The following is a 57,671-nucleotide window of genomic DNA, read 5'->3' as shown; positions in this document are numbered from 1 at the left end:
TAGCTGGCGTCCCCGGAGGCGGCTGCTCCGTTGGGTGTGCCGTCTGAGGCGACGGACGGGTGCGGGCCATGATCTGCTGATGTGGCCTCCACCTCGATCGCGTCGACCACGGGCAGCGGGGACGAGTCGGATCTGCCCTGTGCGGTGGCCGTTGAGTCCTCAGGCACGACCTCGGCGTCGACGACCGTCTCCGTGCTGGGCGAGTCCGGTCCGGCTGCGCTCCGTTCGGCGGATGCCTGTTTCTGCGCAAGCCACGCCGCGTGCTCAGCCCGTCGCGTGAGCGCGGCTTGTTTGTCCTCGTCGGTCCACGAAGCTGGATGCGGACCCGTCCACCTGGCCGCGTCCTCGGCCGCCGTGCCTGCCGCGGGCGGCTGGTTGGCATCGCCAGCGCTCGCAGCCGGTGGTTGCGCCGCCTCGGTCGCTGCTGAGGATGTCTCCGGCCCGGCCGGAGGTGTGCCGCCGTCGCCTGGCGCAGCCTCGGCAGGCTGCCGCGTCTCGTCGTCAGGGTGGCGGCTGGAGCGCTGCGGGTCGTCAGCCGCAGGCTGCAAAGGGTCGTCCTCGAACTCGACCAGGAAAATACCCCCCTGCTCGACCTGGGGCTCTCCGCGGGGAGCTTCGTCGGCATTCCACAGAATCTCATCCGGAACGTAGATGCCGTCGGCGTCGGCGTCGGCCGCCAGTGCCGCACGCTCCTCGCGTTCGGCTTCGGCCAACGCAAGCGCCGTGGCCAGCCACTTCGCATCGCCCGGGTTGGCCGCTAGGCCCATGTCGATGTCGACACCCCGGCGGCGAAGCCGGTCTGCCATCGCCTCCCGCACCCCGGCCGCCTCAGGATCGACCTGGTGCCAGGTACTCACCGCGCGCCACGCACGGGCCACCTGCTCTGGCGTCGCCTTGCGCCACCAGACCGGATCCGTCGTTCGCCGCCAGATCGCCGCGTCGGCCGCCCGATGGCTGGCCAACCGGGCACGCTCAGTGCGGGCCCGCTGCTCCCCAGCCCTGGCCGCCTGGCGCAGGCGCTGTGCACGCCGTTCGGCCAGCTCGATGGCCAGCCGTACCGCCGTGTCGATGAGCGTGCTGGTCAGCACCGTCAAGGCACGTGTGACCTGCTCGGTACCGTCCGCCATCCCCGTTCCCCCCGTGGTTGGTGTGATTCAAGCGTCCCCCGGCAAACCACAGTGCGCAAGGCGGGACTATAGTGCTAATCTTATATATATAAGTGAATATCGGGCTGGGCAGTTGCGAGATCCCCTGGCAGACTTGGAGTTTCATGACCTGGTCACGGGGGTGCCAGTTATGGACAGACGAGGTGTGTCGTCTCCGCAGCATGGCTTTGAGGTGCTGCAACTGTGGGGGCCCGATACTGAGTGGACACACGAGGGGGGTTCCGATGAACCGATACGGCAGGACGGCGATGGAGCACTGGCGGGACGAACTGCCCGACCGGTACAAGCAGATCGCCGACCCGGAGTCGTACTTCACGCAGCTGGGCGAGCAGGTGGCGACCAGGATCGCGCAGGTGGAGACGGAGTTGGCGGAGCTGCAGCCGAGCACCGGGGACTACCTGGGCAACCTGGGCAACCTGCGGACGGCGCACAGCCAGGCCGAGGAGATCGTCCTGAACCAGATGGTCTACCTGACCGAGGAGCTGGACGCGCGGGAGCAGACGTCCCGCGACAGCGAGGGCTGGACGCCGCTGGCCGAGGACCCGACCGATCCGTGGTGGGCCGAGCAGGAGCGCGACAGCTAGTCGCGCCCGGCCTGGGCGGCACCGACCCCGCGGCGCCCGTCTACACCGCGAGGTTCGACACCGCCCGGCTGGCACGTGTGTGCGCCAACGCGCTGCGCGATGTCGGCTACGAGGTGGACCTGGTCCGCGACATGGACCTGCGCGAATGGCGAATGCAGGTCTCACCGGCCGCTGGCGCCCTGACGTCGCCGGCCCAGGTGGCGGAGATCCTGCGTGCATTCGGCGGCCACCACGTGACCGAGTCCTCCTTCGCGCCGCCGCCGGACGGTGAGGCAGCACCCGTGGGGGTCGAGACCCCCGAAACAGCTGGGCAGCGTGCTGCCATCGGCGATCCCTCTGCCGCGCAGGTCGCCGACGGTTCCGAGCCCGTCGACCGGGCGCCGGCCGCTGCTGCCGAGGCCTCTGCCGAGCCGCAGCAATCGCCCCCGAGGCAGTGGGTGGCCGACACCGATCCGGGCGGCACCCGGGCCGACTTCACCCGAGTCGCCCACTTCGACAGCCTCGCTGCCTTGGAGCGCTGCGTCGGCGCGCTGCGCGAGGCGCAGTACCTGACTTTCTCGCAGGTGAACCGCCACGGCAGCTGGGCGATCACCACCGTGCGGCGAAGTCCACGTGTGGATCTCGACGTGTTCCCGGCCGAGATCGAATCCCTGATCCTGGCCAACGGAGGGCGCTTCGACACCGACGTGGCCGCCGAGGCCGGGGTGACGGCGGCGGATCTGGAGCACACCGAACCGTCAGGTGCGGCAGTCGACCAGCCCGGCTCTGCCGACCAGCCAGCGCCTACGGCCACGGTCCATGCCGCCCAGGTGGCCGATGCCGTCCAGCCGGAGCAAGACGCCGTAACGGACGGCCTGTTCCCGATCAGCGCAGACCACAGTGCGTCCGTGCGGGAGCCGCTGCGGGACCTCCCGTACACCCACTTCGCCTTCTTCGATGACCTCGAAGCCGCAGAGCAGTGCGCCGACAGGCTGCGCGACATCGGCTGCCGTGTGTCTCTGCGCTACGACGACAGCAGTTGGGCGCTGACCGCGGTACGGCGCGAGCCACTCGACGGCCAGGGCCGCCCCGAGGAGATCGAACAGCTGATCGTCGCCGCCGGCGGCGACTACGAGACACGCAACACCAGCTTCGACACCCGCGAAGACTGGGATCGGTTCCTCGCCCTGTACTCCCAAAGCCGGTCCTCGGTCGTAGAGCCCGACGACGCCCTTGACGATGACCACGGCACCACGGCAGCTGCCGGGTCCGCTGATATGGAATCCGTCGGCACTCTCGGCCCCGATCCGCAACCGGCAGCGCAAGGCGCATCCGAGGTAACCGGCGGGACCGTCGACCTCGCGCCGGATACCCACACCCAGCTCGACTTCCAGGGCCCGACCGAGCGCGGCCAGCCGACGCAGGACGGCCTGTCCACAGACATGCCGGGCGATGCGGCTACGCCTGGAAGCTCTCGACGCGGCCAGCGCCGCGGGGCTGCCGCAGCGGCCGCCACGATGACGATGCGCACGGCGTTCGCCCAGGACGCGCTGCTCGTGATGGCCCGCGCCAACCGCAACCCCGCCACCGATCCCGGCCTGCGCGCTCAGTTGATCGCAGTCACCAACGCCAGCGGCTTCACGTGGGCGTTCGCCGACGACGAGGGCATCCACCACCAGGTCCGCGGCGACGCGCTACACCCCCAGATGGAGCGGTCCGGGCTGATCACCTGGCAGCAGTTGTGGGACCGCATCGGGCCCGGCATCACCCAGCAGCGTACGGCCGAACTCGAGGCCGCCTTCCGTGACGGGGTCGAGTTTCGCGCGCGTTCCGGCCCTCACCTGGACCAGCGTCTGCACGATGCGGAAAGTGCGTTCTACCGGCCCGCACCCGAGCCGATGCCGCCGCAGCCACCGGACCTCGACCGGCTCGTCGAAGACATCGTGTTCGGCAGGATCAGCCGCGCGGAGGCGTTCGCGGCGCTGCTCGCGTCCGACGCCGCGGCTGATGCCGTCGACCCTGATGCCGTCGACCTGACCGTTATCGGCACCTGGCAGAGCCATGTCGAGCATCGGATCGAGGCGCGGCGGCGGGAGCTGCTCGGCGATCAGCGGATCCAGGGCTACGAGGTCCGTGTCGGCCAGCTGCGGGAGGCTGGTCTTGGGTCCAGCGACGCCGAGGTGCGCGCATTTCAGGATGTGTGGAATGGGCTGACCAACGGGCGGGTAGGCGGCCTCGTCCCCGAGCGCAGCCCATATAAGGCTGGCGATCGGATCCAGCTGCACGGATACCCGGCTCTGAACGGCCTCCAACGGACCGGCTTCGTGGGGACCGTCCACGGCTACCTGGGCAGCACCCTCCTGACGGGCCTGACCGACAGCGGCGAGATGTGGGCCGAGTCCTGGGGTGTGCTGGTTCGCGAGGGTGAGCCCAATGACTCGGTGGTGAAATGCACCTGCTGCGACCTGGCCCAGCAGACGCTTCCCGCATCGAGCCTTGACGAGCCGGCCGAGGTCCGCACGCCCGCGGCAGCCGATGAGGCCGCCGTAGACGCCGACTCCCAACCTGAACTGCTGCGCCAGTATGAGCCGGTGGACACGCAGGCGGAGGTCCAGGCTGCCGCCGCCGCACGTAGGGCGAACCCGAAACGATTCGCGAGCAAGACCAGTTCAGCCAATCCCTTCCACCTCGTGCGTGAGATCAACCCGTCTGAACTGCGGCAGATCCGCGCCATGCTTCAACCGACCGTCGACGACCCGTCCCGGGTCAAGGCGTGGATCACGCCTTCGCACCTGGTCGTGTACGGCGCCGTCCTGGACACGGTCACCTTGTCCGAGCTCATGGGAGCGGCGTATGTAGAGGTAGGCCGGGGCGAGAGCATCCACGGGCCTCAGGTCAACTACGGGCCGGCCGACAGGCGCGGTTTCGTTCCCGAGGCCGAGCCGGCCGACCCGCAGGTACCGGACCTGTTCGACGGTCTCCTCCTCGACGGGCAGCATCAACCGGCGGCCGGGCGGGACGACATCCGGCCCTCGCGCACGTCTGGAGACGCGACCGATCAGGCCGCAGCACCACGGCTGGACCACGTTGCAGTCGTCTCCCACGCTTCGGTCGACAGGGCCGCAGACCCCGCAGGTGAGTCGACGCCAGCACCCGAGCCCGTCACGTTCCAGCCGGGCAGTCAAGCCGAGCTGGCACCCAGCACACCGCTGCAGCGGGCGCGGGCGAATATCGCCGCGCTCAAGGTGCTCGCCGAGGTGACCGCCAGCGGCGTGCCCGCGTCACCGGAGCAGCAGCGGCTACTCGCCCGGTGGGGCGGGTGGGGCAGCGTGCCGCAGGTCTTCGACGAGGACAAGGCCGACTGGGCGTGGGCGCGCGATGAGCTGCGACAGCTGCTGACCCCCGAGGAGTACGCGGCCGCGGCGCGCACCACCGTCAACGCCCACTACACCGACGCTGCCTTCGTACGTGAGATCTGGCAAGCCGTCCAGGACCTCGGCTTCGCCGGCGGGCAGGTGCTGGAGCCCGGCAGCGGAGCCGGCGTGTTCATCGGCATGGCCCCGGACAGCGCGCAGATGACCGGCGTGGAACTCGACCCCACCACGGCCCGGATCGCCCAGCTGCTCTACCCGCAGGCCAAGGTGCTCAACGAGAGCTTCGCCGCCACCCGGGCGCCCGCCAACACGTTCGATCTCGCGGTCGGCAATGTTCCATTCGCCAACGTCGTGCTGCACGACCCACGGCACAACCCGCACGGGTTCAGCATCCACAACCACTTCATCGTCAAATCGCTGGACCTGGTCAAGCCCGGCGGGTTGGTCGCGGTGCTGACCTCGGCCTACACCATGGACGCGGTCAACCCTGCGGTGCGGCGGGTCCTGGCCCAGTCGGCTGACCTGGTCGGTGCCGTCCGGCTGCCGTCGCGGGCGCACCGCACCGCGGCCGGCACCGATGCGGTCACCGACCTGCTGGTCCTGCGCAAACGCGAACCTGACCGGGTACCCGATTCCGTGGAATGGGAGCTGACCAGCCCGATCACCATCGGCGAGCACGAGAAGCGGATCAACGACTACTTCATCGCGCACCCGCACCGGGTTCTCGGCGAACTGACCACCGGCCGTGGCCTGTACCGCGACGACGACCTGACGGTACGCGGGCCGGTGGGCGACGAGCTGGCCACCGCACTGCGCGAAACCCTCGCCGCCATCGTCGCCGAAGCCACCGACCGCGGCCTGACGTTCAACCCGCAGACGGTCACGACCGAACCCGTCGTGCTCGTCGGACGTGCCGAAGGTCGCCCTGAGGGCTACATCCAGACCGTCGGCGACCGCTTCTCCGTCGTGCACGACGGCGCGGTCGTGCCGCATGACGTTCCGGCCAGCCAGGCCGCTGAGCTGCGGGCGCTGCTGGGCCTGCGTGACACCACCATGGCCCTGCTGGATGCCGAGTCGGCGTCGGTAGACGACACCGACGAGATCAACCAGCTGCGCGCCGACCTCGGTCGGCGCTACGACACCTACGTGGCCAAGTGGGGGCCGATCAACCGGTTCTCGCTGCGCAAGACCGGGCGGGTCGACCCGGAGACCGGGCAAGCCAAGCAGGCCCGCATCCGCCCGCCGCAGGGCCGCTTCCGCGAAGACACGTACGCAGCTGCCGTCTACGCGCTGGAGCACTTCGACGCCGAGACGCAGACCGCCGCGAAGGTGGACCTGTTCACCCGGCGCGTGGTGGCGCCCCGGCCGGTGGCGCAGGGCGCCGAGACAGCGGCAGACGCGCTGGCCATCGTCATGGATGTCCACGGCCGCGTCGACCTGGACCACGTCGCCTCACTGCTTGGCGTCAGCTCGGAAGAAGCCCGCGACCAGCTCGGTGAGCTGGTCTACGCCGACCCCGCCGCCAGCGGGGAACTGACCCCCGCGGCGGCCTACCTGTCGGGCAACGTGCGGGCCAAACTGCTGTTGGCGCAGCACGCTGCCGAGAACGACCCGACCTACGACGTCAACGTCAGGGCGCTGGAAGCCGTCATCCCCGAAGACCTCCAGCCGGTCGACATCCACGCCGCACTCGGCACCGTGTGGATCAAGGCTGATTATGTGCAGCAGTTCCTCCAGGAGACGCTGCAGGACGAGTCGATCACCGTCCGGCATCTGGGCGGTTCCAACTGGATCGTCGAGGGCGGCGATCGCGGCGGCGTGCAGTCGCGGGAGGTGTGGGGCACCCCCCGCATGGCGGCGGTGAAACTCGCCGCCGCGCTGCTGGAGCAGCGCCTGCCCAGCGTGTTCGACGTCATCGAGGTCGGCGGCGAGGAACGCCGCGTGTTCAACGCCGAGGCCACGGCCGCCGCACGCGACAAGGCCAAGGAACTCGACGAACGGTTCGGCGAATGGGTGTGGGAGGACCCCGAGCGCGCGGGCGACCTGGTCCGCGTCTACAACGACCTGCTCAACAACCTGGTGCTGCGCACCTACGACAACCCGGCGCTGGCCCTGCCGGGCCTGGCCACCTCGTTCACGCTGCGTGCGCACCAGCTGGCCGCGGTGGCGCGCATCATCGCCGAGCCGGCGGTGCTGTTGGCGCACGAGGTCGGCGCGGGCAAGACCCTGGAGATGGTCGTCGGGGCGATGGAGTTGCGCCGGCTCGGGCTTGCCAGGAAGCCGGCCGTCGTCATCCCCAACCACATGGTGGAGCAGTTCGGCCGTGAGTGGTTGCAGGCGTACCCGCAGGCCAAGATCCTCATGGTCACCCGTGACGACCTGGCGGGGGAGAAGCGGCGGCAGTTCGTGGCCCGTTGCGCCACCGGTGACTGGGACGCGGTCATCCTGACCCGCTCGGCGTTCGAGCGTATCCCGATGAGTGCCGCCGAGCAGGACAAGTACATGCGCCAGGAGCTGGAGGCCCTGGAGCGTCAGCTGGACAACGCCCGCGCTGCCGAGGAGGGGGAGAAGCCCTCCCGGACGGTCAAGCGGATGGAGAAGATGAAGATCCAGCTGGAGGAGCGGCTGAAGAAGAAGATGGACTCGGTCAAGGACCAGGGCATCACCTTCGAGCAGACCGGCCTGGACTACGTGATGGTCGACGAGATCCACGGGTACGTCAACCTCGCTACCGCCTCCAACATCCCGGGCGCCGCCATCGCCGGGTCAGCGCGCGCCACCGATCTGGACATGAAGCTGACGTACCTGCGCGCCAAGCACGGCGACCGCCGCGGCAGGGTCGTCACCGGCGCGACCGCCACACCGTTCCCGAACTCGATCACGCAGGCGTACGTGATCCAGAAGCTGCTGCAGCCCGATGTGCTGCGCGCGGCGGGCATCACCGACTTCGACACGTGGAAGGCCACGTTCGGGGAGGTCGTCACCTCGATCGAGCTGTCGCCCGACGGCTCTGGTTTCCGGCAGAACTCGCGGTTCGCGAAGTTCAAGAACGTCCCGGAGCTGCTGCGGATGTTCTGGACCGCGGCCGACGTCAAGACCGCCGAAGACCTCAACCTGCCCACGCCGCTGCTGGCACAGCGCGCCAGCGACGGGGCACGGCTGGCCGAGACGGTCTCGGTCCCGCCGATCAGCGAGCAACTGGACTTCATCGCCTGGCTCGGCGAGCGCGCGGAGAAGGTCCGCACCCGGCAGGTGAAGCCCGAAGAGGACAACATGCTCAAGATCTCCAGCGACGGCCGCAAGGCCGCGCTGGACATGCGCATGGTCAACCCCGGCTACCGGCCCAGCGGTCCGCAGAAGGTCGACATCATGGCCGAGCGGATCTTCGCCATCTGGGAGCAGACCCGCGACAACCAGTACGAAAAGCCCGGCGGCGGGCTGCATCCGCGGCTGGGCAGTCTGCAGATCGTCTTCCTCGACCAGGGCACGCCGTCCAGCACCGGGTTCAACGCCTACGAGGAGCTGCGCCGCCTGCTCGCCGCCAAGGGCATGCCCCGCGACATGGTCAGGTTCGTCCACGAGGCCGCCAACGACAAGGCCAAGGGCGAGCTGTTCGCGGCGTGCCGCGACGGACGCGTAGCTGTGGTCATCGGCAGCAGCGAGAAGATGGGCGTCGGCACCAACATCCAGGCCAGGGCCGTCGCGCTGCACCACGGTGACTGCCCGTGGAAGCCCGCCGAGGTCCAGCAGCGTGAAGGCCGGATCATGCGGCAGGGCAACCAGAACCCCGAGATCCAGATCCTGCGCTACGTCACCGAGCGGACCTTCGACGGCTACATGTGGCAGACCGTGGCCCGCAAGCAGAAGTTCATCTCCCAGGTGATGCGCGGTCGTCTGGACGTGCGCGAGATCGAGGACATCGGCGAGGCGCAGCTGAGCTACAACGAGGTCATGGCCATCGCGGCGGGCAACCCGCTGCTGCTGGACAAGGCCCGCGCCGAGGCGGAGGTGCAGCGGCTGAGCCGGTCAGAGCGCGCCCACCACAACGGGCAGGCCAGCCTCGACCGGCGCATCGCAGAGGCCGAGCGCGGCATCACCCGGGCCGAGCAGATGATCGCCCAGATCGACCAGGCCATGCACATCCGCCAGGAGACCAAGGGCGACGCGTTCACGATGCAGGTCGCCGCGAGCCACTACGACCAGCGAGCCGAGGCCGGCCGGGCGCTGCAGGCGGCCATCGCCGTCATGCCGCTGTCGCAACGGTCGGTCGAGCTGGGCGCTGTCGGCGGGTTCGCCGTGACCGGGTTCGTCTGGCGGAGCTTGCAGGGCAACGCGGTGACGCTGGAACTGGCCGGCATCCCCGACGTCGCCGCCACCGGCGACGGCGGCCAGATCGTTCCGGCATCCGTCCACATGCCGCTGCACGAACTGCAGGCTGCGGGCGCGGTCGGACTGGTCCAGCGACTGGAGAACAAGCTCACCGCTCTCGAACGCGACCGTGAGAAGCTCACGGCCAAGATCGAACGCCATCGGCGTGAGATCGAGCAGGCTCAGGCTCAGCTCGGCAAGGGCTTCCAGTACGCGACCGAACTCGCCACTGCGCGCGCCCAGCTGGCCGGCATCGAGGAGCGGATGGCGCAGCAGGCCGCGCCGCCCGCACCCGAGCAGCCGCTGACCCCCGAGCAGCTTCGCGAGCGGATCGAAGCCGCCGTCGCCGCAGCCGACGGCGGAATCGACACCACGCCGGCGCCAGCAGCCAGCGCCACGACGGCGTTGGCCGACGGACAGCCCGCAGCCGAGCAGGTCCGGCCCTGGATGACCCGGCCGCCGGCTGAAGCCCAGGAGACTCCCGCCTCCGACGCCGCCGCCCAGCCGCCGCAACCAGATGTGCACGATGCCGCCCGGAGCGCCGACGACAGCACGGCGGCCGCTGGTTCGGATGCGATGAGCGAGCCGGGCGGCGCCGATTCCGTGGAATCGAGGGCTGAGCAGACCCCGCAGATCGATCCTGCCGTGGCCTACGGGCTCCAGACGCTGCGGTCCACGCACGCCAGCGACCGGTCCAAACTGGCCAGCTACATGCAGATGGTGTCGCGGATCAGAGAGCTGTCCGACGTCGACCAGCAGGCACTGCGGACCGACATCGAGCGCATCGCCGCGACCGGGCCTCGTCAGGAAAGCTCGGCAGCCCAGTACCTGCTGGAACGCATCGACCCACCCGGTGAGATCTCCGAGGCCCAAGCGCGCGCGATCTCCGCTGCGGGGATCTTCTACCTCAACGACCCGGCCGAGCGCGTGCGCCGGTACGCCGGGCTGACTACCCAGACGTATGCGGCGCTGCACGAACGCCACCAGCGCTCGATCCAGGAGGACCTGGCAGAGATCGCCGCGAGCAACGCTCCGGCACGGGCTCGCCGCGGCCGTTACAACACCCGCACCTCCGGCGGCGTCGCCGGATTCGTCCGCGACGCCGCCCATCTGGCACGGACCCTGACCACACCACCCGACCCGGCCAGCGCGTCCACGACGGAAAGTGTCTCCGATGCGGAGATCCGCCTTGAGATCAACGGCCGGTCGGTGCTGGTGTACGGCATCACCCGGGAGGACGCGCAACTGCGGCAGTTGGCGCGCGCGGCCAGCTTCAAGTGGCTGCCGTCGCTGCGGGCATGGGGGCTGCCGCGAACCATGCTGCCCGAATCGAGGCGCCGCAGCATCGACAAGTTCGTCGCCTCGATGGCCGGCGTTGACCGGGCCCTGACCGTCAACGACGCGACAAGCAGCCAAGGCTCCGGTAGTGAGGCCGATGAAGCCACCACGATCGTGCCGGAGGCCGAAGCCCCGGACGCTGGCACCTCGGCGGCGTCTGCGCAGGAACCGACCGCACCCGCGGCCGGGCTGGCGACCGACGTCGCTGAGGACGGCGCGATCGACAGCGCCGTCGTACCCGAGCAGCAGCTGGACCCGTGGAACCTGGCGGAACGGGCGGCCCGTGTGCGGCAGCGGCAGCTCCTGCTGGCGCTTGAAACGATCGGCAGCGGCTACCAGCGGATCACCGGCGACGGGGTGCGCTACGCGGCCGAGGTCGCCGATGCCACGCCGCAGGAGTGGAACTGGATGGCACAGTACGCCCGCGACAACCCGCAGGTCCTGCAGCGTGACAGCAGTTCTGACAGAGGCTGGCCCACGCAAGAGCAGACCCAGCGCAGCACCGAGCTGGTCCGTGAGGCCGGGCTAGCGTTCCGGGAAGGTAGAACAGCTGACTCGCTTGACCTTCTTGACGACGCGCAGGTGCTCGACCCGAAGGGAAGCCGAGACTGGGCACGGATGCGCCAACGGGTCACGGACAACGCCCAGGCCCAGCCCACCACGGCAACGCCGCCAGCGCCGACGGCCGCGCCTGCTCCTGGATCCGTGGTCGCGGCTGCTTTCCCCAGACCGATCGCGTCAAGCCTGGCGGCCGTGCCTCACCAGCGCACCGAACCACGTGCCGCCTGCACACCTCAGCAGGCCGCAGATCGGGCCGAGGCCCAGCGGTAGAACCACAGAAGGGAGCAGAGACATCAGCGCGCCCAAGCCGAGGCAGGTGCCGCAGTCGCTGTCTACAGCCCGGCCTTTGTCCACACCCTCCAGCACCAGGCCCTTGCCGCCGGGTGCCCTCTTCGCGAGGCTAGGAACATGACCGACAGCTACCTGACCGTCAGCGCCGATGTCACCGCCGCGCTTGCCCACACCGAGCTGCGCGCCGATGACCCGCTTGTCCACGCGGCGCTGGAGTTCGCCGCTCGGCCCTGGCTCGACGGGGTCCACACCGGGGCCGAGGCGATGGCGTGGGGCGACTTCGCCACCGCCGTCCAAGCGGTGGCCGACGACCTGTTCACCGGAGCGAGTCCGCACGTCCTGCCGTCGAGACCTGCACAGCCCAGCGCGGAACTCACCGCGGCGGCCATCGCGCTGACCTCGGCGACCGCCGATGTGTTCGCCCGCGCCGCCGCCCGGCCCGGCGAGGCTCGCGCCTGGCAGTTCTCAGCAGCGGCCGCGCAGCTGGCAGAGGCGGCAGCCAGCCTCCCATGACCGTTGGCGTGTTTCTCGACCGCGCTACCGAGGCCCTCCAGGCTGCGGAGCGGCGGCTGCACACCGTCGGCCGCCAGGACCGCTACGCCGTGACCGCCGCGCTCGTGGCACGCGAGGACCTATACCACCAGATCGGCCGCTTCTTCGTCGGCACCGGCGCACGGCGGCCTGCCTCCCATCCGACTGTCGCCGAAGCCGCCGCACTGCTCTCACCAGGCAGCACCGTTCACCCCGAAACCCAGATCGGCGCGCTCCTGCACGCCGGGCTCCTGGGCCTGGACGTGCCCCGCCGCGAACTGCTGTCAGCGCCAGGCACCGCCAGCGAGGCCATTGCCCGAGCAGCGGGCAACATCGCGATGGCCGCCGAAATCCTCAGCACCCACTGGGCCCCACCTCGCCATCAGGGCATCACCGACAGATTCGCCGCCAAACTCACCCCCAGCCCCATGACCAGCCAGGGAGTCGGCCTGTACCGCGGCGCGGAACGTGCTGCCGCCATCGCCGAGACCGCCAGGCTGCTCGACCAAGCACTGCGGATGGATCGCGGCCTGCGCCAGCTACGTGCCAAGGCCCCGGATGCGGTGCCCGCGCAGGATTGGACCCGCCTGGACGAATGGGCGACCAACCGGCAGATTCCCGCACGGCTCAAAGGGCTGAGCGTGCAACCGGCCGGTCGGCTGCTGCGTGAACTCGGCCCTGCAACCCCCGTCGAGCGCTCCGGTGGCCCTCGGCCACCGCAGTCGTGGGGTGACGTGCTGACCACCGTCGACGCTGTCCGGCAGATGCTGCGACGTGAAGCGAGCCAGTCGCCTCTAGCCCTGGCCAAGGCAGCCGCCCGCCTCGGATTCGCAGCCACCGCCGGGCGGTGGAAGCTGTCCGGAGCCCCCGAACCCAGTTCGCACGAGCAGATAGTGGGCGGCCAGTGGCGGCTGCTCGGACGCGAACTCGGACGCTACGCCGACCTGCGGGCCAGCGAGCCCACACCGCTGATGACCGAGTTGCAGATGGCCAACCAATGGGTCCGTCGTCACTGCGCCACCAGGGCAGGGCGGGCCACCGACATCGACCGGCAGGCCGCTGCCCGAACGGAACTGGCTGTCGGCGCGCTGTGTGCCGCACTCGCCCTGCATGTCGACCGGGCAGCGCGGCGCGGCGACCTTCTCATACAGCGGCAGCCCGAAGTCGTCCCCGGCCGTCCTGCGGCCGTCACGGTGCTGCTGCTCCAGCCAACGTGGCATCCCGCTCCCCGCGCCACAACACTCGAGCACCGGCTGCGCACCATCCAGCACGTCGTAGCCGCTGACGGCCGGCAACAGTCGCCGACCGGCACCGACACCGCCGCGAAGGCATTCCCTGTGCCGATCGGCCGAGCCCTGCGAAGCCACACCGCCAGCCCGCAACCACAGCAGCGCCGATCCGCCGTACACGGCAGCGCCGAAGCAAGCCAACGGGACCGCCCGAACGAACGATGATCCTGCCGGGACGCTCGGGGTCTGGTCAGGGCCTCGCGATAGGCTGGCCAGGTGCCGAATCTGACGTTGCCCCACGACGACGAGGAGTTGGCCTCCGCTCTGCAGGCGGCCGCGACCTGGCTGCCTCACTCCGACAATCCCCAGTACGTGCGCGGTGCTATCGCCGCGCTCGGGTGGCTCGTCGGCCGTGTGTCGACGGCTCCTGTCAGCGGAGACGTCGAGGATGTGACTCTGGCAGCGATCCAGCGCGAGGAGAACCTGGCCGACGACGCGGTGTACGGCGCAGCCGGTGGCGAGCACGTCGACAGGCACTTCGCCGTCGGCGCGCAAACGGCCCTGCTGTGGGCGCGGGGCCGGGAGGCCCAGCCGCCAATCTCGCTGGCCGCCTGACCCCTCCAGACATCACAGACCGCGGGCCTGGTCCAGCGTGTCTACATCCTGCCGCTGGTGAGGCGGCACCTGCTGCTCCGACGCGATGCGTCGCCGCGCCGCCTGCGCCTTGGCCAACGCCTGGTTGATGTCCCCGGTGTACGCCACCGACTCCTTGCTCCGCTTGCGCTTGGCGCCCTTGCCCCCGGCTGCGGGCTTCGAGGCTGTCACCAGACGTTCCCCGGTCGGGCCGAGTCTGCGGCGGGCCAGCTCCGCCGCTGCGCGGGCTGCGGCCTGTCGCTGCGGCTCGGTGTGCACATGCCACGCCGCGCGCGCCTCGTCGACCACGAGCAGATCCCGCGCAGAGGCGTGCAGGTCGGCGGCAGCGGTCCAGTGTTCGTCCGCCTGGGCCAGCGCCTGGACGCGGAGGGCGGCATCTGGTTCGACCGCGGCCTGCGCGCGCAGTAGGTGCGACTCGTGCTCGTGCTCCCGGCCGGACTGGATGTCGTGGCGCAAGGCAGCGCCGACCCAGTCCGGCGCCCAGGCGCGGGCCTTGTTGTACGCGTCGACCGCCGCGACGAGATCAGCGACCCCCATCGTCGTTTCGGCGGCCAGGCCGCCGGGCTCGCCCAGTGCCCGCCACGCGGCGAACCAGCCCGCGCGGGCCTCGGGCAGGCCAGGCTTCGGGCACGGCCCGATCGGGTCGCTCTCGTGATCCACGCGGTACAGCTCGCGGTACCCGGCCACGATGCCTACGCGACGCACCCACTCGGCCCGCTCCTCCGCATCCTCGGGAACCGGGCCAATCACGGCGGCCCACTGCGGCGGCGCGAGGGCCGCCTGCTCGCCGAGCATCTGGCACCGACGGTCCATGGCCTCGGCGACCTCGTGGGCGTACCGGCTGATCGCGTCGGTCCCGGCTGGCGTGCGCTGCGCGAACGTGTCTCCGGTAGGAAGCAGGTGGTCGCCGTGCACGTGTGTGATGCGGTGGTGAAGGACCTGTGCCACCGACACGGCTGTGCCCAGCTCTCTGCGGCCGATCGCCGTACGCAGCACCGCTCGGACGTCGAATCCCGCCAGCTCGGCTTGACGCAGCAGGCGCCACAGAGTGCCGGTCGCTTCATCGCGCGTCAGCCGGTCCAGGTCGGTCCCGAGCAGGACACCGTCGGCGTTGAGGTCGGCGAGTATGCCGTGGAATCGCGTCTCGCCGCTGAGCGTGATGGCTTCCGACCAACGCGAACCCAGCACGGGCAGGCTGCCTGCGGCGACAAGCAGCGCGTGTTGCAGCTCGGTGGCGGGCAGGTCGGGGCTCGCCCGGTCCAGGACGGCCGTCAGTACCTGTCCGGCCGTCTCGCGGGCCCCTTCCTGCTCGCTGGTCATGCTGGTCCCAGGCTTGTCCGGCGCGGTGTCGGCCGTGGCAGCTGTCACCACGTACGCCACGTTGCGCAGGCGGCCTCTGGTCAGGGCGACGTAGAGGGCGTTGGTCGACGTCTTCCGCGAGACAACCGGGTAGCAGGTGTCGACGGTGCTGCCCTGGGCGGAGTGGATGGTGACGGCGTACCCGAGCGTCACGTGGTCGGCCACGTAGGTCGGCGGCAGATCGAGTTCGGGCCCCAGCAGCTGGTGGCCGTCCTGGTGTCCGGTGATCCGGCGTACCCGCAGGCCGCCATCCTCGGTGACGGCGGTGACCTGCCACATGTCACGGTTGATAACGGCGCGCCCTGCGGCGTCGCGCAGGCTCCAGTCATTGCGGCGGGTCTGGATGATGTCGCCGGCACCGGCGACGGTGCCCACGGCTGATTCGTGGTGCAGCTGTACTCCGTGCGCGGAGACACGGCCGAGCTCGACCAGTCTGGCGCGCAGCCGGGCGGACAGGTCTGCCGCCTCCTCTGCGGTGGAGACCACCAGCAGTGAGTGACGGCCAGCGATGGTGTCGGCCAGCCATGACCGGGCTGCCCGGTCAGCCGCCTCGGCGGCCGTCCCGCCGTCGACGATCCGGCCACGGCGTTCGTAGTCCGACAGCACCGCGGTGTCGCCATCTCGCAGCCGCAGGGAGGCGTCGCGTTCCCAGGCGTGCGCGAAGCGGCGGACCTCGTCAAGGTGGTACACGGTCCGCCCGTGCTGTGTCATGATCCGGAACGCTCCGCCGGCGCCGACAGCAGCCAGCTGCCGTTCGTCACCGACCACGATCAGGCGTGCGCCAGCGCTCCGGCATCGCGCCTCGATCGCGGCGAGCTGGTCTGTCGGTGTCATGCCCGCCTCGTCGAGGACGACCAGGTCGCCGGGACGCAGGCGCGCCTCGTCATCGTCCGGGCCGCCGAGCCCGGCGTCCAGCCTGGCTTGGCGCTGCAACCAGCGGTCGACGTTGTCGGTGCGGTTGAAACCTTCGTCCTCCAGCACCAGCGCTGCTCGCTGTGCGGTGGCCAGCCCGAGTACGACACGTCCGGTGTGGTGCTCCCACAGCTGCGAGACCATGCCCATCACGTACGACTTGCCTGTGCCGGCTGGGCCGACGAGCACCGACACCCGGTCGGTCGTGGTGAGCAGTCCGCGTACCGCCGCGGCCTGGTCGGCGCCGAGCTCCGTCCCGCGTGCGGCCAGTTCGGTTATGGCGGCGTCAACGGCCTGTGGCGGTACGCCCGGTGCGTCCAGGCGCTCTTGGGCAGCGCGAGTGAGCGCCTCCTCCGCTGCCAGCTGCCCCTTGGTTGCGTAGACCATCTCAGCCGGCGCTTCGAAGACGCTGCGGCCGTCGGTCAGCCTCAGCTCGTCCGGGACGGCGACCAGGTCTGGCGCGGCAAGGCACACCACATCCCCGTCGGGGCGGGTTTGCACAGCCCGGTCGGCCAGTTTGTGCAGCAGGGTGACGACCTGCTGCTCGTTCAAGCCGCCCAGGCAGGGCGGCAGGTGCTCGTTCAGCGCGCGGATGAGGTCGTACCGCGTCCAGGCCGCCTTGGCCGACTGCACCTTGGCGACAGCGGCGTTGATGACCTTGTCTGCCTCGAAAGGATCCGAGCGTGGCTGGTCAACCTTGCCAGGCACGTTCTTGGCGATGTCGTGCAGCGACTGGTCGACTCGCGCCCGCAGCTCACGTTCCCAACGACTCAGGCGTACGTCCCAGGGTTCCTTCGTGCGCTGCTTGCGTGGCCTCGTGCCCTTGGACGCGATGAGAGAGAGCTGCGAGAGTTCCAACGCGTTGGGTGCCCGTCCACGCCGCTGCTCGAACTCGTGGACCAGCTGCTTGACCGCTGCGGTCACCTCGCGACGTCGGGATGAGAACAGTGCCCGCGCCAGTGGTGAGACTCCCGCCAGTTCCAGGGTGTGTCCGTCTTCGCTCCAGCGCACCTCCACCCCGAGGTCTTTGATGACCCGTTCGGTCATCACCCGCTCCGCAACCGCACCCGCCGCGCCGCGCAGCCGGTGAATGGCCCGGCTGTCCAGCGTTCGCCACTTGCCGTCGGCGCACTCGACGCGGTTGAGGATCGCGTTGTGGATGTGCAGGTGCATGTCCTCATTGCGGTTGGTGTGCTGGAAGAACGAGGCCACCACGAACCCGTGCGCATCGATCCAGCGCCCCACCGACCCTCCGGTCGGGGCCCGGACACCGTGGTAACCCGCACGGGAGAACCCGGCGTACTCCTGCACGTACTCCAACGCAGCCGTGTTGCCCGCCCAGATCGCCTTCTCCAACGAGTCGGCCTTGGCTGCCCAGCGCTGTGCGGCACGGCGGTCGTCGCTCCGCTTGGCGTCGGCTTCGCTGGCGCGCAGCGCCGTGTGCAGGATCGAGAACGACTTCGGTACGCCAAACGTCAGGTCGATGAAGGCCACTGGGCGGCGCGCCTTGCGCTCCGCCTGACGCCGCAGCGCCTCCAGCCTCTCCGGCTCGGCGTCGGGCTCGCGGGCCGCAGCTGCGGCGAACAGCTCGGCCGCCGTGGCGAACTTCCGCGGTGGCCGGCCGAGCCGTGTCGCCTTTGCCCACTCATCGGGACCGCCCTTGAAGTGCGGATCCCGTGGATCAACGAAGTGGGTATAGACGGCGTCCATGTCGGCTGGGTCAACTTCGCCGAACAGCCCGAGAGGCGGCGTACCGCGACCCTGCCAGATGCCTGCGGGCTCGCCACGGCCGACTTCCCGCGTGTAGTAGTTCTCGACGCCCTTGCCGACCTCGCCGGTGAGGTACTTCGGGTCGTAACCGGTAGAGATCGACAACATCCGCAGCACCCCCCGCGTCAACGATGTCCGCTCTTACGTCGTTACGTAAGAGCGTCCTAGCGTACCCCCGTAATCATTTGAATGCCTAGGCGTGGGGCAAGACGAGAGCGACGGTGGTGGATGGAGGGTGAGGTGCAGTGCAAGATCAGCAAGGGGTGAGGGTGGGGCGGGGGTGACGGAGGGGGCGGCAAGGGCGCGAGGAAGAGGGGCGGGGCGGCGCGGAGAGAGTCCAAAAAGGGCAGGTGAAGCACCCTTTGAGCGTTGTCCTATTCAGTATGCTATGTCATACTTAGTATGACATAGCATACTGATTGGACACGGTGATCACGATGACCAACCCCTCCCGACGCGCCACGCGACTGGCCATGCTGCTGAACAGCGGCGTCGACCAGGTCGGGGCAGTACGCCTGGCGGGACTCAAGCCGCACCTGGTGATGACCGAGAACGATGGCCTGCCGCTCGGCGACGAGGACAACGAGCTGATCGACCTGTGCAGCGGCGTTCTCGTGCAGCGTCGTGGTGCCACCGAGTACCTCGACGCAGACGGCCGCGTCCGCCGCACCGGCGGTCTGTGGCAGGTGGTCGGCTACTGACCCGCCTGGTGCACACAGGAGCCCTCGCCTCGGCGAGGGCTCCTGTGTGTCGGCGAGCGGCTTCGTGAAGGTGCCCGGCCGGGTGTGTCTTCCCGGCCGGGCGGGGGTCAGGCGGCCAGGGCGTAGGCAGCCATGCCTCCGGTGCCGTGGCAGGCGGGACATGCGGTGATCTCGCCGGGCCGCTCGCCGGCTCCCCGGCAGGGCCTGCAGCGGCTGATCGCGGGGAGCTGCACCGGCTCGGCGGCGGCCCGCGCGATCACCTCGGCGATCGGGAGGCGGAAACGGAAGTCGTGGTCCATCTCGACTTCGGCCTGTGTGTACTCGGCAGCCAGGTCCGGAACGAGCTGGCAGGCGCGCATCAGGTCTGGAATCGACGCCAGGACGCACAGCGAACACGACGCCCGCGAAAGCCCGTAGCTGTAGACGGGGTGCACCGGCGTGCCCGCAGACCGGATGCGGTGCCACACCTGGTCGGTCGTCCAGTCGTGCAACGGCAGCCACTGCCAGACCTCACGGTTGCGGCTGGTCCAGCGGGCCATCACCTCGAACGGAGTCATCGCCGCCCTGGCGCACGACTCCGCCCCTCGCATCCCCATGACGTACAGCACCCGCGGCCGCCGCCCCAGGTCGAGCCCGGCCACCTGCTCGGTGATGAACTTCGCGCCGACGCCCCGCTTGAAATCCGACGTGCAGAATCGGTTGCGTGCATCCGGCCAGCGCTTCTGGACCCGCGACCGGATGTACTCCAGCAGTTCCAGGCCCACCCGCTTGCGCACGAAGAACGGCAGGTCGTAGGCGGCGGCCTGGCGGCGAGCCAGGTGCAGCGTGCCCGGCCACTCCATGCGGCCCATGTCGCAGTGCAGAACGACGACCCGGTCAAGCGCTCCGGCGGCACGCGCCGCCTGGACGACGACGTCGAGACACGCCTGGCTGTCCTTGCCTCCGCTGGAGTTGATGATGATGCGGTCGAAGCTCGACAGCTCCGGCCTGGGCGCGGGCGGCAGCTCCACCAGTACCGGCTGCTCCCACTTCCCCTTCACGTTCGTCCTGCTCATGGCCAGTCCTTCCGATCCTGACAACTTGTCATCTTAATTATGACATGTCATAATTAAGATGACAATAGATCGATGAGGAGGTCACCAATGCACCCGTCTCACCTGGCGGTCGCAGCCCAGGCGTGGGCCATCATGGGCGCGGCTGAGTCCACTGATGACCGGTCGACGCTGGTCTGGGCGGCCGGGGCGGCGCGCCTGACCCACGTCTCCTACTTCCGCAAAGCCTGGTACCTCCCCATCCGGCCGAGCCAGGAGCGGGCGGCGTGGGAGATGTGGGAGCAGGGCCGCGAGCTGGCGCCCGGCCGGTTCTACCGAGGCACGAACTACTTCGAGGTGGCCAGCACCACCGCGATCGGCTTCGGTCCGGTCTACGTGCGGGTGCCGTGGACCGCCTGCGCGGCGCTGATGCGCACCGCCGACCCGGCCTGGCGCGAGGTCGTCGACGCGCACTGCGCCGATTCGACGCGCGACGGGCATGACATCCGCAACTACGAGCTGGGCTGGCAGATATGGCAGACGCTGCGGCCCCAGCCGCCGACCCGCCAACTCGACCTGTTCGCCGCGCTGATGGCCTGAGCTGCGGCTCCACCGCTCGCCACCGGCCCCGGTCCTCCGGGTCGCCGGTGGCGCTGTCGTGTACGGAACGTAGCCGCACGCGCTGGTTGCCCGCTCCTCAACGGGTTCACTCTTCGTAGCGGCTCCTCCAGTGGAGACTGGAGAGTTCCGGCCGCGTTTTCGCAGCTCTAGGACCACCCCATCACACTCTCCACTGGAGACTGGACAGTTACGGAAGGTAAGCACGCTCTGGTCCTGGCGGCGTGTCCGGCGGCCCGAACGGGACCGACGGCACCCTCTATTCCCCGGAATCCGGACCCCCGAGCCGCGCCTCCGTCACCGCGGCGGCCGCCGCCGGCTGACCGTGGAGGCCGCATCAACTCGTCGGTGCGCGCATGGCTGCCGCCCCGGTGCGCGCACAGATCGGTTTCGTGCGTACGCACGGATGGGATCGGTGCGCGCATGGTTCCGAGTCGGTGCGCGCACGGTTGGGAGTCGGTGCGCGCACGGATTCCCAACCGTGCGCGCACGGATTCGGCTGTGGGGGGCGCATGGTTGCGGATCCGTGCGCGCACCGACTGGTCCCCGGTCCACGCGCATGATCTCCGGTCGCATCATGCGCGCGGCGAGCGGCACGGGCGGGCGTGCCCGCATCGACCCAACCGGCGACGCGCGCACGGTTCGCGGGTTCGGCGGGTTCGTCACGAAAGCCAGTTCGATCTTGCGTCGAGGACGGCCGCGCTCGCGCACGTGCGCGTGCCGCGCGCCGCCGCTGGCGCTCGCCAGCCTCCCGACAACCCGCCGCGCCCCGCCACGCAAATGCTTCCTGATCTGCCGTTATACGCCGCCGCTCCCGGCGGTGCTGCGTCCTGCGGGGCTCGCTCACGCGAATGTTCCTGTGGATTCCCGGCTGCCGCCGGGTCATGGGCGCGTTCCCGCCAGGCGCGTGAGCGCCTGGCGAATCGGCGCGCGAGCATCGCCCGGCGGGCGAATTGGCGCGCGGGCATCGCCCGGCGGGCGGATCGGCGCGCGGGCGGAAGTGGGCGCGCGCGGCGAATCGGTGCGCGCGTCGTCCGATGCGCGCACAGACTTCCGCGCGCGCACGCAACGATGCGCGCACGGATCGCCCGCACGAACCGGGATGGGTGCGCGCACGGACTTCCGTGCGGGGCCGATCGGTGCGCGCACAGAATCGGCGCCGGGACCGAACCGTGCGCGCACCGATCGGACTGACGCGCGCACGAAACCGCCCCGCACGGAAATCCGTGCGGGGCGGTGGTGATCGTGCGCGTCAGGCGTCGGCGCCACCGCTGGCGTCGGCAACCAGCTTCTGGGCGTTCTGGCGCGACAGGCCCAGCGGTTTGCCGACAGCGTCCCAGCTCGCCCCGGCGGCCTTCAGCGTCTTCATGCCCTGGAGCCGAGCCGATCGCACTCTGTGATCGATGGAGCCCGAGTGGTCGCTGCGCGCGGCATTGGCGAGCTTGGCCAGGATGGCCGGCAGGCGCTCCTGGATCGCACCCGCCTCGGGGGCGGCGGCCAGAGCCGCTGCCTCGTCGGCCAGGCTGGCCGTGAGCGCGGCCAGGGACCTGAGCTCCTGGGCCAGTTCCCCGGCCTCGTGAGCGAGCTTGTCGGCGCTGAGCTGCCGCTCGCGCTCGGCGAAATCCGTGCTCTTGGTCATCTCTCGTCCTTCGCGGTTGCCCGGGTGACTGCCCGGTGCTCATTCTCGCTGGTATGTCCTCCGGCCGCGGCCGGAGGGGTTGGTGCGGGCGTCCCGGTTGCCGTGCGGGCGAAGCCTGGCCGCTTGTCGTGCGGTCACCGCTCCGGCCCACCCTCCTCGGGGTGGGCCGGACGGAGACGTCACGAATGGGCGTGCTCGGGCAGGAGCCGCCAGGCCGCGCCGCCCTCGCAGGCGTACCGCACGCCGCCGGCGCCGATGGTCACGGTGTCGCCGGTGCTCAGGCTGCGCAGCTTCTGCGTGCGCACTGCGTCCGCCAGCGCCTGCCCTACGGCGAGGGCCGCTCCGCGCAGCTGGTTCACGGGAACGTTGCTGGCCTCGAACACCAGGTCCAGGATCTCGATCTCGCCGAGGTAGCCCAGATCGAGGTCGTCGACGTCGATGGCGACCTGGTCCTGCTGGGCACCGGGCCGATACCCGTCGGTGAACGAGCTGTAGCCGCTGGCCCGGTCGGAGTGGGTGAACCCCAGGGTGATCCGCATGGCGCTTCCTCTCTACTGGGCTCGGGTGGTGAACGCGCCGAACTGGCCATACCAGCGGTCGACGCGGACCCGGGCCGTCTCGTCGGCGGTCAGGACGTGGACGGGAAGCTCATCGACACCTTCGCGCATGGCGCGGTAGAGCCGGTGCGTGCCGTCGATGAGCAGCGGGACGTGGTTCCCGCCGACCGGGTCGGGCAGCATCGCCAGCACGAGCGGGATGGACAGGTCCGTGGTCATCGCGTACGCGGCGTCGAAGGTCTCCCGGTCGGGGCCGATGAGGCCGATCGTGTGCGGGTCGGGGTTGTCGATGCGGGTCAGGCCGAGCGCCTTCGCCCATTCCGCGACGCCCAGCGGCCAGGCCGGGCGGGGCGCAGCCTCGATGATCTGGAGTGCGGCGGTGACGTCGAAGGCCCACGGCCCCAGGTAGAAGAACTGGCCGGACTGGGCGGCCTGGGTGGTGGGGTTGGAACCTGGCATGGGGTGTCCTCCCGTGTCGGTGGTGAGCGCGATCCGCCTCCGTCTGGCGGCCACCGCTCCGGCCCGCACCCTGGCGCGGGCCGTGCGGAAGCCGTCAGCTCTCGAACGTGGCCGCGTACTCGTCGTCGTCCATGAGGACCGCGTCCTCGTACGGGCACCGCTCGGCGTGCGGGTCAGAGATGTGCTGTTGGCAGGCGCAGCACCGGCCTTCGTCGTCGAATCGGCCACCGGGGACCTTCCGGCCGATGGCGGCGAATCCGGCCCGGCTGAGGGTGTACTCGTCTTCGGCCACCTCGCCGCCATCGGCGTCGCAGATCAGCAGCAGTCCGTTCTCGACTGCCCGGTCGACCAGCGTGTGCCAGGCCGCGGGCACGGCCACAGCCCGGGTCGGCACGCCGATGCCGCCGTGCTGGGCGATCCGCGCCAGCAGGGTGTCGACAGTGGCCGGCTGGACGGCGGCCGCGCCGGTGACGACGGCGGCCGGGGCAGCGAGCAGCGCCCGTAGCAGGATGCGGCGGCTGACCTGCGGACCGGCGCTGGTGAGAAACGACATCGTGATCCCCTTCCATTGTGTCACTCTAAGTGTGACACGTACTTTTAAAGATGACAACTATTGAGACGGCTCGACACGGCCGGGCTAGGCGTCTCCCAGTGCGCTCAGGAGGTCGAGCTGCTGGACGGCCGGGCGCAGCGACAGCCAGATCTCGGCGGCTGTGCGGGCGCACCGCGTTTCGTGGTCGAGCCAGTCGGCCTCGGCGCGGGCGGCGCGCTCGGTGTCGTTGGCGAAGCCGTAGGTCGCGTCGCGGGCGTAGTCGAGGTTGAGGGAGTAGTAGGAGCGCGCGGTCATCTCGGTACTCAGGTGGCGGCGGCGCCACTCTGGCACGGTCGACATCAGGCGCGTGATGTCGGGCCAGCGCACGACGAGAATCTGCCGCTGGTCGGCAGTGAGGATGCGGATGCCGCTGGTGTCGGCGGCGTAGCGGCGGATCTCACCGATCCGGCCGCTGCGGACCAGGCTCGGGGGCTGGTCGTGCCAGACCGCCCAGAAGTAGAGGCTGTGGGTCAGCAGTCCTGCGCCGACCGCCCAGGTGATGTGGGCGCGGTCATCGCGGGCGGTGCAGGCGCTCAGGACGCCGTAGGCGGCGCGGCGGGCCTGCCGGACGTGGTTGTCGGTCATCGGTGCCGTCCCCGCTCAGGCAGCCAGCAGGCTGTCGAACAGGTCCAGCTGGACCGGGGCGGCGGCCGGGCGGCAGCGCTGCCACGCCTGGGATGCGAGCTGATAGCACCGCGTCTCGATCTCCTGCCACAGGCGGGCCTCGGCACGTGCCTCCTCGGTGCCGTACCAGGACATCTTGCGGCGCGGGTCGTACTCGGGGGTGCGTTCACGCCGGGTGCGCATTGCCTCGCGGATCTCGCGGTGCAACGCCGCGCCCACCCGCTCCGCAGTCATCAGTGCGGCGATCCGCGTCCACGGCACCGTCCACACCGGGTCGCGGCCGGTTCCCGACCGGGTGAGCGCCACGCCCTTGGCGGTGCTGGCCACCCACAGGGTGCCGGTCTGGGAGACGGCGGTGTGGCGGGCGAGCCGGGCGGGGTCGGCGGGCAGGGTGTAGAAGTCCATGGCGTGCCGCAGGGTCGCCGCGCCAGCCGCCCATGCGCGCAGTGCGTCGGGCGCGGTCGGGTCGTGCAGGATCGCGTGGCAGTCGTCGGTGAGGGTGGGGATCATGGCTGGCTCCTTGGAGGTGGCTGACGTCAGGCCGCGAAGAGGTGGGTGAACAGGTCGAGCTGCTTGGGCGCGGCGATGGCCCGCTGGACGCGGCCATACCAGGTCTCGGCCCAGCGACGGCAGTTGTTGCAGATGCCGACGTGGGTGCAGCCGGTCATCCGGATCTGCTCGTAGCGGGCCTGCGCCGACCAGGACAGCGAGTCCGCCGAGGCGAGCTGGTGGGCGCACCTGGCCAGGCCGGACACCTTGACGCCGAATCCGTGCAGCCGCAGGCCGCGAGCCGCCAGCGCGCCGACGATGGTGACCAGCTCGCTCGTGCGGCTGCGGCGGCAGACCGAGCCGAGTCCGACCAAGGGGGCGGCGGCCAGGTCGACACCGGCGGCCCGGTACGCCTCGACGTGGGCGAGGTAGTCGTCGACCGTCCAGCCCTGCAGGATGGGCAGCCAGGGCGCGTCGGGGAACTCCTCGCGCAGGTACAGGTACGAGTCGAGAGTGAGGGCCTGGTGGTCGGCGACGGTGAGCCCCGTCTTGGCCAGCATGTGCGGCTCGCACATCCAGTCCTGGATCGACACGAAGTCAGGCGGGGTGCCCAAGTCGTCCATGAGGCGGTAGACCCGGCCGCCGAAGGTGTCGGGGTCGACGCTCCACTCGCCGTGGGCCGAGAGCTCGCTGAACGCGCCGGAGTCCAGCGCCCAGTGGCAGCGCGCCTTAGGTGCGTTGTCACCGCGGCCGCGGTAGCGGGCCAGGGTGTGCATGGACACCATCAGCGGCACCGAGGACGACTTGAGCCAATGTGGCCGGTGTGTGCCGAGGTAGAACGTGCAGGTCATCAAGGCCTCCGTGAGGGGCAGGGTGTCCCTTTAAGTATGACATGTCATGCTAAATATGACAACCTTTCTCCTGATGAGCCCCCAGACGGAAGCACCGGCCTGCCTCGTCGAGGCAGGCCGGTGCCGGGTGGGGCGTCGAGCTAGCGCAGCAGAGCGTCGAAGCAGGCCAGCGAGAAGATGACCTCGGCGTGGTCGGCGTCCAGGTCGACCACGTCCGGGCGGAGCCTGGCTATTCCGGGGAATCTTGCTGGGCCGCTGATTCCACTGGAATCAGCCCGCCCGTCACACCTGCGGCCGGCCGGACCCGACGGCGGCGCTGATCGCTGATTCCATTGGAATCACGAGCCTGCGGGGCTGATTCCAATGGAATCAGCTCGTGGCCCCCAGGCGTCGGGGATGGAGTCAGAACAGCGCGAGCTGCCCCGGCAGTGGCTCTGGGTCCACCGGAGCGGGGATGGCCAGCTGCCCGGCCTGTTCCCGCCACGGCCGGGGGATCTCAATCGCGCGCCGGTACGCGATGAGCTTGGCCTGCGGGGTCTCTGCCTCGTTGATGGCCCGCTTGATCGCCTCCGCCCGCTGCTGCCGGCCACGAGGGTCGGCGAGCGGTGACGATCCGCCGTGGCGGCCGCGACGGTAGTAGTCAAGGGTGTTCAACGCGACGGTTCCCGCGAGCAGGTGGTGCGGGTTGACACAGGAGTGCTCGTCGCAGTGGTGCATGACCACCGGCGGAGGGGCCCCGCGCGTGTGCAGCAGCCACGCGAACCGGTGCGCGCGCACCGGGCTGCTCCCGCCTGGGCCGAGATGGAACTCGCCGTGCCCGGAGCTGCTGATCGTCCGGAGCCACGGCATACAGGCATCCGGCAGCCCTGGGTCGTACACCTTCGCACGGAACCTGGCCTGGGCCTTGGCATCGTCGAGCCAGGGCGTGAGGTCAATCTCTCGGCGCCTGCCCCGGGAGGGGGCATCGAACAGCGGGGTGGTCATGACCGGCTCTCCTCCTGGGCGGCCCGGAGTCACAGGGCTGCGTCTTCTGCTGGGCGCTTGGTGCGGTGCAACGCAGCCCACTCGTCGGTGAGCTGGTCCAGCCGGGCCAAGGTACGCCGCAGCGGATGCTGGGCGGCCAGGGCCTGCACGGCCGGCTCAGACCCCAGCGCCACAGTCGTCTCGGTGAGCTGGACGAACCACCCAACTCCGCGGCTGGCATCGCGCGTCAACGAACGCAGGTCGACCACCGAGCTGTACGCGTCGTCGCCCAGGTCGAAGTCCCCGACGCCCTCGTGCGCGATGAGGACTGCGGCGTAGCGCTCCAGGACCTCGCGGTTGCGGTCGAGCCACGCCCGCAGGACGTCGACCGGCTCGGTCCGTTCGGTTGGCGACGACGCGGCGGCCGAGGCCGGGGCTGGCATGTCCCGGGCGTCAGGGTGGTACTTGCGCAGCGGTGGCCGCCCGGACAGCTTCAGGCTCAACCGGTGCCGACGCTGGCTGACCGCCGGCCCGGTGGTAGCACCGAGCATGACTGCCACGCGTGGCAGTGGGATGCCCGCCTTGTCGGCAGAGGCCAGCAGCCACGCCTCGAACGCCTCGCCCTGCCACCACAGCCAGTGCCGCAGAATCAGCCCGTCGGCGACCTCCTCGGCGCGCACCCCGACCGGCAGATCCCTGCCGGACCGACGCATCAGGTACTCCAGCACCAGGCGCGGATCGTCCGACAGCAACTCGAACTCGTCGTCCACCCGCCTGCGGCGCTCGTAGATCCGCTCGATGGCGTCGGCCATGTCTCGATCGCTCGGCCGGGGCGGGGTCGTCATGGCAAATATTTTATTTCGCCCGACAGACGCACGCACCCCCGACACGTCCGCATCGGGGGTGCGTGCTGGTCAGGCGGTGAGGACAGCAGGCTGCCGCCCTCGCCGCAGGGTGCTCAGGCCCGGGTTCCGGCGCGCTCCGAGTGGCTGAGCAGGTGGCACCAGGTGCCGCTCACGGCGTTCCACCACTGGAGCTCCTGGCCGGGCTGGAGCGGGATCTGCTTCTCGACCCAGCGCACGGCCTCCAGGTGAAGCGCGGCCGTCGAGGGTGCGGGCGCGTTCGCAGCGCTGTAGTAGGCGGTCACCGTCGGGCGGTCACCGGGGAAGCGGTTCAGCTCCGACAGCTCCCGCATCACGAACTGGCGGCCAGCCTTGAGGAACTTGTTCAGCTTGCGCTGGTGGTCGTACTCCTCGACCAGCTCGTTGAGGACGTGCTCGGTGGAACACGTCTCGCCGTGGTGGCGGCACGCGGTCGCGAAGGCGTTGATCTCGTCGTAGCCGAAGGTGCGCATGTCCTTGGGCTCGAACATGGTTTCGCCGCCGACCCCCCGGTCCTCGATCGTGCCCACAATCCGGCTGCCAAGGCGCAGCGTCGAGACGCAAGCCACCCCGCGCGAGGTGTTGAGTTCCCGCAGCGAGGTCGCCTTGAGGTCGGTGTGCGGGACCTGCAGGCCGGTGTGCGGCAGGGTGTGCAGGGTCTGGTCGGTCATGATCTCTCCCGTGATGAAGACTGGTGGGTGGGTGGTCCGGGTGCCCCGCCCCGGTCGGGCGGGGCACCCTTCGTCAGTGGTTGGCCTGGGTGGTCAGGCCCGGTCGGGCACGGCGCGGGCCTCGAACTCCGGGTCGATGCCGAACATCTCGCCGTCGTCGGTGCAGACCCACCCGGTGTGGGTGTAGCCGTCGATCGACAGGCACTCGTCGGCGAACTTCATCGCGCTCTCGGTGTCGTCGCGGGCGATGTCGGGCCCGGCGGTGATGTGGTAGACCGGGCGCGGGTTCTGGTCGTAGGTGAGGCTCCAGCCCTCGCCGTTGTCCTGGAACACCAGCCGGTAGACGCGTTCCTCGCGCCCGGCGACCGGACTCTCCTGGACCGCGTTGTCGCCTTCGGCCAACTCGTTCTCCTCGTTCTCCTCGGCCTGCTCGGCCAGCACGTCCACGTCCTGCTCGGCCGAGCCGTCGACCGGGTCGACGGCCGTCTCCAGGTCACCGACCGCGTCGTCCAGGTCCGCGTCGTCAGGCTGCTCCGCAGCGCTGGCCAGCGACACGAGCGGGCCGCTGCGCAGCACCGACTTGCTGACCCGGCCGGGCGTGATGCCGAGTTCCTTGGCCTGTGCCGCGTCCACGTCGTCCCAGGTCTGCGGCTTCAACCCCAGGGCAGCACCGATGTGCCGTTCAGCCCACTTCTGCGCGGAACCGCTCTGGGCGTCGTACCAGCTGCTGAGCTGGCCGCCGCCGGTCACCAGCGCCGTCGTCGGCTCATCGATGGTGGACAGGCACCACCCGGCCTCCTCGCTGTGCCAGAGCAGGAACTGGGTGGTGCCTTCGGGGATGGACACCCCGTGGGCGGCGACGTGCAGCCGGGCCTTGGCCAGGTCGATGCGGCGCTGCTCCCACTCGTTGGGGACGTAGCCCTCGGCCGTCAGATCCTCGATCCAGGCCAGGTGGTGTGCGTCCAGGTGCGCCGAGTTCGCCACGGCGATCTCCCGGCGCGTCAGCGCCAGCGCGTGGGCTGCCGTCGACCGGACCGGCCAAGGGCGGCCGGCGATGTCGTCCCACCAGGTCGAGTAGGACTCGCCCTTGCCCGGCTTCGGCCCGCCGATCCCCGCCGCGGTCAGCCATCGCATCGCCATGCGCTTCTCGTCCTGGCCCGTCCGTGCGATCAGCGCGTCGGCGATCGTCGAGGCCGCCTCCGGCAGCTTCGGCGCGGCGGCGGCGAGCAGCGCTGCCGTCTCCTCGCGGGCCTCGGCCGCCTGCTGCTTCGCCTTCTCGGCGGCGGCCTTGCGCTCGTCCTCCTGGGTGCGGTTGTCTTTGGCCTTGATCGGTCCGTCGGAGTAGTAGTCGAGTTCGCCCTTGTGGCCAATCGCCGCCACGAGCGTGCCCGCCTCGCGGGCCGCAGCCAGCGCCTTCTCACCTACGACGCGGTGGCTGTAGGCGCTGCCGCCGAACCGCTTGTTGGGGTCGACCACCTTGACGCCCTGCTCCTTGGCCTTCTCCATCGACGCCTGCGTGCGCGCGGCGGTGTCCGCAGCGGCCTGCGCGTTGCGGATCGCCTGCTCCATCCGCATCGGGTAGGTGGCGTCCGCCATGAGTTTCAGCACCGGCAGGTGCAGCGCGGAGTCCACTGCCGCCAGTTCGAGCGCGTCGCCGATCCGCAGCGTCGCGGCGTCGACGGCCGCCTGCGCGTCCTCGTGCAGGCGCAGCAGCTTGAGCCGCTTGGAGACGTGCGACTGAGAGACGCCGTAGCCCTTGGCGATGGCGTCCTGGCCCCGGCCAGCCTGCTCGGCCCGCTGGTACGCGCGGGCCTCCTCCATCGGCGTCAACGCCTTGCGGGCCGTGTTCTCGGCGATCATCACGTCGAGCTGGGCGAGCGCGTCGTCGGCGATCGCGTCGCTGCGCACCACCACCTGCATCTCGTGGTCCGCGCCGTACAGGTGCTCAATCGCCGCCCGGCGGCGGTGACCGACCAGGACCACATACAGGGCAGTGTCCGGGATCTCGTCCGCGAACTGCGGCCACGCGCCACGCACCCGGTCGGCGGGAAGCACCACCGGCGACTGGATCAGGCCGGTCGCGCCGATGGACTCGGCCAGCTCGGTGATGTCGCCCAGGTCTTCGCGGGGGTTGGCCGGGTGAGCGACCACCGCGCTCATCTGGACGGCCCGGAGGGCGGGCACCGCGGAACCCGAAGAATCCAGGTCGGTCGCCGTTGTCATGGTCACTCCTTTGCTGGGGTGTCTGGGTGGCCGCTGCCTACAATCCCGGCCACATCACAATCATGTCATGCTAAATATGACACGTCAACTTTAATATGACAGTTGCGTGTCTGGGGGGTGATTCCGTTGGAATCATTGGGTTTCCGGGCACGTCTCGGTCCCGCCGCTGATTCCGTTGGAATCGGCGGGATCAGCCGACACGCCGAAGCTGCGCAGCAAAGTGCGCAACAGCACGGCGGGGGCGGTACGGTGCCCGCGTGAGTGAGAGTGCCGAGGACGTCCTGTCGCGGCTGCTGGGCAACCGGCGGGCGGTCGCCGACCTAAACGCCGCCATCGACCGGGACATCGCCGAGTTGGTCGACACGCACCACCGTTCGCTGCGCAGGCTTGCCACCGACCTGGGGCTACGCAGCGACAACTCCGTCCGGCTCGCGGTGCGCCGTCACCGGGCGCGCACACAGGTATCGGACACAACACGCGGCGGCCGCACAGCCGCCAACCGCCGGGCTTCGGCGCGCAGGTAGCAGGAGGACATATGGCGCGACAGGCAGGACTGAGCAAGACCACGACCGACGACCTCGCCGAACGCCGGCGCAAGCGGGAGCACCGAGAGCTGATCGAGGGTGCCGTATCGCATGACGAGGGCTCGAAGACGCTGGTCGACCTCAAAGAGATCGCCAATCACCCTCACGAGCCGATGGAACGGCTCGACGACGTCACCGACCTGGTCGCCACCATCAAGTCGGCCGGTCAGATCCTCTCTCCGCCGGTCGTAGTGACCCGTGCGGCGTTCCTCGCAGCCTGGACCGATCCCCAGAGCGCCGAGGCGATCCGCGACGCGAAGTACGTCCTGCTGTTCGGACACCGTCGCTGCGAAGCCGCTCGGCAGCTCGGCTGGGAACAGGTCGAGGTCCGCATCGCCGACGACCTGGTCGACGCCACCGGCCGCGACCTGGAAATCCAGTTCATCGAGAACTTCTCTCGGCAGCAGTTGAACCCGATCGAAGAGGCACGCGGGCTGGCCGCGATCAAGAACCGTGGCGGTGTCAGCGAGCACGACATGGCCGACCGGCTCGGCATCTCCCAGGGGCAGATCAACAAGCGGCTCCAACTGCTGCGGCTCAGCGAGGAGCTCCAACTCGCAGTCATCGGCGGCAAGCTCGCGATGTACGACGACGGACCGATGCCCGTGTCGCAGGCCCTCGTGTATGCGAACCGGAAGGTGAGCACCGAAGACCAGGCACGCGCATGGGAGATCGCCAAGGAGAGGGGCCTGCGGGCCGAAGCCGCCTTCGCGGCGCTCCGCGTTGAACAGGAGAAGGCCGAGGGTCTGGCCGACGCGCAGCGCCGTGCCACAGCCGAGGGCATCGAGTACGTCGACGCCGGCGCGATGTGGGGCGAGCGGGCCGCTGATCACCTCCTGCGAGACGAGGGCGACATCCAGGCGGCCCGTGAGGCGGGCACGCTGCGCGTCACCACCGACGCCCGCGGCGGGATCGTCTACGCCACCACCACTCCGCCGGAGGTCACCGCCGGGGCGGTCGCACCGCGGCAGCGTGTCGCCGACGACGAACGGCGCATGGCCACCCAGGCCCGCAAGGCGGCGTGCCGTCGCATCGCCGGCCGCAAGCCCGCCACCGCCGACGCCGCCCGGCGCCTGGCCCTGATCGTCACCGACCGCACGAGCGCGTACGGCGAGGCTCTGAAACTGGCGCACGGCTGGTTGCAGGCCAGCGACGTCGGCCCCGATGCCAGCGACGCCTACGAGTTCCGCGACAAGATCCGCGCCAGCGGCAACGACCAGCTCGTCGTCCACCTGGCGTGCGTCATGGCCCTGGCCTACGACGAGATCCGGGCCAGGGACCCCGAGCGCGAGTGGGACACCGCCGACGCCGCCCACATCGACCGCCTCGTCGCCGAGGCCAGCTACGAGCCCACCGCGTGGGAACTGGGCCAGCTCGACCGGGCCCGCACCAACAACTCCGCACCCGTCGGCGCCGAGTCCGGCACCGACTGACCTACTGCGTCTGGAGACACCATGGCCTTCAAAGTCGCAACAGCCAACCGGTCGGGGGGATGCGGGAAGACCACCACGCTCACGTCGATCGCCGCACTGGCCAACAACGACATGCTCGAATGGATCAAGCAAGGCTGGACCATCCGGGGCCGCAAGCCTCGAATCCTCATCATCGACCTCGACGGGCAGTGCGATTCCAGCTACTACCTGGGCGTCGCCGATCCCGACTCGCTGTGCATGGTCTGCGGCGAGCGGTTCGACGACGAGCTGGAGCCCAAGGAGCGCCAGCCCGAGGACATGTGCGACGGCGGCCGCTGGCACGAGCCCATCCCCAACATCATGGACGTCCTCAGCGCCGACACCTCCATCCGCGAAGCCATCCGGGCGACCAACCTGGAGCTGGTCGACCTGCTGCCCGGAACCAAGCACCTGGAAGCGGCGGAGAAGAACCTCGCCAGCGCGACCGGCGCCGAGTTCCGGCTGATGGACGCCGTCGCCGAGATCGAAGACGAGTACGACCTCATCCTGTTCGACAGCCCGGCGTCCTACGGCCTCATCGCGGTGAACATCTTCATGGCCACCGACGACGTGATCGCCTGCGTCAAGGCCGGCATGAAGGAGATCCGGGCGCTGGTCCACCTGGAGCACACCATCAAGCAGATCAACACCAAGTTGAAGCATCGCGTGCGGCCCCGCGCAACCAAGATCGTGGCGGTGCTGGTCACCGATGCCCCCGGTTCGGTCAACCACGGCAAGGCATACCAGGACGCGGTCAACTTCGCCCGGGACGAGTACGGCGAGCTGGTCGTCACTCCGGTGACCCGTGACGTTCGCGTCATCGAGGCGTACTCCGCACGGCAGCCTGTGCCGCTGTACGACCCGTCCAGCAACGCCGCCAAGGCGTTCGGCAAGGTCTACCCCGAACTGATCGGCAAGGGCGTGCTGCCCAGCCAGCGCACAGCAGCGGGGGTCTGACCTGTCTGCATCCGCTGATTCCAGTGGAATCAGCCCACATGCAGCAGCAGCCGTGGTGGATACACAAGGGCCTGGTGGTCGCGAGGCGACCCCAGGCCCAAGGTATTCCGGAGAATGTCAGGCCGCCGCCTGCTGGCTCGGGTAAAGCGACATCAGGTGAGCAGCCGCCGCAGGCGACAGCCCTGTCAGTTCCTCGGAGCTGGGACCCCCGGTCATGTCCAGGTCGTCGGAGAGGTCGCCGACATACGCGACCACCACCCGGGCCCGCACCGGGACGGTCGCGCCGACGTCGGGCAGCACGTCCCCGTTGACGAACACCATGGTCCGGTCGACCTCGTACGGCTCGCGGGCCTCGACGACAGCCTCGATGTCGTAGGTCGGCAGCATCTTGGCTCGCTCCAGCATGTCCTGGTGCGCCTCGACCAGCGTCAGGTCGTAGTGACCGTCCCGCGCCTTCGGTGCGGACCCCGGCCAGACATACACCCGCATCGTCCCGAACCGGCCGTCGCCGCAGTCCACCACGACCACGAACTCGGCGGGACGAGCTTCGTCGCCGATCCGGATCGCCGATACGACCGGCCAACCGTCCCACCCGACGACCTGCGGAACCCGGACGCCTGCGGCTTCGGCGGCTTGCTCGGCGGCGATCTCGGCGCGGGCCCGGGTCAAGCTGGCCAGGATCAGCCGCACGATCGCTTCCTCGTCATCGAGCGGCTGCGGCTCGACATACCAGCCGGACACTCCGTGGTCGTCGCGGCTGATCGAGAAGTTCGCGGTGTCGCTGGTGCCCTCCGTCCAGCCAGGACCCTCGAAGCTGCCCGGTCCCGCAGCCAGTTCGTACTGTTCTTCGCCGCCGATCGTCACCGTCTCACCGATGTAGATCGTGGCGGTGCCGCCACCCGTCTGCTCGACGTACGCCTTCACGCCCTCGTCGTCCAGCAAGGCGACGATCCGGTCGAAGCTGATCGTCAGCGCCTCTTCCGGCCAATCCTTCGACGTCCACCGGTCGACCGCGCGGTCGATCAGCATGGAGTCCTCGGGCTGATCGGCGCGCGTCTTCGGCCCGCGCAGCAGCACTGCGGCGAGCAGGGCGGCGGCGATTGCTTCGACCGCCAGGTAGGCCACGAACTGGCCAGCGGAGATACCGCTGATGAGCCAGGCGCGGTCAGGCACTAGGGCGGCCAAGAGGCTGATCATGAACTCGGTCATTGCGTCTCCCATCCGAATATTGTGTCCCCTTAATTATGACACGTCATGTTAAATGTGACAAGTTGAGCGGATGGGTCTGCTCATAACGAAACCGGCCTGTCCTGGGCGGACAGGCCGGTGTGGATGAGCATGGCTACCGTCGAGAAGGGTCGGCCCCAGACAACGGGGCGATAGTCGCCCCATGCGGTGCGGTGATCCGTCGGTCGCACGTGTTGCAGACGTAGCCGCCGGTCCACGGCCGATCACCCTCATGGGACTCGCCGTCGTCGTCGACCATGTGGAAGCCGTCGCCATCTTCCTGGCCGTTGCCGCACAGGCAGGTCCACTCGTCCCAGGCATCGGACAGGATGTAGCGCTGAGCGGCGTGGTCCCGCCCGCTGCTGGCCGTGTTGATGTCGGTGCCGGCCTCGTCGGCCCACACCTTGGCCAGGTAGTAGTTGCCGGTCGGCAGGTCCGACCGCTGACCGGCGAGCAGGTACATGTTGATGGCGAGCTGGTCGTCCGTCGGTGGGACCGCGGGGATGCCCGGCACGGCGGCGACGATGCCCCAGCGGCCGCGGATCTCACCCGCGTACGCGGCCAGCCCGACGAGCGGGTCGCGGAAGTAGCCAACTTGAGCTGGCTTGCGGATGTCTGCCTCGACGGCGCGGCCGGTGAAGCGGGCCAGCTTCCATACCCGGCCGGGCTCGGCCGGCGCGATGTAGAGGGTGCCGTACACGGACTCGGGGGAACCGGGCTGGTGGTCGAGGGTCGTCACCAGGACTCCTTCCAAAGAGTTATGTCCTCTTTAGTATGACACGTCCTAATTAATGCGACAATGCCATTGGGGGTTCACGTCGACATTCCGGGGAATCGGCGGGCGGACGGCCGTGAACGGGTCCGCAGCTCGATACACACGACAGCGGCGCCCCGAGCGTCGGGGCGCCGCTGTCGCATCGCGCTCGGCGTTACTCGGCGGGCGGGGCGGAGTTGGCGATGTCGAGCAGGACCTGGCGGGCGGCCTCGGTGTCGCCCAGGGCGCGGTGGCCGCCGTCGAGCGCGATCCGCCCCTCGTAGTGCCACCAGTCGCTGCGGGCCTGCATGATGCAGCCCCACCGGGCGGGGCCCGGCAGGACGCCGACGTCGGCGCCGGCGCGGCGGGTGTCGGCGCGGACCATGCGCCTGTCGAAGGACTCGTTGTAGGCCAGGACACGCCGGTCGCCGATCGCCGCGAGCACCTGCGGCAGCACCTGTGCCCACGTCGGCGCATCGGCCACGTCCTGGTCACTGATGCCGTGCACCCACTGGGCCTCCGGCGAGATCGGCCGACCGGGGTTGACCAACGTGTCGAGCAGCGTTGATCCGGTCGCGGCGTCGATGATCGCGATCTCGCAGACGGAACCGTCGAGGTCGGTGGTCTCGACATCGAGGACGACGGCGGTTCCGGGCTGGAGCATCCGCCGCGCCCAGTGCACCGTCCGCCAGCGCAGGGTGAGCAGGTGGACCCTGGCCCGGTGCGCGGCCAGGTCCGGATCATCGTCGAGCAGCTTGCCCATCTGCTCAGCCGTGGGTTGCAGCGCTGGGTCCAGCGTCCAGTTCAGCACCCACCGCTCCGCAGGCGGGTCGTACACCACCCAGGCGCGGATGCCTCGGGCTGCCTGGATGTTGCGGCAGAAGGACCTCAGCGCGTCACCGGCCCGCTTGGGCGCCTGCACGTGCGCCCGCAGCGGCGACCGCTGGCCCTTGCCAGCAGCACGGACGGCGTCCCAGTCCACACCGGGCAGCGTCAGGACGGCGTCGATGTCGGCCGCGAGGTAGCCGGGCACCCGCAGCGTGTGGGTGTAGCCCGCCCGCGCCGACTCCACCTCGAACGAGCCTGCGGTGGCGACCCAGCCGGCGGCCACTATCAGATCCCAGTCCGTCCGACGGATGCTCAACCTCGCCGCGGCCTCGTTCGCACCGAGCAGGCGCACCGCGTCCAGCCCGGCGTTGAGCTCCGCGTCGGCGGCCAGCGCCTCGATGTCCTCACGCCGCCACATCCCGCCCGGGCCAGTCGTGAACCGCCGCTCGCGCACCACTCGGTCGAACTCGGCACGCCTCCATCCGAGGCTGCGCACCGCCGTCCACGTGCTGTACGCCGCCGGGGCACCGGCCCGGCGGTCGTCGACGGCCTGGCGGACGGCCTTCACCGGCACACGGTCCAGCTGCGCCGGGCAGTAGTGGTTGTACCCCCCATTGGAGACGGTGGCCACGGGGATCTGCCCCACAGCGGCCAGCACGTCGACGTCATCGCGGACGACATCGAGCCCCGTGCGGTGTGCCAGCAGCAGCGCCGCGTCCGCCGCCCACACCGGCGGCCGATCGCCGACCGCCTCGCGTACGACCTGCGCGAACTCGGCCACGATCTGGTCCGCGACGGTCTGCGACCAGCGGCCATGCTTGGGCGCCGGAATGAGTCCTTGGCGCAGCGCCACGGCGAGCTGCCACACCTGCAGCCCGACGTACCCCGCCAGGTCCTGCTGCCCGAAAGTGCGGCTAGCCACGGCGACCCCCACCCACTGCCCGCCGGCCCGGGATCGCCGCGACCTCCAGTCTCATCTGCAACATGTGCACACCCTGACACATCCGGCAACATCTGTCAAAGTCCATATCCCCAGGTCAGACCGCCGAATGTGGCGGTAAGTAACGTAACTTACCGCCGTGACGGCGGCCCGCGACCTCGCGGATCGCGGCGCAGTCGCTCTGCTTCCTGACCTGCGGTTTCCGCCACTCTTGCCTGGTCAGCGACACGGACCGGGTAGAGGATCTGAGAATGCCCGCTGCACCGCGACCCCGGCTCCGGCCCCCTGTCACGGTGATGGCGGCCGCCGCGGCCGCGTCGTGGCCGGTCGGCGAGGGCTGGCTCGCGGAGCCGAAATGGGACGGCTGGATAGCGATCGCCTTCCGCACGCCGGACGGGGTCTACCTCCAGTCGCGGCACGGCCGGGACCTGAGCCGGTACTTCCCCGACGTCGTGGCGGCCGCGATGCGCCTACCGGTCGGCACCGTGCTGGATGGGGAGCTCGTCGCGTGGGCTGGGCACCGCACGGACTTCGCTCTGCTGCAGCGCCGCGTCAGTCGGCCTGGCGCCGATCCGCCCGTGTACTTGGTGTGCTTCTACCTGCTGGAACACCCCGGCGGCGTCCTGGTCGACGAGCCGCTGTCCGTCCGTCGCGCGGCGCTTGAACAACTCCTGACCGCCTATCCGCACCCTCAGCTGGTCATCTGTCCGCAGGCGACACCGGCGGCCGCCGTCGACGAGTGGGCGCTCTGGGACCAGGCGGGCATTGAGGGGGTGGTCTTCAAGCCCGCGGCTGGCAGCTACCGGCCAGGAAGCCGGGACTGGCGCAAGGTCCGGACCATGCACCCGGTCGACCTGGTGGTAGGCGGCGTCACCGGCAGCCTGAACCGGCCGGGAACGCTGCTGCTCGGCGAGGCCGTTGGGCACCAGTTCTACTTCCGGGGCCGTACCGCGCCGCTCGCGGCCCGCGACAAGGAGCAGCTCGGCGAGCTGCTGCCACTGCTGGCCGGAGGTGGCCGGCCGTGGCCGAACCCGATGCCGGGGCGGTGGGTGAACTTGACCGCCGAGCAGCCGCTGCCCTACCACGGGGTCGAGCCTGTCCTCGTCGTCGAGGTCGACGCCGACACGGCCGTCGACCACGGCCGCTATCGCCACATGCTCAGGCTGCGACGCGTACGCCTGGACCTGCTGTTCTGACCAGGTGAACCCGGCCGGATCGGCCGGGGCTACCACCGGTCCTGGGCGGCGGACAGCGCGGCGACGGCGTCGGCGACGTGCGGGTGGTACTTGCAGTGGTGCGGCCAGATCCTGCCTGTGAGCAGCAGCGATACGGCGTCTTCCAGGCGCTCGACGACGATGTTGTCGTCCCATCCGTACGCGACCGCCTGGGCATGAAGGTCGGGAGAAAAGGCCAGAGCCTGTGCGAGGACGTCGGGTCGGATGGTCAGTCCGAGACGGGCGAAGATCTGCTCTGCGGCGGCGCTGACGTCGGTGTCGGTCACGTCCGGCGGCGTGACGTCCAGCGCGGCGTATCCGGCTTCCCGCAGCACTTCTGCGGCCTGGATGATGTTGGCTCTGGCGTCGTTGCGCCGCTGAATGGACAGGCTGGAGGGCTTGCCGAAACGGTCCAGCTTGCCCGTGTGCGCCACACCGCGCCAGTGGTCGCCATGCGTGTCGTGCCAGCTCATGACGTCTGCGACGGCTGGCGCGCTGGTGTGGTGGCAGGCCCGCAGCAGCCGCTCGCCGATGTCGTCGGGCAGGTCGACAGCCAGCAGGGCGGTGAACTGACGGTCCGCGGCGCCCCACGGACGGCCGCGCCGGCCGCGCACACCGCTGGGCAGTTCTGGCCACTCCTGGTCGAACCAGCCACGGGCGGCCATGTTGTCCCGCAGCGCCGGGAGGATCACCGCAGCGATGCTGCCGCGCAGCCGTCCCGCCTCCCGCAGCACCTTGAACTGCACGTTGTTGTCCGCGCGCATCTGTGCAAGCTCGGCGTTGGCGGTCTGCAGCGCCGCCTCCGTGTCCAGCTCCTGACGCCGGCGGGCTCGCCACCCGGCCTCCACCGGCTGCCACATGGCCACGAGGGCCGTGAGCCCCTGGTACATGTCCTCATCACACCGGACACGGAAGGCGACAGACATGCACCGCAGTCTAAAGCACCAGCATCCGCCCACGATGGCGGCGGTAAGTTACGTTACTTACCGCCGTTGTCAGTGGGGCGCGGCGGCCCGGTCAGCTGTGGGTTCTCAGCGAATCTGCGCAGTGTCCCAGTTGAGTTGAGCAAACCTGCGCATTGGTCCCAGTTGATCTGCACACAATCGACTCGTCTACACCGCGCAGCACACGCGGGCCGGGCATGGTCACCATCTGCACGCAGGGGCCGGCCGACACGCCAGCCGGGCCCTGCGTGCGGTCAGTGCGCAGCTGGCTGGGGCGGGTACCACCACATCTCGAACCACTCGTGCGGGTCCAGGCCGGGCTCGTGGCTGGTGTCGCTGTTGACGACCGTCCAGCCGTCCCGGTCGTGCAGCACCTTGGGCTGGGCGTAGACGAACGTGCGGGCGGGCAGGCCGGTCGGGACGACGATCGTGGCGTGTCGCCAGGCGTAGGCCAGGGTGTAGAGGGACCGGCCGCGCCAGGCGGGCACGTCGTAGCTGTCGGAGCAGCGCAGGATGCGCTGGCCTTCGTGCTCCTCCTCGATGGCGGCGGCCCATGCTGCGGCGATGCGTCGGCCGCCGTGGTGGACGGTAGCGACGCACCAGGTCTTGCCGGGCTTCTCGTCCAGACGCGGGGTTTCGGCGTCACGCCACATCTGCTCCAGCAGCGCGGCGTCGGCGCGGACGGGGCCTAGCAGCTCCTCGTACGCGGCCTCGCCCATGCGCACGGTGACCAGCTCTACGGGCGCGGGGGTGGTCGGGGTCATGGCCTGCTCCTTCACTGGTCGAGTGCGTCGGCCACGAGCCGCGCGAGGATCTGTTCGTCAAGGCCGTCCCGGCGGTACGGCCGCGGGTTGTCCCCACCGTTGACCAGGGGCAATTCCATGTCGTTGCCCTCGACGTCGACGCTGCGGTGTACCCATGCGGCGCCCTCGCGGATCAGGCCGGCCACGACGTCGGCGGGCAGCAGCTCGGCGAGCTGGACGTGGCGGCGGTCGGTGCCGTACTTGGCGCGCACGCGGCCGACACGTACGAACAGCTTGTAACCGAAGTGGGCGCCGGGCGTGGCGTCCAGGTCGGTTGAGAAGTCGCAGAACACGACGGGTGTACCGCCCCGGGCGAGATGGAACGCGGTCGTGCGGTCGCGGACGGTGGCCCAGCCTCGGGCCCACATCGCGGCTTCGACGCGCTGCCAGGTGGCGGCGTCGGCGCCCGCGCCGCGCAGGTACACCGCCGGCGTGAGCGCGGGCTGCTGTGGGGCCTGGCCCTGCGGGTCCTTGCCCTGGATGGCGTAGATCCGGGTGCGGTCCTTGGTGCCCAGCGCTCGGGCGACGTCGCTGACCGGCGTGCTATCGGCCAGGGCGTCGCGGATGGCCTGCTCCTCGGCGAGCTTGGCTGCATCGACGGCCCGGCGGGCGACGGCGATGCGCTGCGGCCATGTGTTCGAGCTGGTCATGGTGTCCTCATTCCTGCGGTCAGCCGGAGTAGCTGTCGAAGTGGTCCTCGCAGGTCCAGCCGAGCGAGGCGAGCATCGTGGGCGTCTTGGGGCAGCCGCGGCGCAGGCAGCGCTTGGTTTCCTGCGGCCGGGTGATGCCCTCGACCAGCGTCGGGGCCGGGAGGGAGGCAGCCGGGGCGCGGCGGGGGCGGCGCGCCGCAGCCCATGCGTCCACGGCGTCGGCGATGACCTGGACATCCTGCGCGGTGGGCAGCGCCCACACTTTGCGCTCGGCATCGAACGCGCCGTGCAGCTTCTTGGCCTGTTCGCGTACCGCGTCGGCCTCGAACGGGATGCGCACGATGTGGCCGCTGTCCAGCGTGGCCTGCACCTGGCTGCGGCGCTGTTCGGCGGCCAGCACCAGCGGCACCACCTGGTCGCGCTTGGCGGTCGACACCCACCGCACGCGCTTGTCGGCGTCCCAGTTGGACTTGAGGGCGATCAGGTCCTGGTTGAGCTGGGACTTGTAGCCGCACCGCACGTAGATGCGGCGGCCTTCCTGCCACGCGCGGTCGATCGGGATGTCTGGGTGGAGGGGCTTAGGGGCGGTCATCAGGGCCTCCTGGCTGGTGAGGGACCATCTCCCTCGCGGTGTATGAGCATCATACATTGGCGTATGACTTTCATACAACGCCAGTCACGACCACATGATCGAACTGAGCCGTGCCCACCACGGAGCAGCACCTGGCCGACCGACCCGTGGCCGCAGCACGGCCCGACCCGGCCCGGCCAGCTACCGCGACGACGCCACCGCGATCGTCATCGGTCGCCACACACCCTGATTTCGCAGATCAACTGGGCACGACCTGAGCCGTCTAAGACCCACTCAATCTGCGCAACCCCAGCTCAGGCCCCCGGGAGTGCGCAGATCGACTGGGAACACACATCAGCCGGGCCGCCGCCGCGTTCAGAGAGCGATGATCGCGGTGGCCACCCACAGCCAGCCCTTGTGCCACGCCTGGTCCAGCTCGAACGCGCCGCTTCCAGGTCCGTACTCGAACCTGCCGTCGGCGAGCGGCTTGGCATTGTGCTGGAAGTAGCCGCCTGAGCCGACCGCCTCCGCGATGCGGCGCAGCGGCAGGCGTCGGTCGGCGACGTAGTGGGTGATGGCGGAGACGGCCAGGCCCGCGGCGAGCTGGACCGGGGACACGATCATGTGCCCGGTCCACATGTAGCCCGCCGCGATGACCGGTGCGAGGAAGGCCCCGTTGGTGGCGGTGTACGTAGCGACGTGCCGGGCGCACGCCAGCCGGCCGACCCAGCCGGGGAGATCCTTGTGAGTTGCCTGGTGGGCGGTCTGCATCCAATGGTCAGCGACGGGGTGGGAGGCGGCCAGCGCGGCCCACACGGCGGCGATGAGCGCCAAGTGGAAGATCAGCGCGGGAGGGATGGGCTGAGGCATGATGTTCTTGCTCCTTCACCGGAGTGCGGGCGACCTAGCTGTCCAGGCGGGGGTCGCCCGCTTTTTCTTCTGGGGCTGAACGGTTGTGCTAGCTCGATCCTGGTCTGTCCGGCGTGGACACTTCTGCCCAGTGCCTGGCAGTTCGGCGGTGGCATTTGCCACAGGGGCGGAAAACTAACAGCGCTTCATAGGCCCTCCTCCCGCAGAATTCCGTGGAATACGCGGCTGACAGCGCTGTTAGTTTCTGCGCGCTCTGCGGGTACGGGCGGCTGCGCCACTGGCGGCCATTCGACATCCACGCTGCTCACCTGCGCGGTGACGGGCACGGCGGGCGCGGTGCGGCGGGCGTCGCGCTGGTGGGTGGGCGACGTCGGGCCCGGCCGTTGCGTCCAGCGGTGACGGACCTTGGCGAGCTCGGCCTCCGCCGCGGCGCTGCGCTGGCGCGGCGCCGCCGGGCCGGGCCGCCGGCCAGCGGCCTCGGCTTCGCGCCGGGCGATCGCCTCGTCCAGCGCCGCGACCTTCTCGGCCGCGCTGACGCGCGGCGGCCGGGCCGGATCCGCCGGGGCCAGCACCTTGGCCAGCCAGCTGAGCGGGTGCGTGAGATCCGGACGGACCTTGTCGTAGCCGAGTTTGGCCAGGCCACGCATGATCCAGCCGTGGATGTCCTCGATGGTCCACGCCTCTGAGAACCGTGCCACCGTGGCTGCGAGCTGGACCCTCGGTGTATCCCTTAGCCAGGAAAAACGCTTGTCAGCACGCATCTGGTCGGCCAGAAGGTATGCTCCAGCCGGTGGTCCAGCACGGCGCGTGCCACCCCTCCTAATCGGTGAGCGCGAAGCGCCGATATCTGCCCGGCCGCCAGGCCGGGAGCCTGTTCCGCAGTGACGGAAGATCAATTTGAGTGCTGGGGAGTAACCCACCACCAAGCAGGAACTTACGTACTCACCTTGGTCACCTCCAGGGGGGGACAGAAAAGTCCGCAGGGAATGAAGCCGACCCAGGACCCTGCGAGCTGCCTGCTCGGCGGGCCTGCGCAGCTCGGCGTCACGGGTGCTGGCCATATCAGCCAGCTCCTGCACCGCGTCGGCCTCGGCATTGGCGGCGGTGAGCGCCCGCTCGCTGGCGATGTCGCGTAGCTCCTGCAGCAGGGATCGGGAGGCACCGAGCAGGTCGCGCTCGTGGATGCGGGTGGCCAGGTCCGGGTGGATCCGCGAGAGGGCCACCGCGTTGATGCTCGTCCACTCGTTGCGCAGGTTGGAGCCTGCCTTGCGGGCCAGCTTGTCGGCCAGCGGCCGGGCCCCACCGAGGTAGACCGGGTAGCGGGGCTGGCCCGGCTTGCCGTGGTCGACCAGGCGCGGTGAACCGTCGGCGTCGGTGCGGACCATCGGCTGCGTCCACCGCACCGTGGTTCCGTCGCGCAACGGCACCTCCAGGGCTTCGAGTGCACGGCAGCTGGCACGGACGGTTTCCGGGGTGCAGCCCCACACCAGAGCCGTGAACTCCTTCCCCGGGCGCGACTGCGCGCCCGACTCGTGGTTGCCGACGACCGTCATCAGCGCAGCGATGCGCTCCACGTAGGAGGTCCGGCCGTATCCCGACCGGCCTGCGCGGTACACCGCCAGCGCCACGGCCAGGCGCAGCAGCGCGGGCGAGCCGCCCTGCAGGAGCATGTCGATCTGCGCGATCAGCGCGGTCCAGGTCTTCCGGTCCTGCTCAGCGGCGGCCTTGTCCGCGGTGAGCTGGTCCCAGCGGGCCTGCCAGGGCTTGCCGCCCCACACCACCGGCGCGGCCTGTCCGCCGGCGGGCAGCGGGTCGGCGCGGCGCGGCCGGGGCGGGGCGATCAGGCGGCGGCACAGTGGGCAGGCGAGCGGGTCGTGCGGGGCCTGTCCCTGCTGGGGCACGAGGTTGAGGCGGGCGTGGCGGTCCAGGCAGCCGAGACAGCAGCGCAGGCCCGGCGCGCGGGTGACGCCGAGGCGCAGCAGGCCGCGCATCTGGCAGGGCTGGCAGGATGCCTGCTCACCGGTGCGGTAGTGGCGCTCGATGCGCTCGTCGAGCAGGTCGAGACCGGCCAGCACGAGCTGGCCCGCGCGCTCGGCGGGCCGGGCCGGTCGCAGCTGCGCCACGTGTACGTCGGGCAGGAGGTGGGCCAGGCACAGCCCGCGCTCCAGCGCCTGGGTGGCTTCGCTCAGCTGCAGACCGAGCTCGGCGCAGTCGCGGCACAGCACCGCGGTGGCGGCGTCGGCCTCCGGCTTGCGGGGCGAAGGCAGCAGGGCACTCAGCGGCGCGGTCACCAGGCCACCCCCATCCCGGCGGCGACGGTGGATCCGGCTCCGGTCAGGTGACGAGCGGGTGTCGGGGACGTAACGGCGCGGTGGATCTGTCCGACATGCGCAGACGATTTCAGGTACGGCGCATCGCCCGACCAGGTGCTCTGACCTGCCCGAACGAGGGCAGCGTCAAGCCCGGTTAGGGGTGATGTGTTCTCCAGGCGTGTGACATCAGCCCGGACCTGGGTGACATCGCCGACGCGATGCCTTATCTTGGTGGTAAGCGCGCATGGTCTACCCATGCAACCACCCGCCGTCCGGCGGGCCCATGGCGAAAGGACCTCCTAGTAGGGAGGACCTAAGCGCAAGGCCCTCCTTCGGTGGATCCCAGCGGCGGCCCTGGACTGCTTTAGCCGGCTTACCCAGGGCGCCGCTGCTTTTTGTATTCAGTTGCTGAAGTCGCGGTGTGTTCCTCCTTAGGCGGCGGCCTCCCCGACGATGGGTAGACGGCCTTGGCCGGGCAGCGGGAAGTTGAGGACCGTAGCAAGGCCCTCCACCAGCAGGTCGTTCACCGGTATGCCCTCGGCCGCCGCGCGAGCTTCCGCAGCGTCCCAGAGTTCCTTCGGCACACGAGCCTTGGTCTCGTGGCGCGGACCCAGCCAGGGCCGCCCACGTCGTCCTGTCCCACGTACCCTCGCCATAACAGATGTTTCTACACCCTTTTCCTGGGTACAGAAATGCGCCGCGCCGATCTTTTTTCGTGGTCATCCTCCGACCGCCTGTAGCTGGTCCTGGATGGACGGACGCGGCCACCACATGCCTTGCGCGCCGAGGCAATCGATGGGCTGGTCAAGCCGGATTACGTTCGACAGGCATAGATGCCAGGCCGTCGCGTAACGACTACCGTCGGCATCGCCCCACGGCGCGCAACACACACCTTCTCCGGCGTGTCGCGCCCGGTGGCAGTCGACGAGGTCGGCGACAGCGACGATCGCGCCGATCACCCTGACGCCCGGATCGCGCAGCCCTTCGGCATGAATGCGGCCATCGGCCTGGGCGTGCTGCTCGGCCGCGAGGATCCGCGCGTCGCGGAACGCGGCGACGTCGAGCGCCCCTGCGGCGTGGACGGCTATCCGTCCTCGGTGATGCCAGGCGCGGCCACGGTTCTCGACCTGCTTGACGCCTTCGGCGATCGCCCACGACCACGGGTACCGCACAGTGATGGCGGGGATGGTGACCTGCTGCATCATGTGTACGCCGTCCTAGGCTGCTACGAGCAGGTCGTAGTGGCCGAACCGCGAGTTGTGGATCAGCCCGAGGTCGACCAGCTCGTTGAGCAGGTTGTGGACCTGGCTGGCGCTGTAGCCGGTCACCATCGTGATGCGCTTGGGCGAGTTGTTGCCCGTGCGGATCGCTTCCAGCACCAGGCGCTGGCCGTCCTTGAGCGCGACCGTGCGACCGGCGCGGCTCGTGTCGGCGGCCGGGCTGGCTGCGGGGGTGGCCATAGGCGTCAGCCAGGGCATCGGCACCCGGTTGACCACCAGCGACTCGTCACCGGCCGCGCCCGCGACGACCGTGCTGCTGGGGGCGGAGGCGGGCGTGCCCTGCGAGGCGCGGTTGATCGCGTCGACGTCGAGCAGCCCGGCCTGGGCCATCGCGATCAGCTCCATGTCGGCGGCCATCTGCTCCTCGGCCTCCTCGTGGCGGCGGGCGTACCGCTCACCGGCCACGTTGGCCTGGACCGGCGACAGGCTGCGCCACTTGATGCGGTGCGGCCAGATGCCGGCCATCTCGTCGGTGACCCAGAACCCCCGGTAGGGCGCGGAGCGCTCACCCGCGCGGGGGTTGCACAGATAGCCGTAGCCGGGCAGGTCCGGGAACGAGGTCGGGTCGATGTCGACCTTGAATACCTGCTTGGCGTTGCCCGTCTTGCTGGCCAGCAGCAGGCCGTTGCCGGACAGCAAGCTCGCCCGCAGGGTGTCGGCGCCGTTGTTCTGCGACGTCAGCGCGCCGCCGAATGCATCAAGAGTGGGCGACTGGCTGGCCATGAGCAGCGCGACACCGACCTTGCGTCCCTCGCGGGCGATGGTCAGGGCCATGTTCTGGCAGGCCGCGGCGTGCGGGTTCTGGTTGGCGTCGAAGACCTTGTGGCACTCGTCGAGGACGACGAACAGGCCCGCCCGCTCCTGTGTCGGGGTGAACCCGGACTGCTTGTTCTGCCGATTGATCGCTCCGTTGATCCGCATGACCAGCAGCGCGCACGCCAGCATGTTGTAGATGGCGTCGAAGGTGACGGCCGAGTAATCGGCGTGCTCGACCAGCAGCGGGGAGCTGTCGCCGTGCTGGCCGTCGCCGTACCAGATGACGGTGGGGTGGGTGCGGCTGGCCGCGAGCGCCATGCAGATCGACTCGATCGTGCGGCTCTTGCCGCTGCCGGGGCCGCCCTGGATGTAGCCGCCGAACATGCCCTGGTTGCGGTAGACGGTGAACTGGGCCATGCCCTCGCCGTCGATGAAGGGGCCGAGGTTGACCGCGCCGGAGGCGCTGTCGAAACTGCGCTCGGGGCCGGGCCAGCCGCGCGGTTCGCGCACCTGCGGCTTGGTGACCACGGTGAGGATCGCGGTGGGGGCAGGCAGGTCGGGGTGCTCCTCGACGATGACGGACTGGCCAGGCATGAGCTGGAGCCCCGACCGCAGCGTCTCGACTTCCTTGGCGACGGCGGCGACGGTCTGCACGCCGGGCACCAGCCGCAGGGTGTAGCGGTATCCCGCGCGGATGATCTCGGGGTCTTCCAGGGTGGAACCGGCGAAGGTGCCGTTGGGGCGGCCGAGGTTGTTCTTCCAGCGGGTGATGTAGAGGTCGTTGTCGTCGGGGGTCGGCATCGTCGACAGCAACAGCGCGGGCTCGACCAGGTTCAGCTTGGGGCGGTGCTCGCGCCAGTAGAGCAGCGACAGCCCGGTGCCGACGATGGTCAGCGCAGCCAACGCGCTGGTGGACATGCCGTTGTAGGTGACCGCGCTCAGCCAGGCCGCGCTCAGCAGCCAGGCCGCGCGGAGGCGCAGGCGCAGCTGGCGGGACATCGGCCGGCGGCGCCGGTGCGTGTAGGCAGCGACCACCGCGACGACGAAGGCGGTGGCAGCGATGCCGGAGGCCACGTCGGCGTCCTCGCCGGTGGCGTTCATGGCGATGCGGGCGGCTCCGGCAGCCATCACCAGCAGGCTCATCGCCAGCCACGGGGCGGCTTGGGCGCGCATCCCCACGGGGGTCGGCTCGTCCTCGACCACGTCCACGACGTCGTCGGCGAGCTGGTCGGCGGGAAGCTGGGTGTCGGTGGCGTTCATCGGAACCTCCGGCAGGTGAGTCAGGTAGTTCTGGATCCGTCGGGTCGGGGTGCTGAGGGTGGCAGCGAGTGCTGCCACCCTCAGCGGGTCAGCGGCCGGAGGTGAGGAAGTCCTTGTCACCCGCGCCCTGGACCTGGTCGTACGCCTCCTGGACGCGCTTCTGCTCCAGGAGCTTGTTCAGGTGGGCGGTGACGAAGTCGGCCAGCTCGTCGGCCTTGGACTGCATGTCCTTGGCCGTGGTGAGCTGGTCGCCGCCGCACTTCGAGCGGGTCAGTACGCCGATGTACTGCTCGTTGGCGGCGGTGGTGTGGCGCAGGATCTCGTCCCGCAGCGCGGTGGTGTACGTGATGGCCTGGTCCAGGCCGTTGACCTCGGTCGTCATGGAAGCTCCTTCAGGGCTGGCGGTGTCGGCGTTGAATCGGGGGTGGGTCCGGACGACAGCTAGGGGACGCGTGTCGACAGGCTGAGCAGCCGGTGCCTGATCGGCGGCAGGGACGGCCGGTCGGGCGACCGCGCCGCGCTTGCAGGTCGGGCAATCCGGGGAGACGCAGTAGTCGTGGATGTCGTGCAGCACGTTGCGCGTGTCGGGCGCTGCGTCGGCCGGCGCCGAGACCGGGGTGGGCTGTGCCGACTGCGGCTGATCGGCGTCGATGGGGACGGCCACACGCTGGGCTGTCGGCAGCGGAACCTGGGGCTGGCGGACCGGCTGGTCCAGCCGCGAGGTTGTCACCGCCGGGGTCGTGTCTGGTGCCGGTGTCGCCGACGCGCGCCGGGCCCGGCGCCGCTTGGTGTGCGCCTCGAGTTCGTCCGACGCGATGTCGGCGGCCCAGTCCCACACCGTGTAGCGGTCGGAGTCCCGGCGCTCCTTGTACTTCTGCTTGCGCATCTCCAGTCGCGGGTTCGGCTGGCGTTGTACCAGGGCAAGCGTGTCCAGGACGGCGTTCTTGATGAGCGCCACGAGCACCATCAGGACCAGGATTTCGCCCATCTCACACCGCCGATCGCGAACGCGACCGTGTGACCACGCGCTTGGCCATGAGGATCGTCGCGGCGATGCACAGGATCGCCAGGCCGGTCGACGACGACGCCCCGAGCCATTCGCGCAGTCCGCTGTCGACCCAGGCGGACAGCTTGTGGGTCAGATCGGTGATGGTGTCGCCGAGCTTGCCCGGGGCTGCAGACGCCAGCGTCGGGATGACCAGCATCGAGAACACCGCAGCCCGGTTGGGCTCCGCGTCGACGACGATGTCGAGCACGGTGGCTCCCACCGCGGCGAGCAGCGCCAGCGGCGCAACCCACTCCCACGGCAGCAGGTGAATGACCCAACGGACGATCTCACCGATGAACGTGCTGACGGCGAACGTTCCGCCGACCAGGGCAACGCCGAGCGAGGCCCAGGCCAGGGCGTCGATGGCTCGCTTTCGGGCGGCGCGCACTGCGACAGAGACACCTGCCATCGGGAACCTCCTAGAGGAACAGCCAGGACAGGAAGCCCTGGACGGGGTGGAGGGCGTACTCGATCAGCCACGGCCCGGCGGGCGTGGCCAAGACGAGCCGCCAGATGACGAAGACGGCAAGCGTTCGGGTGAAGCGCTGCGAGATCCACTCGACGTAGCGGCTGGCGATGGTCACGGGCATCGCGACCATCGCGAACCAGCCGATCCCCAGCCGACGCACCAGCCCGCCGCTGTATGTCCACGTGCCGTACCGGGCGTAGTCGCGCAGCTGGAACACCGACGGCGGGCGCTCGGTGAGCACCGACGGGGGCGTGAAGTAGACCGCGAGGCGGGCAGGCAGCGCCTGGACCCAGGCGCGGAGATCGTCGCCGGACACCGTCACGGTGCTGACGTCGATCTCTACATCACCGGCCCGCCGCGCGGACTGGTCCGATGCCCGAAGACTTCCGGCATCCGGAGGCAGCCGACGCCCGGACCGCGTCGGCCGGTCCCGCAGTGCCTCCGCCCGCGCGGGTGGGGTCTGCGGTTCCTGCACCGGCCCTGCCGGTCGGTGCCCGGCTGGCGGCTCCTGCATGTCGGCCAGGTCGCCAACGGATGCCGACAAGATCCGGCCGAGCGGACGGTCGGTTTCAGACGTGGTCATGGTCTTCTCCCGTCCGAGTCGAGGCGGCCTCGACGGCACGCCGCACGCGAGCGTCTTCGATGCCGCCGGTGGGCGCTCCCGCCGCGAATCGCTCGGCGACCAGCGCGCGATAGGCAGCCCCATCGGCGCCATTCCGTGGAATGCGCGATCCGGGCGGGGTCACAGCCGATCACCCGCCCCGTCGAGCGCCCGCTCCCACACCTCGTTGGCCCGCTCCTCGCGAGCGCTGCTCGCCGGTAGCGTCGGCCCGGCCGCCAGGCTGGCCACCAACTCACGATCGTCGGCGGGAAGCGTGACCAGCGGGAACGCCGGAGTGGCAGACAGCAGGAGAGCGCAGGTCGGGTCGAGGCCCGGCAGCAGCTCCCACTCCATGTCGGTGACCGCACCGGCGGCGAACGCGACAGTGCGCTCGGCCAGCCGCTGAATCTCGTCCCGGCCGGTCCACCGCGGGCGCACCACGGTGGACGTTCCGGCAACGGTCAGTGCCCCCGGCACAGGGGCTGCGAGCACCATCCACTGGTGACCAGCCCGTTCGGTCGTAACTCGGTCGCACCGGCCGTCCAGCCACACCGAAGCGATCGGAGCCAGGTGTCGCAGGTCCGGGGTTACCTGCTGGGTCGCCTCAGCGAGCGCAGCGACGTCATCGGCGCTGTGGTCGTCCAGGTGACCCACGATCGGGATCAGGCCGTACGGCGACTCGGCCCGCTCGAACAGCAGCACGCTGCTATCGGGTGCCATGAGCAGCACGCAGACGGCAGCGTTGCAGCAGACCTGGCGGCTCACTGGGCCGCTCCGTGTATCTCGGCGCGCGCTGGAGCACTGCGCGTGACTCGCAGGCGTGCGAGCTCGCAGTCGGCCTCCGCCGGCCACAGCTCCGGGGCAGCGGCCGCTGCGAGTCCCAGGACGATAAAGCCCGGGTACGCAGCGAGATCGCGGGCGGTCGCCTCGTCGACGTATGCCGCACGGCCCGTGCGCTCGTCGAGGACGAGAACCGCGTCCTGGTCGACCGGACTGTCGGTCGCCTTACGCAGTTCCAGCAGCTCAGCACGAGCCACCCGGCCCGTCCCGCCGTAGACCGCACGGTCAGCCGCAGCGAATCGCAGACCGTACTCCAGGCAGATGCCGATGATCGGGCACCCGTCACACAGAGCCGGGGCGCTCGCCTCGAACTCGACGAGCGACAGCGGGCCGGCGGGGTCGAAGTGGAACGCCTCGGCCGCATAGTCGCTGCACTTGCGAGTGCAGCGAACGCGGTCCAGCTCCTCGCTGACCTGCTGATCGGTCAGGTTGGCGTAGTCGAGCGGGAAGTCGTCTCCCGCTAGGATCAGGGCACGTGTCATTGCAGCCTCCTTTCAGAGGTCGTGCAGTGTCCGAGCCCTCGCACCAGGTCGGTCCGCCAAGACAAAGTCCTGGGCGAGGGCGTCTTTGTATTCACAGCGACTAACCTTGCTGCACGCGTGCAGCAAGGTTAGGGTACGTTGTGGCCACGGCTCAAACAAGAACTGCGTTACTGCTCGGCGGAGGTCGAACGCCGCTTGGTGTTGCGGGCGCCCTGACCAGGACGTGTCCGCGCGTACTCGCGAATCACGTCGGGCCGCCAGCGCGGCAACTGGCCGAGCTTTTCCTCGTCCTTGGCCTTGGGGGCGTATCCCCGGCTGGTGTAGGTAGACCAGGTGCCCCGCTTGATCTTGATCCCGACCGCTTCCAGGTAGCGCAGGACATGGTGAGTGAACCACCAATCCTGCGGCAGGTCGGCGGGCTCTCGGGGGTCGCGGTCGACGGACATCGCCATCGAGAGTAGGGGACGAATCGTGTACCGCGCACTCGCCTCCATGGCAAACGGGTCGCATGTCCTCGCCACCTCCCCAAGATTGATCACACCAGCCATCCACTCGATGGTCGGGGACAGTGATCGCGATCGACAGAGGACGGAGGCGGACGCAAGCGGACGTGAGCTGTGTCCGGGGTCGGTGCCACCAGCAGCAGGTAGAGCCGAGGCCGCAGTAGGCAAAACCCGTAGGTGCGGCGATGGATCACTCTCGCTTAACATGAGCCGCACTCGCATGATCAGGAGGACTCAGTGATGTCGCCTACCGACACCGGTCCGCCTCGGCACAATGCCCTCGCCGGTCGCCTGCGGCGTCAGCGCGGTTGGTCACAGGCTCGCCTAGCGCACGAATTTCAGGTCCTGGGCCGCAAGCTGGGCCTGTCAGTTCCCGAGAGCATCGACAACATAGTTCGCCAGATCCGGCGCGTCGAAGGTGGCGGCGTTGATACCCCCAGCGAGATGTACGTAACGCTGTGGTGCGCGGCCTTTCAGATCGACGCGGCAGAGCTGTTCGGCATGCTCGACGCCCCATCAACGGACGCTCCGGGCCGGTTCGCAGTCGCAAGCCACAAGTTCATCCCGGTGTACTTGGCGGCCAGCGGATCTCCAACGAGTAGATGGCCGGGCCTCGCTGCGGCAGCCGGTCAGTGGACAGATTGCCTCGCTGGGCAGCTCCGCCATCCAGCAGGGCAGGCCCACGTGTACGTCTGGCCCTTCGACGTCGCCGTGGTGCACCTCAAGGAAGACCTCAACCCCGCCAGCATCTCGGAACTGGCTCTCTGGCGCAGATCGACCTATCCGCAGTCACAAGCGTGGGTCGATCATCAGCTACAGCAGGTCTTCGGGCCTCACGCGCCCAAGACCTCCTACGTCTTTTCCGCCTACTGGGTGCACCGGCCGAACTGGCCCAGCGACCAACTCGACGCGGCCATGCGACTGCTCTCGATGCCTTCGGTGCTGCTGGAGCGCGCTGGACAGTTGGACGACGAGACGACAGCCCAAGGCGCTGCGGAGCTTGTTGAGCGGCAACTGCTCAAGGAGGGTTCCGTCGAACGTGCTGACCTCGTGTCCTTCGGGCAGCGCGGTGTGTCGATCGGGTACGCATCGTGGTCGAGCATCGCCTACCATCCGGTGGCCCCAATGCGCGCCTTGGCCGTGGAGGAGCTTGTGACCTGCGAACTCCTGGTTCAGGCAGTCTGGTGCTACACCCATAGCATCCTGAGCCAGGTCGAGGTGGGTCTAGACCCTGTCATCAGCGCTGACTTCGGCTGGCGGTTCCTTCGCGGCGTCCGGTCACGCTTGACAGCGCCGCGTCCACTTGAGACAGGTCAGCACATCAGTATGAGAGACGCTGTACTCGGGACGAGCCGGCTTACGGCGCAGATCGATGCCGCGATCGATGCTCTGCGATAAACTCCGAGGGGAGAACCGTGCATCTGAAGAACTGCGTGCTGGTGGTGGTCGACGTCCAGAACGGGTTTGTCCACCCGCAGTCCGCGCACGCCGTGCCGGTCGTGCTCGATCTCGTGCAGCGCTGGGAGGCCGCCGGCGGCGACATGGTGTTCACCCGGTTCATCAACCAGCCCGACAGCCTCTTTGTCCGGCTTTTCGACTGGCCCCAGCTCATGACCTCACCGCAGATCGACTTGATCGACGACCTCGTGGAACCCGCCGCCCGCTCCCGCGGCATCATCGACAAGCCCGCCTACACACCGTTCACCGAGGCTGGTGTCGACCTGTTCACGAAGGGCGGCTGGACGGACATGTTCGTGTGCGGCCTCACAACCGAGTCTTGCGTCCTCGCGACCGCCCTCGACGCCTTCCAGCACGGGATAGTGCCTTGGGTCGTCACGGACGCGACAGCGACACACGCAGGGCCCGCCGCCTTCGAGTCCGGCTTACTGGTCACCCGGCGGTTCGTTGGTCCACGCCAGCTTGTTCAGATGACCGACCTCACCATTGGCGCAGATGGCATCGTCGTCGCCGAGCGGGACATCAAGATCGTTCACAACATCACCTGACTCGGTCATCATGGTGATGATCTTTTCCTACTTCTGGCGCGGAATCTTCCTACCGGGTTATCCTGCCGGTATGGCAGTGTCGAAGTTCTCGATTTCCGTCCCGGAGGATGTGGCGCAGCAGCTCGCCACGGTGTCGAACATCTCCGAGTACGTGACTGAGGCGGTCCGGCGTCGGCGCCGCAGCGACATGCTGCGGAATACGTTCGCCGAGGCGGGTCTGATGGTCACGGACGAGGGTGTCGCGGCTATGGGCCACCGGGTGTCGGCGAAACTCACGGCTCGGCGGGCGAAGACCACGCGGAGCCGCAGGCAGGCCGCGTGAGCGTGCACGTCGTGCTCGATCCCTCTGCCTTGATCGCGTACGGCGAGCTGGGGCCGCACTCGCTGGCGGTTGCCGAGCTGATGGCCTCGGTCGATGAAAACCTCGGGCTCGTGGGGGTGCCGGCACTCAGTGTGCTGGAGTCTTACGCCGCCCTCGACGACACCGGGCGAGCCGCCCTCGATGCTCTGTTCACCCGGACCGATGGCGCGGTGGTGGTCCTGCCTCTGCTCGCTGAGGCGACCCTGGACCTGGCTCACCGGCCGGATGGGGTCACGGCCGCTCATGCGCACGTGCGCCTGGCGGCCGACGAGCATGAGGCGCTGGTCGCCACATACCACCCTGAGCTGTTCGGCGACCTGGACGAGGACAGTGTCTTAGACCTAGGCGAGTAGGTCGCCTGTGTGCCGTATCGTCGTGTACTTGCGGGGCTCACGTCCCGTAGACGGCGGAGCCGCCGTCCGGATAGGTCCCGGACGGCGGCTCCGTTGTTGTAGCTGGCCTTAAGCGTGCACGTCGACGAGCGCGGCGTCGGGCACACGGCGATCTCCTTCGCGCAGTGGTGCCAGACGAATCCTGGCGGCGGCGATCCGGTCGTTGGCCCATCGCGGGCCGCGGACCACGGCTGGGTGCTGGTCCATGAAGACCGCGAGCAGAGCCGGACCGTTCAGCTCCTCGCCCTGCAGCGCCCGCCCGATCCACAGCTGCTCGGCCCGCTCGTTGATCAGGTTGTTGATCCCGCGCGGGGTCAGACCCTCGAACTCCGGGTCGTTGCCATTGATCGGCGGACCCGACACTGGGTCGTCGGCCTGCTCCGGAAGCCGGTCCTGCTGATGCGGGTGAATGAGCGGGGCGTCGGCCTCCGCCGACAGGAGCGGCAGGTCTACACGCTGCTCGTCCCGCGGGGCGGCAGGCTGCTGAGGGATGGCCGACTGCGGTGCCGGAGACGGGGTGAGGGCAACGAGAGCCTGGGCGGCTCGGGCAGCCTCGGCCGCCGCGAGCCGAGCCTCCTGGCGACGCTCCTCGACCCGCAGAGGGTCTGTGCGCTGCTCGATCTCGTGCACGAGCGCGACCCGGCGAGCGACTTCGTCGACCATTTCCTCGGTGGCGAGCAGGCCCAGACGCCGCAGTTTGCTGGCCCGGATGGGCCGCAGCAGCTTCCATCCGTGGTGCAGCTTGTGCGACGCCGTCGTCAGCCGGCGGACCTGCCGCTCCGCGTGGACGTCGATGAGATCGGCGTCGGTCGGGTCGAGCGCGCCGAGGGCGACACCGATCCGGCGCGGCGTCCAGCGCCAGGAACCGGCCTTGCGCTTCGGGGCGGCAGGGTCGTCGCTGTCCTTGTCTTTGACGATCGCCGGGGCATAGGGGATCCACCAGACGATCAGCGCCAGGATGGGCAGGATGAGCCGCGCTACCGCCTCGGCCGCGTTGTCCGCGGTGAACGCCACGGCCAGGCCCATGGCACCGGCCACGCCCCACACCAGTCGGCCGGGCCAGCCCAGGTTGTCGTGCTTGCCGTGGTGCAGGTCGGCGAACGCTGCCAGGGTGAGCAGCAGCCCGGAGGTCAGGCCGGCGAACACCCAGGCGACCGGGCCCTTGACGCCGGTGGCCATGGCCAGCTCGTGCAGACCCTGAGCTTCCCAGGCCAGCACCAGGGGGGTAACCACGGCGCGGCCGAACTTGGCGGCGCGCTCCGAGTCGCGGAGGCGGCGCCACACCATCGGCAGCAGCGCGAGCACCACGGCACCGATCAGGACTGGCGTCCACTGGGTGATGATCGGCGCGAGCATGGCCCACACCTCCTCGGGGCTCATCACGTCGAAGTTCACTTGGCCTTCCTCTCGTTTGTCCTCATGACAGGTTCGGATCCCTTCTTAGCCTGGCTGGGTCTGACGTAGCGGTAGAGGGTTGCGCGGGAGATCCCGAACTCGGCCGCGATCGCTTCCGCTGTCATCTCGCGCTGGTCGTACAGCCGCTGTGCGCGTTCGGCCTGTTCGGGCGTCAGGGTTTGGGTTCGGCCGCCTTGCCGGCCTCGTGCCCTACCGGCGGCGCTGCTCCGCACGGCCTGGCTGCGAACGATGCTCACCTGGCCAGGGAGCTGCATCAGACCCTCGATGAGGTCTGCGTAGCCGGGGTGATTGCTGTCGATCGACTCTGTGATGCTACGGAATCGCACGCCCTCGTGTTGCAGCGCCGCCAGCATCTCCACCAGCCGGACCAAAGCCCAGTGCAGGTCGGCCAGTCTCACGACGGTGAGCGTGTCGCCGTCGGCGAGGCCGGCTCGCAGCCTGACCCATACCGGTCGGATGGATCGAGTGCCGGTGACCCGCTCCAACTGGACATCGTCACAGCCCGCAGCGCGTAGGGCAGCAGCCTCTTCCTGGCCGTCACCTGCGGCGAGACGTGCGTAGCCGACGGAACGAGCAGTCACGACCAAGCCCCTTCTTACACGCCGAATCTGAACCGAGTGTATCATATTTGCACGTCAGTGCATATTTGAGACATAGATTTTGAGACCTTTTGTGAGATGCAGTGGCTGACGGCATGAAGGACTGGCGACTGTTGGTTTCCAGAGTCGACTTCACCGAATGACCAATCCTGTCCGCTACAACTTCGCGAGCACGGCGAGTGCCTGTAGATGAGCACGGACAACGCTCGACCAGCGTGCTTGCGCGTTGGTCGAGCAAGCCACCTGTACCCGGCCGAGCTCTGGCAGAAAGGTGCACTCTCACCGTGCAGCCAATTCGCAGAGCGACCCAGGGGGTCGGGCTGCGAACCGCTGCCCGACCCCCTGGCTATTCCGAGGAATCTAATCTGGCGCTAGCTAAGGTGCGGGCGAGTGGGCCTGCATACCCAGGCAGACCACAGCGGTTAGTAGCCCCGCGACCGCCCCGCCGACCCACAGCAGACCCGGCGCGCCGGCGGCCGCCGCCCCAGCAGCGAGCAGAGGAGCAGCGATGGCCGCGAGTCCTTGGGTGGCGCCCCACACCCCGAAGTAGAGTCCGCGCAGGTGCTCTGGTGCGATCGCGGCAACGACCGCCGGCGACGCGGTAAGGAAGCACACTTCGCCTGCGACCCAGATCGGGATTGTCGCCGCCATCCATCCCAGGTTCGGGGCGAGTCCCGTGAGGGCGAGTCCGCCGCCGACGGTGAGAGCGCCGACAGCGCACATGACCAGCGGAGCCGTGTTCGTGATGCGTTGTTGAGCCAGGACCTGGACGACGACCACCACAGCTGGGTCGAGTGCCAGAAGCAGGCCGTAGCCGAGGGGGGATGCGCCCGCGTCGGCCAGCAGGCTGGGCAGCGTGACCACTGACTGGGTGTGGACGGTGTAGAAGGTCAGCGAGACGAGGCAGAACCCGGCGAGCTTCTTGTCGTGCAGGGTCGCCCGCATGGTGATCTGCGGCGCCAGCCGCGGCCTACGTGCGTTGGTCTCCGGGACGGCCCGGTATACGACGATGCCGAACACGATGTTGATGGCGGCGTTAGCGACGAACAGAGCGCCGAAGGCCCGCTCGGCAAGCAACCCTCCGAGCGCACAGGACAGCATCCGAGAGGCGTTCATGACCAGGTACAACAAGCCGAGC

At 69.6% G+C, this 57,671-nt stretch carries 49 protein-coding genes (1 of these 49 running past the window's edge); 15 read left to right on the top strand and 34 right to left on the bottom strand.

What is annotated here, in order from left to right:
* A protein-coding gene (locus tag AB0B35_RS19500; RefSeq protein ID WP_361047178.1) for a hypothetical protein crosses the window boundary here: on the bottom strand, nucleotides 1–1,127 show its 5' portion. It extends 568 nt beyond the left edge of the window; the window shows 1,127 of its 1,695 coding nt (coding positions 1–1,127); its start codon is at nucleotides 1,125–1,127; its stop codon lies beyond the left edge, outside the window.
* A 263-nt stretch (nucleotides 1,128–1,390) separates the two neighbouring features.
* Between AB0B35_RS19500 and AB0B35_RS19495 the strand changes: the two genes are divergently transcribed.
* From AB0B35_RS19495 to AB0B35_RS19475, 5 genes are all read left to right on the top strand, one after another.
* Nucleotides 1,391–1,750 (top strand): hypothetical protein, encoded by a 360-nt coding sequence (locus AB0B35_RS19495; protein WP_361047175.1) that lies wholly within the window; start codon nucleotides 1,391–1,393, stop codon nucleotides 1,748–1,750.
* Nucleotides 1,723–11,640: a hypothetical protein gene (locus AB0B35_RS19490; RefSeq protein WP_361047172.1), complete on the top strand. Its 9,918-nt coding sequence runs from the start codon at nucleotides 1,723–1,725 to the stop codon at nucleotides 11,638–11,640. The genes AB0B35_RS19495 and AB0B35_RS19490 overlap by 28 nt, the downstream gene beginning before the upstream one ends.
* Before the next feature lie 138 nt (nucleotides 11,641–11,778).
* On the top strand, nucleotides 11,779–12,174 hold the full coding sequence (locus tag AB0B35_RS19485; protein ID WP_361047169.1) for a hypothetical protein: 396 nt from the start codon (nucleotides 11,779–11,781) through the stop codon (nucleotides 12,172–12,174).
* Nucleotides 12,171–13,646: a hypothetical protein gene (locus tag AB0B35_RS19480; RefSeq protein WP_361047167.1), complete on the top strand. Its 1,476-nt coding sequence runs from the start codon at nucleotides 12,171–12,173 to the stop codon at nucleotides 13,644–13,646. Before AB0B35_RS19485 ends, AB0B35_RS19480 begins: the two co-directional genes overlap by 4 nt.
* Nucleotides 13,647–13,697: 51 nt before the next feature.
* Nucleotides 13,698–14,036, top strand: a complete 339-nt coding sequence (locus AB0B35_RS19475) for a hypothetical protein (protein WP_361047164.1) — start codon at nucleotides 13,698–13,700, stop codon at nucleotides 14,034–14,036.
* Between the two features lie 12 nt (nucleotides 14,037–14,048).
* Here AB0B35_RS19475 and mobF read toward each other — a convergent pair whose 3' ends face one another.
* The gene (gene mobF / locus AB0B35_RS19470; RefSeq protein ID WP_361047504.1) at nucleotides 14,049–18,224 is read right to left on the bottom strand and encodes a MobF family relaxase; all 4,176 of its coding nucleotides are present in this window, start codon (nucleotides 18,222–18,224) and stop codon (nucleotides 14,049–14,051) included.
* Between the two features lie 311 nt (nucleotides 18,225–18,535).
* Between mobF and AB0B35_RS19465 the strand changes: the two genes are divergently transcribed.
* On the top strand, nucleotides 18,536–18,817 hold the full coding sequence (locus tag AB0B35_RS19465; protein WP_361047161.1) for a hypothetical protein: 282 nt from the start codon (nucleotides 18,536–18,538) through the stop codon (nucleotides 18,815–18,817).
* 107 nt (nucleotides 18,818–18,924) lie between these two features.
* Here AB0B35_RS19465 and AB0B35_RS19460 read toward each other — a convergent pair whose 3' ends face one another.
* Nucleotides 18,925–19,872 carry a phosphoadenosine phosphosulfate reductase family protein gene (locus AB0B35_RS19460; RefSeq protein WP_361047158.1) on the bottom strand — a complete coding sequence of 316 codons (948 nt, stop codon included), beginning with the start codon at nucleotides 19,870–19,872 and terminating at the stop codon, nucleotides 18,925–18,927.
* 87 nt (nucleotides 19,873–19,959) lie between these two features.
* Between AB0B35_RS19460 and AB0B35_RS19455 the strand changes: the two genes are divergently transcribed.
* Nucleotides 19,960–20,448, top strand: a complete 489-nt coding sequence (locus AB0B35_RS19455) for a hypothetical protein (RefSeq protein WP_361047156.1) — start codon at nucleotides 19,960–19,962, stop codon at nucleotides 20,446–20,448.
* Between the two features lie 1,270 nt (nucleotides 20,449–21,718).
* Here the strand turns inward: AB0B35_RS19455 and AB0B35_RS19450 are convergent.
* The 11 genes from AB0B35_RS19450 to AB0B35_RS19400 all read right to left on the bottom strand — a co-directional run bounded on the left by AB0B35_RS19450 (nucleotide 21,719) and on the right by AB0B35_RS19400 (nucleotide 30,415).
* Entirely contained in the window at nucleotides 21,719–22,105 is a 387-nt protein-coding gene (locus tag AB0B35_RS19450; RefSeq protein ID WP_361047153.1) for a hypothetical protein, read from the bottom strand.
* A 179-nt stretch (nucleotides 22,106–22,284) separates the two neighbouring features.
* Nucleotides 22,285–22,644, bottom strand: a complete 360-nt coding sequence (locus AB0B35_RS19445) for a hypothetical protein (protein WP_361047151.1) — start codon at nucleotides 22,642–22,644, stop codon at nucleotides 22,285–22,287.
* Nucleotides 22,645–22,656: 12 nt separating this feature from the next.
* On the bottom strand, nucleotides 22,657–23,121 hold the full coding sequence (locus AB0B35_RS19440; RefSeq protein ID WP_361047148.1) for a hypothetical protein: 465 nt from the start codon (nucleotides 23,119–23,121) through the stop codon (nucleotides 22,657–22,659).
* A gap of 94 nt (nucleotides 23,122–23,215) precedes the next feature.
* Entirely contained in the window at nucleotides 23,216–23,674 is a 459-nt protein-coding gene (locus AB0B35_RS19435) for a hypothetical protein (RefSeq protein ID WP_361047145.1), read from the bottom strand.
* An 84-nt stretch (nucleotides 23,675–23,758) separates the two neighbouring features.
* Entirely contained in the window at nucleotides 23,759–24,298 is a 540-nt protein-coding gene (locus AB0B35_RS19430; protein WP_361047143.1) for a hypothetical protein, read from the bottom strand.
* A 15-nt stretch (nucleotides 24,299–24,313) separates the two neighbouring features.
* A complete protein-coding gene (locus AB0B35_RS19425; protein WP_361047140.1) occupies nucleotides 24,314–24,847 on the bottom strand; it encodes a hypothetical protein in 534 nt (177 codons plus the stop codon).
* A 26-nt stretch (nucleotides 24,848–24,873) separates the two neighbouring features.
* The gene (locus tag AB0B35_RS19420) at nucleotides 24,874–25,677 is read right to left on the bottom strand and encodes a hypothetical protein (protein WP_361047138.1); all 804 of its coding nucleotides are present in this window, start codon (nucleotides 25,675–25,677) and stop codon (nucleotides 24,874–24,876) included.
* Nucleotides 25,678–26,079: 402 nt separating this feature from the next.
* Nucleotides 26,080–26,661 (bottom strand): hypothetical protein, encoded by a 582-nt coding sequence (locus AB0B35_RS19415; RefSeq protein ID WP_361047135.1) that lies wholly within the window; start codon nucleotides 26,659–26,661, stop codon nucleotides 26,080–26,082.
* A 29-nt stretch (nucleotides 26,662–26,690) separates the two neighbouring features.
* Nucleotides 26,691–27,485 carry a hypothetical protein gene (locus AB0B35_RS19410; protein ID WP_361047133.1) on the bottom strand — a complete coding sequence of 265 codons (795 nt, stop codon included), beginning with the start codon at nucleotides 27,483–27,485 and terminating at the stop codon, nucleotides 26,691–26,693.
* A 113-nt stretch (nucleotides 27,486–27,598) separates the two neighbouring features.
* Nucleotides 27,599–28,192: a hypothetical protein gene (locus AB0B35_RS19405; RefSeq protein WP_361047130.1), complete on the bottom strand. Its 594-nt coding sequence runs from the start codon at nucleotides 28,190–28,192 to the stop codon at nucleotides 27,599–27,601.
* Between the two features lie 93 nt (nucleotides 28,193–28,285).
* The gene (locus tag AB0B35_RS19400; RefSeq protein WP_361047127.1) at nucleotides 28,286–30,415 is read right to left on the bottom strand and encodes a ParB N-terminal domain-containing protein; all 2,130 of its coding nucleotides are present in this window, start codon (nucleotides 30,413–30,415) and stop codon (nucleotides 28,286–28,288) included.
* Between the two features lie 257 nt (nucleotides 30,416–30,672).
* Here AB0B35_RS19400 and AB0B35_RS19395 point away from each other — a divergent pair, with 257 nt between their 5' ends.
* From AB0B35_RS19395 to AB0B35_RS19385, 3 genes are read left to right on the top strand one after another with little or no spacing between them, the layout of a single operon-like run.
* A complete protein-coding gene (locus AB0B35_RS19395) occupies nucleotides 30,673–30,939 on the top strand; it encodes a hypothetical protein (RefSeq protein WP_361047125.1) in 267 nt (88 codons plus the stop codon).
* An 11-nt stretch (nucleotides 30,940–30,950) separates the two neighbouring features.
* Nucleotides 30,951–32,432, top strand: a complete 1,482-nt coding sequence (locus AB0B35_RS19390) for a ParB/RepB/Spo0J family partition protein (protein WP_361047122.1) — start codon at nucleotides 30,951–30,953, stop codon at nucleotides 32,430–32,432.
* Nucleotides 32,433–32,453: 21 nt separating this feature from the next.
* The gene (locus AB0B35_RS19385; protein WP_361047120.1) at nucleotides 32,454–33,407 is read left to right on the top strand and encodes a ParA family protein; all 954 of its coding nucleotides are present in this window, start codon (nucleotides 32,454–32,456) and stop codon (nucleotides 33,405–33,407) included.
* A gap of 117 nt (nucleotides 33,408–33,524) precedes the next feature.
* On the opposite strand, the gene AB0B35_RS19380 is transcribed toward AB0B35_RS19385, so the two are convergent.
* The 3 genes from AB0B35_RS19380 to AB0B35_RS19370 form a co-directional block, all read right to left on the bottom strand.
* Nucleotides 33,525–34,628: a hypothetical protein gene (locus tag AB0B35_RS19380; RefSeq protein ID WP_361047117.1), complete on the bottom strand. Its 1,104-nt coding sequence runs from the start codon at nucleotides 34,626–34,628 to the stop codon at nucleotides 33,525–33,527.
* Between the two features lie 121 nt (nucleotides 34,629–34,749).
* A complete protein-coding gene (locus AB0B35_RS19375) occupies nucleotides 34,750–35,373 on the bottom strand; it encodes a hypothetical protein (RefSeq protein WP_361047114.1) in 624 nt (207 codons plus the stop codon).
* 190 nt (nucleotides 35,374–35,563) lie between these two features.
* Nucleotides 35,564–37,138, bottom strand: a complete 1,575-nt coding sequence (locus AB0B35_RS19370; RefSeq protein WP_361047111.1) for a 3'-5' exonuclease — start codon at nucleotides 37,136–37,138, stop codon at nucleotides 35,564–35,566.
* Between the two features lie 269 nt (nucleotides 37,139–37,407).
* On the opposite strand from AB0B35_RS19370, the gene AB0B35_RS19365 reads away from it, so the two are divergent.
* On the top strand, nucleotides 37,408–38,352 hold the full coding sequence (locus tag AB0B35_RS19365) for an ATP-dependent DNA ligase (protein WP_361047108.1): 945 nt from the start codon (nucleotides 37,408–37,410) through the stop codon (nucleotides 38,350–38,352).
* Between the two features lie 29 nt (nucleotides 38,353–38,381).
* On the opposite strand, the gene AB0B35_RS19360 is transcribed toward AB0B35_RS19365, so the two are convergent.
* From AB0B35_RS19360 to AB0B35_RS19295, 14 genes are all read right to left on the bottom strand, one after another.
* On the bottom strand, nucleotides 38,382–39,260 hold the full coding sequence (locus AB0B35_RS19360; protein WP_361047105.1) for a hypothetical protein: 879 nt from the start codon (nucleotides 39,258–39,260) through the stop codon (nucleotides 38,382–38,384).
* A 308-nt stretch (nucleotides 39,261–39,568) separates the two neighbouring features.
* Nucleotides 39,569–40,078, bottom strand: a complete 510-nt coding sequence (locus tag AB0B35_RS19355) for a hypothetical protein (protein WP_361047102.1) — start codon at nucleotides 40,076–40,078, stop codon at nucleotides 39,569–39,571.
* Between the two features lie 11 nt (nucleotides 40,079–40,089).
* Nucleotides 40,090–40,767, bottom strand: a complete 678-nt coding sequence (locus AB0B35_RS19350; RefSeq protein WP_361047099.1) for a hypothetical protein — start codon at nucleotides 40,765–40,767, stop codon at nucleotides 40,090–40,092.
* A 19-nt stretch (nucleotides 40,768–40,786) separates the two neighbouring features.
* Complete coding sequence (locus AB0B35_RS19345) at nucleotides 40,787–41,359, bottom strand: hypothetical protein (protein ID WP_361047097.1); 573 nt, start codon at nucleotides 41,357–41,359, stop codon at nucleotides 40,787–40,789.
* 354 nt (nucleotides 41,360–41,713) lie between these two features.
* Entirely contained in the window at nucleotides 41,714–42,208 is a 495-nt protein-coding gene (locus AB0B35_RS19340) for a transcriptional regulator (RefSeq protein WP_361047095.1), read from the bottom strand.
* Between the two features lie 185 nt (nucleotides 42,209–42,393).
* Entirely contained in the window at nucleotides 42,394–44,499 is a 2,106-nt protein-coding gene (locus tag AB0B35_RS19335; protein WP_361047093.1) for a hypothetical protein, read from the bottom strand.
* Nucleotides 44,500–45,239: 740 nt separating this feature from the next.
* Nucleotides 45,240–45,725, bottom strand: coding sequence for a hypothetical protein (locus tag AB0B35_RS19330; RefSeq protein ID WP_361047090.1), 486 nt, complete (start codon nucleotides 45,723–45,725; stop codon nucleotides 45,240–45,242).
* 12 nt (nucleotides 45,726–45,737) lie between these two features.
* Nucleotides 45,738–47,816 carry a hypothetical protein gene (locus AB0B35_RS19325; protein ID WP_361047087.1) on the bottom strand — a complete coding sequence of 693 codons (2,079 nt, stop codon included), beginning with the start codon at nucleotides 47,814–47,816 and terminating at the stop codon, nucleotides 45,738–45,740.
* An 88-nt stretch (nucleotides 47,817–47,904) separates the two neighbouring features.
* A complete protein-coding gene (locus AB0B35_RS19320; protein ID WP_361047085.1) occupies nucleotides 47,905–48,804 on the bottom strand; it encodes a hypothetical protein in 900 nt (299 codons plus the stop codon).
* Between the two features lies 1 nt (nucleotide 48,805).
* The gene (locus tag AB0B35_RS19315; RefSeq protein ID WP_361047083.1) at nucleotides 48,806–49,252 is read right to left on the bottom strand and encodes a hypothetical protein; all 447 of its coding nucleotides are present in this window, start codon (nucleotides 49,250–49,252) and stop codon (nucleotides 48,806–48,808) included.
* A gap of 31 nt (nucleotides 49,253–49,283) precedes the next feature.
* Nucleotides 49,284–49,649, bottom strand: a complete 366-nt coding sequence (locus AB0B35_RS19310) for a hypothetical protein (RefSeq protein ID WP_361047081.1) — start codon at nucleotides 49,647–49,649, stop codon at nucleotides 49,284–49,286.
* A 426-nt stretch (nucleotides 49,650–50,075) separates the two neighbouring features.
* A complete protein-coding gene (locus tag AB0B35_RS19305) occupies nucleotides 50,076–50,699 on the bottom strand; it encodes a hypothetical protein (protein ID WP_361047079.1) in 624 nt (207 codons plus the stop codon).
* Nucleotides 50,696–51,256 carry a hypothetical protein gene (locus AB0B35_RS19300; protein ID WP_361047077.1) on the bottom strand — a complete coding sequence of 187 codons (561 nt, stop codon included), beginning with the start codon at nucleotides 51,254–51,256 and terminating at the stop codon, nucleotides 50,696–50,698. The genes AB0B35_RS19305 and AB0B35_RS19300 overlap by 4 nt, the downstream gene beginning before the upstream one ends.
* 167 nt (nucleotides 51,257–51,423) lie before the next feature.
* The gene (locus AB0B35_RS19295) at nucleotides 51,424–51,702 is read right to left on the bottom strand and encodes a hypothetical protein (RefSeq protein WP_361047074.1); all 279 of its coding nucleotides are present in this window, start codon (nucleotides 51,700–51,702) and stop codon (nucleotides 51,424–51,426) included.
* Nucleotides 51,703–51,999: 297 nt separating this feature from the next.
* Between AB0B35_RS19295 and AB0B35_RS19290 the strand changes: the two genes are divergently transcribed.
* The 4 genes from AB0B35_RS19290 to AB0B35_RS19275 are packed head-to-tail and all read left to right on the top strand — an operon-like array spanning nucleotide 52,000 to nucleotide 54,479.
* On the top strand, nucleotides 52,000–53,157 hold the full coding sequence (locus AB0B35_RS19290; protein WP_361047072.1) for a helix-turn-helix domain-containing protein: 1,158 nt from the start codon (nucleotides 52,000–52,002) through the stop codon (nucleotides 53,155–53,157).
* A 17-nt stretch (nucleotides 53,158–53,174) separates the two neighbouring features.
* Nucleotides 53,175–53,765 carry an isochorismatase family cysteine hydrolase gene (locus AB0B35_RS19285; protein ID WP_361047069.1) on the top strand — a complete coding sequence of 197 codons (591 nt, stop codon included), beginning with the start codon at nucleotides 53,175–53,177 and terminating at the stop codon, nucleotides 53,763–53,765.
* 10 nt (nucleotides 53,766–53,775) lie between these two features.
* On the top strand, nucleotides 53,776–54,087 hold the full coding sequence (locus AB0B35_RS19280) for a hypothetical protein (protein WP_361047066.1): 312 nt from the start codon (nucleotides 53,776–53,778) through the stop codon (nucleotides 54,085–54,087).
* Nucleotides 54,084–54,479 carry a hypothetical protein gene (locus AB0B35_RS19275; RefSeq protein ID WP_361047064.1) on the top strand — a complete coding sequence of 132 codons (396 nt, stop codon included), beginning with the start codon at nucleotides 54,084–54,086 and terminating at the stop codon, nucleotides 54,477–54,479. Before AB0B35_RS19280 ends, AB0B35_RS19275 begins: the two co-directional genes overlap by 4 nt.
* A gap of 108 nt (nucleotides 54,480–54,587) precedes the next feature.
* Here the strand turns inward: AB0B35_RS19275 and AB0B35_RS19270 are convergent, their stop codons facing one another.
* The 3 genes from AB0B35_RS19270 to AB0B35_RS19260 all read right to left on the bottom strand — a co-directional run.
* On the bottom strand, nucleotides 54,588–55,913 hold the full coding sequence (locus tag AB0B35_RS19270; protein WP_361047062.1) for a hypothetical protein: 1,326 nt from the start codon (nucleotides 55,911–55,913) through the stop codon (nucleotides 54,588–54,590).
* Nucleotides 55,910–56,515 (bottom strand): recombinase family protein, encoded by a 606-nt coding sequence (locus AB0B35_RS19265; protein WP_361047060.1) that lies wholly within the window; start codon nucleotides 56,513–56,515, stop codon nucleotides 55,910–55,912. The genes AB0B35_RS19270 and AB0B35_RS19265 overlap by 4 nt, the downstream gene beginning before the upstream one ends.
* Before the next feature lie 393 nt (nucleotides 56,516–56,908).
* Nucleotides 56,909–57,671, bottom strand: a 763-nt coding sequence (locus tag AB0B35_RS19260) for an MFS transporter (protein WP_361047057.1), incomplete at its 5' end; no start/stop codon positions are given.

The organism is Catellatospora sp. NPDC049133, from assembly GCF_040648455.1.
Classification (GTDB): domain Bacteria; phylum Actinomycetota; class Actinomycetes; order Mycobacteriales; family Micromonosporaceae; genus Catellatospora; species Catellatospora aurea.
Note: the sequence above shows the minus strand (reverse complement) of the source record. Positions and strands in the feature narration are given on the sequence as shown.

Excerpts from the sequence above, each read along its gene's own strand:
- AB0B35_RS19340 (WP_361047095.1), bottom strand. The coding sequence starts at position 42,208 with ATGCCTCAGCCCATCCCTCCCGCGCTGATCTTCCACTTGGCGCTCATC.
- AB0B35_RS19380 (WP_361047117.1), bottom strand. The coding sequence starts at position 34,628 with ATGGGAGACGCAATGACCGAGTTCATGATCAGCCTCTTGGCCGCCCTA.
- AB0B35_RS19400 (WP_361047127.1), bottom strand. The coding sequence starts at position 30,415 with ATGACAACGGCGACCGACCTGGATTCTTCGGGTTCCGCGGTGCCCGCC.
- AB0B35_RS19390 (WP_361047122.1), top strand. The coding sequence starts at position 30,951 with ATGGCGCGACAGGCAGGACTGAGCAAGACCACGACCGACGACCTCGCC.
- AB0B35_RS19430 (WP_361047143.1), bottom strand. The coding sequence starts at position 24,298 with ATGACCGACAACCACGTCCGGCAGGCCCGCCGCGCCGCCTACGGCGTC.
- AB0B35_RS19360 (WP_361047105.1), bottom strand. The coding sequence starts at position 39,260 with ATGTACCAGGGGCTCACGGCCCTCGTGGCCATGTGGCAGCCGGTGGAG.
- AB0B35_RS19330 (WP_361047090.1), bottom strand. The coding sequence starts at position 45,725 with ATGATGCAGCAGGTCACCATCCCCGCCATCACTGTGCGGTACCCGTGG.
- AB0B35_RS19410 (WP_361047133.1), bottom strand. The coding sequence starts at position 27,485 with ATGACGACCCCGCCCCGGCCGAGCGATCGAGACATGGCCGACGCCATC.
- AB0B35_RS19350 (WP_361047099.1), bottom strand. The coding sequence starts at position 40,767 with ATGACCAGCTCGAACACATGGCCGCAGCGCATCGCCGTCGCCCGCCGG.
- AB0B35_RS19485 (WP_361047169.1), top strand. The coding sequence starts at position 11,779 with ATGACCGACAGCTACCTGACCGTCAGCGCCGATGTCACCGCCGCGCTT.
- AB0B35_RS19300 (WP_361047077.1), bottom strand. The coding sequence starts at position 51,256 with ATGACACGTGCCCTGATCCTAGCGGGAGACGACTTCCCGCTCGACTAC.
- AB0B35_RS19405 (WP_361047130.1), bottom strand. The coding sequence starts at position 28,192 with ATGACCGACCAGACCCTGCACACCCTGCCGCACACCGGCCTGCAGGTC.
- mobF (WP_361047504.1), bottom strand. The coding sequence starts at position 18,224 with ATGTTGTCGATCTCTACCGGTTACGACCCGAAGTACCTCACCGGCGAG.
- AB0B35_RS19295 (WP_361047074.1), bottom strand. The coding sequence starts at position 51,702 with ATGTCCGTCGACCGCGACCCCCGAGAGCCCGCCGACCTGCCGCAGGAT.
- AB0B35_RS19325 (WP_361047087.1), bottom strand. The coding sequence starts at position 47,816 with ATGAACGCCACCGACACCCAGCTTCCCGCCGACCAGCTCGCCGACGAC.
- AB0B35_RS19450 (WP_361047153.1), bottom strand. The coding sequence starts at position 22,105 with ATGACCAAGAGCACGGATTTCGCCGAGCGCGAGCGGCAGCTCAGCGCC.
- AB0B35_RS19435 (WP_361047145.1), bottom strand. The coding sequence starts at position 23,674 with ATGTCGTTTCTCACCAGCGCCGGTCCGCAGGTCAGCCGCCGCATCCTG.
- AB0B35_RS19385 (WP_361047120.1), top strand. The coding sequence starts at position 32,454 with ATGGCCTTCAAAGTCGCAACAGCCAACCGGTCGGGGGGATGCGGGAAG.
- AB0B35_RS19415 (WP_361047135.1), bottom strand. The coding sequence starts at position 26,661 with ATGACCACCCCGCTGTTCGATGCCCCCTCCCGGGGCAGGCGCCGAGAG.
- AB0B35_RS19345 (WP_361047097.1), bottom strand. The coding sequence starts at position 41,359 with ATGACCGCCCCTAAGCCCCTCCACCCAGACATCCCGATCGACCGCGCG.
- AB0B35_RS19365 (WP_361047108.1), top strand. The coding sequence starts at position 37,408 with ATGCCCGCTGCACCGCGACCCCGGCTCCGGCCCCCTGTCACGGTGATG.
- AB0B35_RS19455 (WP_361047156.1), top strand. The coding sequence starts at position 19,960 with ATGCACCCGTCTCACCTGGCGGTCGCAGCCCAGGCGTGGGCCATCATG.
- AB0B35_RS19440 (WP_361047148.1), bottom strand. The coding sequence starts at position 23,121 with ATGCCAGGTTCCAACCCCACCACCCAGGCCGCCCAGTCCGGCCAGTTC.
- AB0B35_RS19495 (WP_361047175.1), top strand. The coding sequence starts at position 1,391 with ATGAACCGATACGGCAGGACGGCGATGGAGCACTGGCGGGACGAACTG.
- AB0B35_RS19320 (WP_361047085.1), bottom strand. The coding sequence starts at position 48,804 with ATGGGCGAAATCCTGGTCCTGATGGTGCTCGTGGCGCTCATCAAGAAC.
- AB0B35_RS19480 (WP_361047167.1), top strand. The coding sequence starts at position 12,171 with ATGACCGTTGGCGTGTTTCTCGACCGCGCTACCGAGGCCCTCCAGGCT.
- AB0B35_RS19280 (WP_361047066.1), top strand. The coding sequence starts at position 53,776 with ATGGTGATGATCTTTTCCTACTTCTGGCGCGGAATCTTCCTACCGGGT.
- AB0B35_RS19355 (WP_361047102.1), bottom strand. The coding sequence starts at position 40,078 with ATGACCCCGACCACCCCCGCGCCCGTAGAGCTGGTCACCGTGCGCATG.
- AB0B35_RS19420 (WP_361047138.1), bottom strand. The coding sequence starts at position 25,677 with ATGACCTGCACGTTCTACCTCGGCACACACCGGCCACATTGGCTCAAG.
- AB0B35_RS19290 (WP_361047072.1), top strand. The coding sequence starts at position 52,000 with ATGTCGCCTACCGACACCGGTCCGCCTCGGCACAATGCCCTCGCCGGT.
- AB0B35_RS19460 (WP_361047158.1), bottom strand. The coding sequence starts at position 19,872 with ATGAGCAGGACGAACGTGAAGGGGAAGTGGGAGCAGCCGGTACTGGTG.
- AB0B35_RS19425 (WP_361047140.1), bottom strand. The coding sequence starts at position 24,847 with ATGATCCCCACCCTCACCGACGACTGCCACGCGATCCTGCACGACCCG.
- AB0B35_RS19445 (WP_361047151.1), bottom strand. The coding sequence starts at position 22,644 with ATGCGGATCACCCTGGGGTTCACCCACTCCGACCGGGCCAGCGGCTAC.